The sequence below is a fragment of the Gammaproteobacteria bacterium genome (assembly GCA_029862005.1).
Classification (GTDB): Bacteria; Pseudomonadota; Gammaproteobacteria.
On the sequence record JAOTYD010000016.1, the window covers coordinates 1 to 57,671 of the forward strand.

Consider the following 57,671-nt stretch of genomic DNA (forward strand, 5'->3'; position numbering starts at 1 on the left):
CGATGCGCGTATTCTTGCCGATGTGTACCTCGCAATGACCGGTGGCCAAACCAGCCTCGGACTGGAAGCGGAGCAGGGCATCGATACGGATTCCGAGCAGATCGAAATAAATCGCATTGAATCCGGTCAGCCGCTACCAATATGGCAGGTTGACGAGGCAGCTCTGCGGGCCAATCGTGAATACATCGAATTTCTCGCCACCCAGCACGACGATCCCGCCTGGAAGTAACACCGCAACCGTTATCCCGATAAGTATCCAGTACTGCCCCACAGGATTTATTAACGATATCCTTAGCCACACACCCAGGGTATGAAGCCTTCTCGGGATAGACTTCAAATTGGAAAATCTAGCCTCGATATTTGGAGCTGCGTTGGAAACATGCCCGTAAAAGTGTAGCGAGGCAGGATGCCGTGGTCCGACACCTCGGGCTCCAAGCGATTCCATGGATGGACCAACCGGTGCTTTAGCCGGTTGGGAGCGTCTTTTACGGGCATGTTTCCAACGCAGCTTTGAACTTAGGAGGGTTTGAGGAGACGCGCCTGGTCGCGTTTCCAGTCTCGATCCTTGATGCTGGCGCGCTTGTCGTGCGCTTTCTTGCCTTTGGCGATGCCGATTTTCATCTTGGCTCGACCGCGACTCCAGTAGGCCGATAGAGCGACCAGGGTGTAGCCCTTACGCTCAACCATGCCGACCAGGCGATCAATTTCGTTGCGATGGGCGAGCAACTTGCGTGTGCGGGTGGGATTGGCAGTCACATGCGTGGAAGCACTGCTGAGCGGGCTGATATGGGCACCAATCAGCCAGAGTTCGCCGTTCTTAACCATCACGTAGGTTTCCCTGAGCTGCAGATTTCCCGCTCTCAGGCTTTTAACCTCCCAGCCTTCGAGAACCATACCAACCTCGATTTCATCTTCGATAAAATAGTCATGTCGCGCGATGCGGTTAAGCGCGATCGTATTGTCGGAAGACTTGTTTTTTTTCTTACCCATTCTCGGGATTCCCTGCTCGCTGCGACTGGCGGCCATATTCTCGGTTTAATTCAAATGCATGACAAGCCAATCGCCGCAATAGCGCCTTGAAAAGAGACGCATCTTCACTATACACTCTCGCTCTTGCAATGGTGACCTGCTTCGGTCCCTTCGCGACAATTATCTGTAAATCCCGCCAGGCCCGGAAGGGAGCAACGGTAGCAGGGACATTGGGTGCGGCGGTGTGCTGAATCAGGTCGCCTCCAGTTTTCTAATGAAAAGCCCGGCTTCCATAAAATCCGAATGAGTTACCAGGTTCTAGCGCGCAAATGGCGCCCGGCTAATTTCGAACAGATGGTCGGCCAGGAACACGTATTGCAGGCCCTGATTAATGCCCTCGATAGTAATCGGTTGCACCATGCTTATCTGTTTACAGGGACCCGTGGCGTAGGCAAGACGACAATTGCCCGAATCTTTGCGAAGTCGCTGAACTGCGAGCAGGGGATCAGTTCCCGGCCTTGCGGAACTTGTTCATCCTGCGTTGAAATAGATGAGGGTCGCAGCGTTGATTTGATCGAAATCGATGCAGCCTCGCGCACCGGCGTCGCCGATATGCGCGAACTGCTCGATAATGTGCAATATGCGCCAACGCGTGGGCGCTTCAAGATTTACCTGATCGATGAAGTCCATATGCTGTCCGGGCATAGTTTCAATGCTTTGCTCAAGACACTCGAAGAGCCGCCACCGCATATCAAATTTCTACTGGCGACCACCGATCCACAGAAAGTTCCGGTGACGGTGTTATCACGTTGCCTGCAATTCAATTTAAAGCGCATGTCGAGAGCGCAGATACTGGCGCAACTCCAGTTTCTGACCGAACAGGAAAACGTAGATGCGGATACCCTGGCGCTAACCCGACTCGCCGGCGCCGCCGACGGCAGTATGCGCGATGCCCTCAGTTTGCTCGACCAGGCAATTGGATATGGTGGCGGAGCAGTGCGACAGGAAGCCGTCGAGTCAATGCTGGGTTCAATCTCGCGTGATTACCTGGCGCGGCTTTTTAATGCCCTGTACGAGCAACAGGCTCCGGAGCTGTTAGCTGAAGCACGCGCGGTTATCGAGCTTAATCCTGACTATCAGCGGGTTTGTGCGGAAATGATTTCGCTGTTGCAGCAGGTTGCGCTATATCAGAACGACCCGAAGTTGACAGTCGAAGACGAGTTCGATGGTGAACTGTTGCAGAATTTAAGTGCGGGCTGGTCTCCCGAGGAAGTTCAACTCTATTACCAGATCTTGCTGCAGGGACGCCAGGATTTGTTGATCTGCCCCGACGAGGCCTCGGGTTTTGAAATGTTAATGTTGAGGTTACTTGCATTTGTACCTCAAACCCGAATGCAGGACGAGACCGGCGAAATAAAAAAAAAGCCTGAATCACCCCTAGCGACGACTACCCGGACTCACAAGCAGCCCTGTCCCAGGCCTGAACCTGAAGAAACCGATCCGGCAAGCCCGACGCTGCCTGCCGAGGCTCGCGATCAGAATCCGTCCAGTCAGGTAATCGAGACAGGCGATCATCAGCAACCGGATGCCATTGGCGACGACATGCTGGACTGGCCAGAACTTGCCTATGATTTGGGGCTGACAGGCCTCACCCAGGAAATTGTTGCCAACAGTGTGGTCGATTTGTACCGGGACGGCACATTAAAATTACGGCTGTTACCCGAAATCCACGAACTCGCGAATGAACTGAATACGACCGAAATTAGGCGGGCGCTCGAACAAAAACTTGGGGTATCATTGCAACTGGACCTGGTCGCAGCAGCTTCGGTGGGAGGACAAACCCCGCTGCAGGCGAAAATACAGCGCCAACAACAGGAGCGTCTTGTTGCAATCGATGCAATAAAGGATGAAAAGCTGGTTAAAAAGTTACAGCATGCGTTTGCCGCCGAGCTCGATGAAGCGAGCGTGGTCAAGATCGAAAACAACCACTAGGAAGGAGAAGATGTCATGAAAGGTGCGCTCGGAGATATGATGAAAAAAGCGCAGGAAATGCAGGAAAACCTGCAAAAGGCGCAGGCTGAGCTCGCGAATAAAGAAGTAACCGGGGAAGCAGGTGGTGGCATGGTTTCGGTTGTCATGCGCGGCACCCACGAAGTCAATCGTGTCGTCATCGACCCTGGCCTGGTTGATGAAGACGTAGAAATGCTCGAAGACCTGGTGGCAGCAGCGGTTAACGATGCCGTCCACAAAGTAGAGAAGTCGAACCAGGCCGCGATGCAGGAAATGACGGCGGGATTGAACCTGCCTCCGGGATTCAAGCTGCCGTTCTGATCTTATGTCATCCCCCAGTCTCGACGAATTGATTACTTCGCTGAAGTGCCTGCCGGGCGTTGGCCAGAAGTCTGCCCAGCGCATGGCCTTGCATCTTCTCGAACGCGAACAGGCGGGTGCAAAGCGTATTTCGACTGCGATTCTGAATGCGATTGATACGGTAAAACACTGTCAGCGATGTCGTAATTTTTCGGACGACGCGGTTTGTGAAATCTGCCGGGATGAAGGGCGCGACCAGGCCACACTGTGTGTGGTAGAGACACCCGCGGACGTGCTGGCTGTCGAATCGTCAGCAGCTTATCGAGGACGTTATTTCGTGTTGCTGGGTAGACTGTCGCCATTGGACGGATACGGACCGGGTCAGCTGGGGATCGACGAACTCGAACAGCAATTCGGCGATGGTGATATTCGGGAGGTAATCCTGGCGACGAGTGCTACTGTGGAAGGCGATATCACCGCGCAGTACATAGCAGATTGCGCGGCCAGGCACGGAATAAAGAGTAGTCGACTGGCACGGGGAATACCCCTGGGCGGTGAACTCGAGTTTGTCGATAGCGGTACATTGTCGAAAGCACTGTCTGGCCGGCAGGAAATAGATTAGCTTAACCAATACGGAGGCGTAATGTCCGAAACCATCTTCTCTAAAATTATCAGGCACGAGTTACCCGCTGACGTCGTCTACGAGGACAATGAAATTATCGCTTTCCGTGATATCAACCCCCAGGCACCGGTCCATGTCCTGGTTGTTCCCAAAGTTGAAATCGAAACGGTCAATGATATCAAGCCCGAACAGGCTGAACTGATCGGCAGACTCGTATTAACTGCGCAAAAGATCGCCGCTGACGAAGGTGTCGCGGAAGATGGATACCGGCTCGTGATTAACTGTAACCGCCACGGCTGCCAGGAAGTATTTCATCTGCACCTGCATTTGATAGGCGGCCGGCAGCTACGGGGTATTTCAGCGGGTTAACCGGCGCTGACCTGTTCCCGCATCTTCACGTAATGCAGGTAACGTGATTCGGCAATTTTTCCCTGTGCCAGGGCCTTGATGACGGCACAGTCGGGTTCATTAAGATGCAGGCAGTTGTGGAAGTGGCAATTTTCCGCGAATGCACTGATCTCCCTGAATCCATGCGCGAGCGGCCTGTCGTTATCGACGAAAGGATTGAAACCCCGGATTCCTGGCGTATCGATCAAATCTCCGCCGGCGGGTAAATGGTAGAGTCGGCTGGCGCGCGTGGTATGGCGTCCTTCCTCGTTGGCCTCTGAAATGCTGGCAATCTTGATATCTGTCCCCGGAAGCAGCCACTTGGTAAGCGATGACTTGCCCACACCGGACACCCCGCTTAACACGGACACCTGGTCGGTGAGTAGCGTGGTGAACTCATCCATTCCCTGGCCGGTCTTCACGCTCGTAGCTATCATTTTGTAACCCAGGGGAGTGTAGGTACTAGCGATTGCAAACGGGTCGCTCGTGTCGGTTAGCAAATCTATTTTATTCAGCAGAATGCAGGCTTCGATATGCTGCTGCTCTGCCGAAAGCAGGTACTGATCAAGTAAATATAGATTGGGTTCCGGTGTTACCGCGAGACAAACGAACAATTGGCTGATGTTGGCGGCGACTGCTCGAACCTGCCCGAAACCGTCGATGCGCTGTAGCAGGTTATCCCGAGCCAGGATGGCAAGCACCCGGTGTTCCTGGTTGGAGGTCGTTTCGATCGCCACCCGATCACCGCAAACGATATTGCCGAGATTTGACTTGATCTTGCAGTCGATGGTATTGCCGGATTCCAGTTCTACCAGGATTCGCCCTCCCTGGTGCGAAACAACAATGCCATGCTGGTGTTCGGCACTTTCCGAGACTTCTAACTGAGCTGCCTGGATCCGATTCTTCTGCTGCTCACTAAGTCTGCGTTTTGCCATGAAAGTCTTATCTCATCCTGGTGCGTGAGCGCTGTGCCGATCCTGTTTAATCTGCCGATCCTCCGGAGGCTATGGCTTCCAGGTGGTTAATACGAATTGTGGCCGGTGGATGGGAATCATAGAACATCGAATGAATTGGATCGGGCGTCAAGGTACTGGCATTATCCCGGTAAAGGTTTACCAATGCTGAAATCAGTGCCCTGTAGTCGCTGTTCAAATGGGCGAATTCATCCGCCTCGAATTCATGTTTGCGTGACAGAGCCGAGAACAGGGGGCTAACGAAATAGGTAAATACCGGCATAATCATCATGAACAGTATCAGCGCGGCATGGGTAGAGGCAGCTTCAACTCCAAGCGAACTATAAAACCAGTCGGAGCGCATCAGCCAGGCCAGCAGTGCGAAACCGACGAAAGAAATGGCACTCGACAGCAGCAGCGATTTTTTGATGTGATTGCGTTTGAAGTGCCCCAGTTCATGTGCCAGCACTGCCTCCACCTCGTCCTCGGATAGTGATTCGAGCAGGGTATCGTAGAAAACTATTCGTTTGTTCCTGCCGAAGCCGGTGAAGTAGGCATTGCCGTGTGACGAGCGGCGCGATCCGTCGACGACAAAAACGCCCTGGCTTTGAAATCCGCAGCGATTCAGTAATGCCTCGATACGGGCACGCATAGACGCATCTTCCAACTGGCTGAATTTATTGAAAATCGGTGCAATAAATGCCGGGTAGGCCCATATCATGGTTAAACTGAATACCATCCATAGAATCCAGGCATAAATCCACCAGCGCTCACCCGCCTGGTTCATTAGCCACAGGATTGCAGCCACCAGCGGTACCCCGATGATAATGGCCAGCAGAACAGTTTTCACCAGGTCCAGCAGCCAGGTCTTTAGCGTGGTCTGGTTAAATCCGAAACGTTCCTCGATAGTAAAGGTCTGGTACAGCGAGAACGGCAGGTTCAGGATTGCGGTGATCAAAGTCACCGAAAAGATAAACGCGATACCGGTTAGCAGCGCTGAATATCCAAAGCCGGACCACCACTGGTCAAGCAGATTTAATCCGCCACCAATGGTCCAGATGAGTAACCAGGTGGTCTCCCACGCGAGTATAATTCTACCCAGGCGTAACTTGGTGCAGCTGTAATTAGCTGCACGGTGGTGGTCGGTGAGAGCGATTCTGTCAACGAACGCGTCGGGCACCCTGGCAGCATGGGCCTGGATATGGTTGATCTGACGTTGACTCAGCCACAGGCGGACCACGACCGTCGCGGCAACAAAGCTCAGGAATATTGCGGTGAATACATGCATGTTTCAACTAGCAGCAAAAAAACTTGCTATAGTTTAACGCATATTAAAAATACGTGAAGCCTGGAGCATTTGATTTCGATGGATGAAAATAACCTGATCTGGATCGATCTTGAAATGACGGGTCTGGATACGCAGCATGACCAGATCATTGAAATAGCAACCGTAGTGACAGATTCGAATCTCGCCATCCTCGCACAGGGCCCCGTGATCGCCATTCATCAACCAGATGAAATTATGACTGCCATGGATGCCTGGAATACAAGCCATCATGGAGAATCCGGCCTGACCAGTCGGGTCAAGCAAAGCACCAGCAATACGCGAGACGCCGAGCAGGAAACCCTGGCATTTCTGCGTCAGTATGTTGTTCCGGGAAAATCACCCATGTGCGGCAACAGTATCTGCCAGGACCGGCGCTTCATGGCACGCCTCATGCCCGAGCTGGAAGGCTATTTCCACTATCGTAATCTGGATGTCAGTACGCTGAAGGAACTGGCGCGCCTGTGGAGACCCGATCTGGTTTCAGGATTTGTCAAAAGAGGTGCGCACCTCGCGCTGGATGATATTCTCGAATCGATCGATGAGCTTAAATACTACCGGGAGTGCCTGATTCAAGACTGAATCCCGGGGCCATATTAATTATCCCGGTAAGTTCATCCGGGCTGCGGGCCCAGGATTGCATACCTCGGTTCTCTCCCCATTGCTGAAAAACATCGCCCCGACAGGTGGCGAAATAAAGAAATCCACGGGCCATGTCATGGACGCCAAAATAATGGTTATAGGCTTAAAGATTCTGCGTTTCTGCCGATAAATAATCCTGACACAGAATATATCATTGACCAGGTTTTCTATGGATCTCGCCTCGCTTATTGGCATTATTTCCGGTATCGGACTGATTATCGCCGCGATCATACTTGGCGGGGATATGCATAACTTTTTCAATACCCCGGGACTGATGATTGTCATAGGCGGTACCATGGCTGCAACCCTGCTCACGTTTCAGTTCAGGGATGTGCTGACCGCGTTTAAAAGTGCCTATTTTGTGTTTTCCTCACCCAAGCAGGATTCGCAGGAGTTGATCAATACTATGATCAAGCTTGGCACCATCAGCAGACGCAAGGGCCTGCTGAGTCTCATGGATGTCAAGACCAAGACGCCATTTTTGAAGAGAGTCTGCACGCTGATCGCAGATGCCGCCGATGAAGAAACCCTGCGTTCGGCAATGCGTACCGAAATAGAATCCATGCAAATGCGACATTACATAGTGCAGGACGTGTTCCGGAAAATGGCCATGTATGCACCATCGTTTGGAATGCTGGGTACCCTGGTTGGCCTGATCCAGATGCTGTCGTTGCTGGCAAGCCCCGATAACCTCGGCCCTGCAATGGCCATCGCCTTGTTGACGACCTTTTATGGGATCCTGTTATCGACCGCTATATTCCTGCCCATCGCCGGCAAGTTACGTTCCAGGACGCTGATCGAGGTCATGAATTTCGAAATTATTTTTCAGGGTGCGGTCAGCATTCTGCAGGACAATAACCCGCTCTCGGTGTATGAAAAACTGTCGTCTTTCGTGCCGGCAAAAAAACGCAAACCGATGCAAAAACTAAGGCAGCGTAGTTGATGTCCGCACGATCCTTAAGCAATGTTTTCGAAGACGAGGAGGGCGGTAGTACCTGGATTGTCACCTTCGCCGATATGATGACCCTGATTCTCGTATTTTTCATCCTGTTATACACGCTCGCCGATTTCGAGGACGAGGCGTATAAAGAGCTGATTGAATCGGTGCAGGTTATTGATGGAGACGGTAATCAAATCAGTGTCATTGATTTTGCTACTCGCAAAGGCCGGAATCCACAGCCGCTGAAAGCGATTGAGGATATGCTGGGTTTGAATCCGAGCCAAGTCCCGGTGGAGAACCTGAAACCGGCACTGGTGGCCGAGATGGAAAGCATGATTGACAACACCGATCTCGCGGAAAGCGTTGAACTTACTTACAACGGTGATCAAATAATCCTGCAAATCGATGGACGATATCTGTTTGAATCGGGTCAGTCGGAGCTCAAGGACCGGGCCAGATTCATTTTTGCCAACCTCGCGCAAATGTTCAGGGACTACGCGGATTACAAGATAGCCATCAGGGGGCATACCGATGACCAGGGCATACAGACAGCCCGTTTTCCATCTAACTGGGAACTTTCGGCAGTGCGTGCGACCACGGTACTTCGATATTTTATTCAACGGGGAATCGACCCCAGACGCATGACCGCGACCGGGTACGCGGATTACTTACCACTGGTTGAAAACAATAGCTCTGAAAACAGGGCCAGGAACCGGAGAGTCGAGTTTGTTCTGGAAAAAGAAAAAGATATTTGATGTAGAGCTCGATTCGCGCCATAACGATAATCGAGCGGCCTATCGGATTGCGCCCGAGCGCTCCAGACCGGTGATCATTACGATTATGGGTAATGCCTTCCACGCGCTCAACATTAGCGGTACCGGTGTCGCGTTCAGGTCACATAATTTTCCGCTAGGAACGCGAACTGCTGCGACCATCCGACTGCCCAGCGAAGACCTCATATTTCCGGTTGTTTTAGAGGTAGTTGCCAAGCAGCGCGACCTTTGCCGATGCAGTTTTCGAGAAATTCACGAAGATGCTGAAAATCTACTACACTCCTATATACTTGGGTTACAAAAGCGAAAAATCAGGCAGAACAGTCGGCATTAAAGTCGCTGATCGGCGGTGGCGTAACTCGAAACTGAAAGTGGAAACTTTCAGGAATTTCAGCCGTTTAGTGAGACAATCTCTTGAATTGGATTGATTTTCGACTTGAATTCGGCGATGATACGCGGTTCGTTGGCGGTATAAAAACTACCAAAGCCAACCACCTGATTTTATTCGATTTTTTTGGGAAGCGGTCTTGATAAAACAGCGCACGTTGAAGAATGTTATCCGCGCCATGGGCGTTGGTCTGCATACAGGAAAGAAAGTTTACCTGACGTTACGTCCGGCACCGATCGATTCAGGTATCCGTTTTCGTCGAATTGACCTGGATACCCCGGTTGAGATCCTGGCTCGTCCGGAAAACGTAGGCGACACAAACCTTTCCACCACCCTGGTCGAGGATGATGTCCGTATTTCGACAGTGGAGCACCTGCTGTCCGCGATCGCGGGTCTCGGGATCGATAACGCGTTCATCGATCTCAGTGCGGAAGAAGTTCCGATCATGGATGGCAGTTCGGGGCCTTTCGTGTTCCTGATACAGTCGGCCGGTATTGTCGAGCAGAATCAGGCCAAGAAGTTTATCAAGATCAAGAAGTCGGTGCGGGTTGAAGAGGGTGACAAGTGGGTCGAGTTCAAACCTTTCAACGGTTTCAAAGTCAGTTTCGAAATCGATTTTGATCACCCACTGTTTACCAAGCAAAAACAAACCTGCCATATCAATTTTTCCACCACTTCTTTTGTCAAGGAAGTCAGCCGTGCCAGAACCTTCGGGTTTCAGAAGGACATAGAATACTTGCGTGCTAACAATCTTGCTTTGGGTGGAAGCCAGGATAACGCGATCGTGATGGATGACTACCGGGTCCTGAATGAAGATGGGTTGCGTTATGAGAACGAATTCGTCAAGCACAAGATTCTCGATTCGATCGGGGATCTCTACCTGCTCGGTCACAGTCTGATCGGTGCTTTCTCCGGTTACAAGTCGGGGCATGCATTGAATAATCGTTTGTTGCTGACCTTGCTTGAAGACCCGGATGCCTGGGAAGAGGTGACCTTCGAAGACGCCGCAACGGCGCCGATATCTTACGCCCAGCCAGTGGAAGCAACGGTCTAGGTGGAATTGTGAATATACTTTTCCTTTCATCGAGCAGGGGTCAAATTTGCGGCTTAAGCCTCAAAAAACCGCTGCATCTGTTGGCGATGATTGTAATGGTAAGTCTTGTTGTCGGCGGATCGGTGTACGTGGGTTATACGCTCAATCCAAGTCAGGACAACCTGGCCCTGATCGATGAATGGCAGGCGGATGTGCACCGTCAGCAGGTGCAGCTGAAACACATCCGTGAAGAAGCCGATGCTGATATCGATGCACTATCATCACGTATAGGTCTGCTGCAAGCGCATGTGATGCGCCTGGACGCCCTGGGACGCAAACTGGTACACATGGCCAGTATCGATAAAAGCGAGTTTGATTTTGAGAACACGCCGGCGCTGGGTGGTCCCGAAGTTGTGACCAATAAGGGACTGGAACCGGACGAGTTATCGCAGGCTATCGACAAGTTGAGCTTTGAACTTGAGAACCGGGAAAACCAGCTGGTCGTGCTCGAAAACCTGGTGCTGAATGAAAACCTGCAAAAGGAAGTTCAACCCAGCGGACGCCCCATCGTCAAGGGCTGGATTTCGTCCTACTACGGCATGCGCACGCATCCCCTCACGGGACGTCGTGAAATGCACAAGGGCATTGACTTTGCGGGTACACTTGGAGGGCCGGTTATCGCGGTCGCCAAGGGAGTGGTTACCTACGCCGGCAAGCGTTACGGCTATGGCAAGGTGATCGATATTGCCCACGGCAATGGTTATACCACGCGCTATGCGCACAATTCCCGCCTGCTGGTTTCGGTGGGTGATACCGTAGAAAAAGGTTTTCAGATAGCCGAGATTGGCTCTTCCGGCCGCTCTACCGGTCCACACGTGCATTTTGAGGTACTCAAGAACGGACGTGAGACCAACCCGGTACGATTCATTCGTGCTGCGAATTGATCGGGAGTGCCGTTTTTGCATCATCCCGCTTGAAACTTTTCAAGTAAACTCCACCTCTTAAAACAGTCCTGTTAATGCAGTTGTACGATGTTGTCTAAAATCTCAAGAACATTATTCGGCAGTCGTAACGACCGAATCATCAAGAAACTCAAGCAGCGCGTCACCCGGATAAATCAGTTCGAACCGGAAATGCAGGCTCTCGATGATAGTCAGCTGCAGCAAAAAACCGGGCAACTCAAACAGCGATTTGCGGACGGCGAAACCCTGGAACAGCTGCTCGACGAGGCATTTGCAGTCTGTCGCGAGGCGTCGGTGCGGGCCCTCGACATGCGGCATTACGACGTGCAGCTGATAGGCGGCATGATTCTGCACAATAACCAAATCACTGAAATGCGTACGGGTGAGGGTAAAACGCTGGTGGCAACCCTGCCTGCCTATCTAAATGCGCTCAGTGGTAAAGGTGTCCATATCGTTACCGTAAACGATTACCTGGCGGAGCGTGATGCCGAATGGATGGGAAAAATTTACAACTTTCTCGGTTTAAGCGTCGGCGTTGTCTTAAGCACCATGGATTATGCCGGCAAGCGCGAGGCCTACGCTGCCGACATTACCTACGGTACCAATAATCAGTTCGGATTCGATTACATGCATGACAATTTATGCTTTTCGCTGGAAGAGCGCGTGCAGCGAGAGTTGAATTACGCGATTGTCGACGAAGTCGATTCGATTCTGATCGATGAGGCCCGCACACCGCTGATCATATCCGGACAGGCCAGTGACAGCTCCGATCTGTATTCCCGAATCAACAAGGTAATTCCGCGCCTGACCCGGGTCGAGGAGGAGGACGGTCCCGGCGATTACAGCCTTGACGAAAAATCCAAGCAGGCATTTTTAACCGAGTCAGGTCATGATACGGCGGAGCAACTGATGATTGAGTCCGGTCTGCTCGGCGAGGGAGAAAGCCTCTATGATGCGGCAAATATCGCACTTGTCCATCATCTCAATGCCGGTCTTCGAGCACACGCCATATACTCCCGCGATGTTGACTATATCGTGCAAGACGGTGCGATCGTTATCGTCGATGAATTTACCGGGCGCACCATGCCGGGCAGGCGCTGGTCAGAGGGTCTGCACCAGGCGATTGAAGCCAAGGAAGGGGTCAGTATCCAGCATGAAAACCAGACGATTGCGTCGATTACCTTTCAAAATTACTTCAGGTTGTATAACAAGCTTGCCGGTATGACCGGTACTGCCGACACCGAGGCTTTCGAATTCCAGCAGATATATGGACTTGAAGTCGTCGTGGTCCCCACCAATCAGCCGATGATTCGTGAAGATTATGGTGATTTGATTTATCTGACGGTGCGCGAGAAATTTGAAGCGATTATCGAAGATATCCGCGACTGTGTCGGCCGCGGTCAACCGGTGCTGGTCGGTACCACCTCGGTCGAAACCTCTGAGTATCTTTCCGGGTTACTCGACAAGGTCAAAATTAAACACCAGATACTGAACGCCAAGCAGCATGAGCGCGAAGCGATGATTATCGCCGATGCGGGTATGCCCGGAAAAGTTACCATCGCCACCAACATGGCGGGGCGTGGAACCGATATTGTACTGGGGGGAAATCTCGAAGTTCAGTCGAAAGATCTCGCGCAAGACCAGCAGGACCAGCGCGATAAGCTGAACACCGAATGGCAACAGCTGCATGACCAGGTAATCGAAGCGGGCGGATTGCATATTATTGGTACCGAGCGGCACGAATCCCGACGTATCGATAATCAATTGCGTGGCCGGTCGGGACGCCAGGGCGATCCGGGTTCATCTCGATTTTACCTGTCGATGGAAGACAGCCTGATGCGCATATTTGCATCGGAAAAGGTAGCAGGCCTGATGCAAAGACTGGGCATGGAAGAGGGTGAAGCGATTGAGCATCCCTGGGTGAGCCGGGCGATTGAAAATGCACAGCGCAAGGTCGAGGCCCACAACTTTGATATTCGTAAACAGTTACTACAGTACGATGATGTTGCCAACGATCAGCGCAAGGTTATCTACCAGCAGCGCGATGACCTGTTGCATAGTGAAAGCATTACCGAGGCGATTGGCAATATGCGTAAGGATGTCCTGCAGGGCACATTTCTGGCGCATATACCGCCAAATAGTATTGATGAGCAGTGGGATATTTCGGGTCTGGAGCAGATTTTAGCGAATGAGTTCGGTGTTGAATTACCGATTCAGAGCTGGCTCGACAGTGAAGATCAAATTACCGATGATGACATCTACGAACGCATTCTCGAACAGTTTGAAAAATCTTACCAGGCCAAGGCTGATATGCTGGGCGAGGAATTACTGATCCGCCTCGAAAAAGAGATTACATTGATGATTCTCGATCGTCACTGGAAAGACCATCTGGCGGCAATGGATTACCTGCGCCAGGGCATCGGTTTACGTGGCTATGCGCAGAAAAACCCGGTCCAGGAGTACAAGCGTGAATCATTCGAAATGTTCACCAGCATGCTCGAAGGAATTAACTACGAGGTTATCCAGGCCCTGACCCGGGTGCAGATTCGAGGCGAGGAACAGGTTGCAGCCCTGGAGCAAAGCCATGAGCCCGATCAGGATATAAAAATGGAGCATGCCAGCGCACAGAATCCGCTAAATGTATCGCAACCCCAGGAAGAGCAACATCAACCCTACGTGCGCAAGGAGCGCAAGGTGGGTCGCAATGAACCCTGCTGGTGCGGCTCGGGTAAAAAGTTCAAACAGTGCCACGGTAAACTCTGAGATCAGCTGTCATGGCCGTTGGATTGAAAGCGCCGGGAAAGCTGTATCCAGTCAGGGGTATCCGTCTGAGCGCTGCTCACAGTGGTATCAAGCAAAACAGTGAACTCAAGGACCTCGTGCTGATTGAGACCGCGGCAGGTTCGAGCGTCGCTGCCGTGTTTACCCGTAATCGCTTTTGCGCTGCCCCGGTGACGGTCGCACGTCGGCACCTGGCGAAAATGCCTGCGCCTCGTTACCTGCTGATAAATTCCGGTAACGCGAATGCCGGCACCGGTGATCTCGGAATCGATGACGCTGTTGGTAGCTGCGCCGCTGTTGCCGATGTCGCCAATGTAAACTCCGACACCGTCCTGCCGTTTTCCACCGGCGTCATTGCGACTCCTTTACCAAGGCAGAAAATCGTTGATGCGGTTCCGTCTTTATATGCATCGCTTGCTCCCGATAACTGGTTGCCGGCGGCAGAAGGGATAATGACCACCGATACCTTGCCGAAAGCTTTCAGCACGCAACTGATGTTTGGCGAAAACACGGTTTCGATAACCGGGATATCGAAGGGCTCGGGCATGATCAAGCCGGATATGGCGACCATGCTGAGTTATGTTGCGACCGACGCCCTGATCGAAACAGGTGAATTGCAGAGCATCCTGCGGCGGGTCGTGGCGAGTTCATTCAACTCGATCACGGTCGATGGTGACACCTCGACCAACGATGCCTGCGTGCTGATTGCAACCGGTGCCAGCGGTCAACGAGTATCGATCGAAAACGACGATTTTGTCGCTGCCCTGACACAGTTGTTCGAGCAGCTTGCTCAGGCGATTATTCGCGATGCAGAAGGTGCTACCAAATTCGTTGAAATCGAAGTGCTGCAGGCACGGGACGGGGCTGATGCGCGGGAAGTCGCAGACTGTATTGCCCATTCACCGCTGGTCAAGACCGCACTGTTTGCATCGGATCCCAACTGGGGTCGAATCCTGGCCGCTATCGGTCGCGCCCGGGTTGATAATCTCGACATCGAGTCCGTGGATCTCTATCTTGGGGATACCTGCCTGTTGCGGCAAGGTCTGCCTGATCCCACATATACGGAAGCCAGCGGGCAGGCGGCGATGGATGGTGAGGAAATAAAGATAAGGGTCAATTTGAATCAGGGGGACGCGAGCGCAAGGATCTGGACCTCGGATTTGTCTTACGAATATGTCAGGATAAATGCCGAATACCGCAGCTGAAAACTTCGTCATCAATCCTGCCAGGATTAGCGGCGATTACATCCATGTTGTCGCGGCACTCATCTGGAAACAGCCGGATCGTGAACAGTTTCTGATCGCGCAACGCCAGAAGGGCAAGCACCTGGAGGACTACTGGGAGTTTCCGGGCGGCAAACTGGAATCGCATGAGTCGCCCTGGCAGGGCCTGCAACGCGAACTCGCCGAAGAAGTTAATATACAGATAATCAGGGCATTACCCTTCATGCAGGTTTATTATCGTTATCCCGATCGCAACATTTTGCTCGATACCTGGTCGGTCGAAGAATACCAGGGAGAGATAATATCCAGAGAACAACAGGCAATCAGTTGGGTCGATTTGATTCAGGTCGATAACTTTCGTTTTCCACCCGCCGATATTCCGATTCTCGAGGCTATAAAGAACAGCGGGATAGCTGGAACTTAACATCTTCCTTGACCTGGGTAGCCAATGTGTCCCCGGGAGTGACCTGCATAAACCTTACCGAGTATCGATGTTTACCGGCACTGATCTCCGGATATATCAGTTTACTGGTGTCAACGCCGATGCGAATCAATTGTGTTGATTGCTTTGTATCCAGCGACTGTTGGTAGAATCCCTTTTCGGCGACCACTGCTTTAGCCGAGGCACTGTCGCGAATGGTTGTCAAAATCAGATCGATAACCTGTTCCAGTCTGGCATAGGGTGCTATCCATTCATGCAGGTCCGAGAGTCGTTCCTCGTGGGTTTGATTGAGCCAGAATCGCAGTTGCGGCAGATCAAAGTCACAGGTGCCTCCCGGAATCGAGATACGCTGTTTTATACCAAGCAGAAAATCAACGCGTTTCAAATGCTCGCCCAGTTTCCCATCAAGCTTGTGCAATTGATCGAGAGAGTTCTTTTGTTTGCTTAGTATCAGATCCAGCTTTGAATGATCAATGCCCTGGTGTTTTGACAGCGCCTTGAGAGAACTGTGCTGTCGCTCGAGTTCTTTCATCAACTCCTGTTTCAAATCGCCGCGTTCCAGCAGCGCGGTAAGTTCGAGTACTGTCAGCAACGCGCTGTAGGCACTCCAGTCACCTTTTAATGTCTCGAAGTAATGAAAGCGTTTCATCAGGGTCTCGACACGCAGGCACATGCGGATGCGCTCGTTTAATGGCTGCTCGAAAATCTGGTATTTAGGCGACATCGCTCGTGGAGATCTGCAAAACAGTTAAAGTATAGCCGAAAACAGGTACCACATGTCGAGGGCCTGATGCTGGCCCAGTTCACCGGTCTGCAGATTGTTCCAGGTAGGCCTGGTGCAGGGATTCGACCTGAGAACGGAGGTCACTGTCATTGCTCCGGTTATCGATAACGTCGTGGGCCCGGGCCAGTCTCGCTGAGTTGCCAAGTTGCTGGGAAATCATCTTGCGGGCCAGATCCTCATCGATGTTGTCGCGTTTAACCAGGCGTTCGATTTGCACCTCGGGTGGGCAATCCACGACCAGGATGCGATCGACCAGTGATTGAAAGTTTGTTTCGAATAACAGCGGAATGACCACCAGCACGTAACTCGCTCGCGAGTGTTCGAGCACTGCCTCATGACTGCGTTGATAAATCAATGGATGCAGCATGGTTTCCAGCCATGATTTTTCATCCGCCGCAGTGAAAACAATCTTGCGTAACCTGGTCCGGTCGATTCGCTCATCGGCGTCCAGGATATCACTGCCAAAATGAGAACAAACCTGCTGGTAGGCAAGTTCGCCGGGCTCCAGCAGTTTTCGACTGATGACGTCGGTATCAATAACCGGTACCCCGAGTTCGGCAAACAGGTTACTGATCCTGGTCTTGCCTGAGGCGATACCACCGGTTAGTCCGACTGCAAACATGAGCCCCGTATCACTAGAGTTCAAACAGTGAGTTATAGAAAAGCATCAACTCGTCACCCCATAATAGCGTCAACCACCCGGCCGCGGCGAGGTAAGGACCAAACGGTATCTGGGTACTGCGCTCGGTTTTCTTTAATACGATCATGGTAATGCCGACCACGGCGCCTACCGCCGACGAAGTCAGGATGACGACGAAGAGCGGTTTCCATCCCAGCCAGGCACCCAGCATGGCGAGTAGTTTAAAATCTCCGTACCCCATGCCTTCCTTGCCAGTTACCAATTTGAACATCATAAACACAGACCACAAACTCAAATAACCGGCCATCACCCCGATCACGCTGGTTTCGAGACTGATAAAAACGTTGAATAGCGAAAGCAGAATACCCAACCACAGCAGGGGTAGCGTGATCGAGTCCGGCAGGAGTTTATGACCAATATCGATGCCGCTTGCCGCGATAAGGCACCAGGTCAGGAGGAGGGCTGCAAGGGCCTGCAGACTAACGCCGAAGTGCCAGCCGACAACCACCGATAACAGGCCAGTAAACAGTTCGACCAGCGGGTATTGCAGGGAGATCCCGGCCTTGCAGTCCGAGCATTTGCCACCGAGCACAAGGTAACTGATGATCGGGATGTTTTCCAGCGCGGTGATTTGATGTCCGCAGTTACTACAACGCGAACGAGGTGTACTCAGGTTGAATTTCTCGGGCTCGGCCGCATCGGGTTGTTCCAGGAACTCGAGACAGTCCTGGCGCCATTCGCGCTGCATCATGACCGGCAGGCGATAAATGACGACGTTCAGGAAACTACCGACAACGGCACCAAACACAAACAGTGTGCCGAGGTATAGAGCCTGCTGCTGTTCGAATAACGAAGTAAACGGATCGAGCAAGCAGCTTTCCTTAAACCACCGAACCCAGCTTGAAGATCGGCAGGTACATCGCGACGATTAATCCGCCGACGAGCACACCCAGCACCGCCATGATGATGGGTTCGAGCAGCGAGGTTAATGCGTCGACCGCGTTATCAACCTCGGTCTCGTAAAAGTCAGCAACTTTAGCCAGCATCGCATCGAGCGAACCCGCTTCTTCACCGATAGACACCATCTGGATCGCCATGTTTGGAAACAGCCCGGTATTGCGCATCGAGGTTTGCAATTGGGTGCCTTGTGAAACTTCGTCCTTAATCTTCAGGCTTGCATTGTGGTAGATGATATTACCGGTCGCGCCTGCTACTGAATCCATCGCTTCGACCAGCGGTACACCCGCTGCGGACATGGTTTCCAGCGTGCGCGAAAACCTGGCAATGGCAGACTTGGTGGTGATTTCTCCAATTACCGGGGCTTTTAACGCGAATCGATCGAAAGCTTCCTGCATTTTGGGGGAGGTCTTCTTGATCCTGAGCAACAGGTAAACACCACCGGCAATACTGCCCGCAATGACCCACCACCATTGCTGCATGAACTCGGATAAATTAATAACAAATTTAGTCAGCGCCGGTAAATCAGCGCCGAATGACTGGAACAGTTCCTCGAACTGAGGTACCACGAATACCAGCAGAATTACGGTTACGATAAAAGCTACTATCAGTACCGCTATTGGATAGAAAAGGGCCTTTTTGACCTTGGCCTTCAGCGCCTCGACTTTCTCCTTGTAGGTCGCCAGCTTGTCGAGCATGGTTTCCAGCGCACCCGATTGTTCACCGGCATTGACCAGGTTGATAAAGAGTGGATCGAAATACAGCGGATGCTTGGAAAGGGCTTCAGCCAAAGACACGCCGCCTTCCACTTCGGATTTGATGGCAAGGATCAGCTTCTGCATCGATTGCTTATCATTGCCCTGCCCAATAATTTCAAAAGATTGGACCAACGGCACGCCGGCCTGCATCATGGTTGCAATCTGGCGGGCAAAGATGGCGATATCGGCGGGCTCGGGCTTTGCGGCACCACCGAATAACGGCTTCGGCTTTTTCTTGACCTTGAGCGGGTTGATACCCTGTTTGCGCAGTTCATTTTTCGCGAGGGTATCGCTGAGCGCGAATATCTCGCCTTTTACCTTCGAGCCACCTCGATTGGTGCCCTCGTATGTAAATTCGACTTTTTCTGCTGTTGCTGCTTTCGCTGCCATTACTTAGTCCTTTGTTACCCGGTTTGCTTCTTCAAGGCTGATAAGGCCTTGTTTTACCTTTTTGAGGGCAGATCGACGCAGATCGTCGATGCCTTCTTTTCTCGCCTGATCGGCGAGGTCGATCGAGTTGGCGCCGCCCATGATCAGCCGCCCCATTTCCTCTGAAATTCCCATGACCTGGTAAATACCGACCCGGCCCTTGTAGCCACCCGTGCATTTATCGCAACCCACGGCCTTGTAGATTTTGAAATCTTCACCAAGGTCTTCCTTGGTAAAACCCTCTTTCACCAGGACCTCCTTGGGCAGATCATCCACGGTTTTACAATCGCCGCACAGGCGCCTGCCAAGACGCTGCGCGATGATCAGGCTGACCGAGGTCGCGATGTTAAAGGCGGGCACGCCCATGTTCATTAACCGGGTCAGCGTCTGTGGCGCATCGTTGGTATGTAACGTGGAGAGCACCAGGTGGCCGGTTTGCGCGGCCTTGATCGCGATACCGGCCGTCTCGAGGTCACGAATCTCGCCCACCATGATGACGTCGGGGTCCTGGCGCAGAAATGCTTTCAAGGCCTCGGCGAAAGTCAGTCCGACCTTGTCGTTCACATTGACCTGGTTGATGCCTTCGAGATTAATTTCCGCGGGATCCTCGGCGGTCGATATGTTGGTTTCTGGTTCGTTGAGGATATTGAGACCCGTATATAGCGAAACCGTTTTACCACTACCAGTTGGGCCGGTTACCAGGATCATGCCGTAGGGATTGGCCAGCGCATCCATGTAAAGCTTTTTTTGTTCGGGTTCGTATCCCAGCGCGTCGATTCCGAGCTGCGCGCTTGACGGATCAAGAATACGCAGTACCACTTTTTCCCCGAACAGTGTCGGACAGGTGTTAACACGAAAGTCGATGGCGCGCTTCTTCGACAGCTTGAGCTTGATACGACCGTCCTGTGGTACGCGTCGCTCGGAGATATCCATGCGTGACATGACTTTAACACGGGCGGTTAACTTGGCGGCGATGTTGATCGGTGGCGATGCGACTTCCGACAAAATGCCATCGATACGATAACGCACGCGGTAGCGTTTTTCGTAGGGTTCGAAGTGTATGTCCGAGGCGCCCTTGTTGATCGCATCGAGCAGAATCTTGTTGACGTATTTAACAACCGGCGCGTCTTCGGCGTCGACAGCACTGGCCGCCTGCTGTTCCTCTTCCTCAGCGCCGATATCGAGATCTGCAAGATCGTCGTCAAGCATATCCTCCATCCCGGTATCCATCGCACTGACTGCTTTTTCGATGAATTCGGCGAGCTGGTCTTCCTGAACCAGCACCGGTTCGGTGGAGAGTCCGGTTGCAAATTTGAATTCGTCGAGAGCCTGGGTATTGGTCGGGCTCGAAATTGCGATGAACAGGCGGTTGCCACGTTTGAATAACGGTACCGCGTTAAGCTTGCCGATCAGTTTTTCTTCGACCAGGTTGAATGCGCCCATCTCGGTATCCATGACGGATAAATCGAACACGGGCAGGCCGAATTCCTGCGATGAAATCATCGCTACAACGTTCGACGGCACAATATTCTTCTGCACCAGGTAGCTGCCGAGTTGAATACTTTCCTTATTCGCGTTTTCAACCGCCTCGATTGCAGCAGCTTCATCGAGGTGATTATCCATCACCAGCTTGCGCGCGATCCCGGTCAGATTCATGTTGGTTGCGGCCATAAGCGAAATTTTTCTATTGGCGGAGTTATTTCCTCGACGAGTAGCTAAAGTATAGCTGGTTTGTTGAGGAATCTAGGACGATTTTAGCTCGAATTGGCGGTATAACAACCCTATTTTCGAAATTGTAATAAATTCGAAGAATCAAGCGCTTATCAAAAACGCTTCAATTAGTTTATAAGCAATAGACCGGCCGTCAGACGAACTTTCAAAAGGACAAAAAAACGGGCCCGAAAGGCCCGCCTCGAGACTGCAATTGAGCGGTTATCAACTACCCGTACAGTCTATGGCACGACCCAGTTCGGCAGCAGCGTCGCCGATACAGCCGTTACCCGTAAGATTCCAGTTAATCGCAGCCGCATTAGAGGAATTGGGAGTCAGGGTAATTGCGATCGCGGTTGAAGTAGACTGTACTGCCGTGGTGGTCAGCGTAATAACCCCGCTAGCCACGGCCATAGCGTTGATATAGTTGATGTCACCCGCTACGGGCGCCGGCGGGATGCCGTTGGTGCCGGCGTTACAGGCGATAAAAGAGCCCGTCTCCTGTTGACAAATTACAATCGAGGAGCGATAGCTTGAGATTGCAGTCAGTGCGCCGGAAATCTTGGTGCGTTGGGTATAGTCGGTATATTGCGGGATTGCGACCGCGGCCAAAATGCCAATTATCGCGACCACGATCATTAATTCGATCAAGGTAAAGCCTGAATGACGTTGGTTCATATTCTTTACCCCACCTGTGTACATTGGGTTCGGCGTTCATCCACCGATCAATGTCCCGATTGTGTAAAACACGTGCACATCGTTGCGCATCTTATTAACAGTTAACACGTCGCTAGATCAGTCAATTTCGAGTTTGCGCGTGTTATTTTTTTGTAATGATTAGTTTATTCAGCGTAGCGAAAAACGGGCCTTTGCAGGCCCGTTTTCCGTATTGCTAAAGCAGGTCTAGCTTATGAACCTGTGCAGTTGAGGACGCGTCCAGCTTCTGCGCCAGCATCGCCTTCACAACCGTTACCGGTAAGGTTCCAGTTGATCGCAGCGGCATTACCGATATTAGGTGTCAAGGTAAGGCTAATTGCTGCACCAGCAGATTGTCTGGCTGAAGTTGTCAGTGCAATCACACCGTTAGTAACGTTTGCAGCGTCAACATAGTTAACCTGGCCAACAGCGGCGATAGCGGGAGGGATACCGGTGCCGACAGCGCCAGCATTACAACCAGTCAGCGTGCCGAGTTGCTGAAAGCACAGCGCGACAGTTGTCTTATAGGTTGAAACACCAGCCAGGCCACCAGAGAGCTTGGTGCGCTGGGTATAGTCAGCATACTGCGGGATCGCGATCGCGGCCAGGATGCCGATAATCGCGACAACGATCATAAGTTCGATCAATGTAAAACCAGATTGTTGCTTTTTCATTTGAGTTTCCTCTTGTCTAATAAACTTGGTATTCGATTCAGAAATCGACAAATGCCGTTTCATAGTGTTATCTAAGCAATCGTGATGCCAACTTTGCCGATAGAATTTAATCCTTTAAAAACAATGCGTTAGATAATTCGGCGTCAAGACTGGTGTCGATGACGTGGCAAAATCATGACAAAATTGTCAAGTTTTTACATTAATTGTCAGAAAACAACCGCTCGTCGGGTAAATTTAGCGTTCCTTCAGGTTTAACTTGTCGATACGGTAGCGCAGTTGGCGCAGCGTGAGACCCAGTGCACGCGCGGTTGCCGACTGGTTCCAGCGATTATCCTCGAGCGCATTGATAATGTGTTCTTTTTCCATGTTCTGCGTCATTTCACCCAGGCTTTGCTGTTTTTCATCATTGTCTGCAGTGATCTCGGGTAGCTGCAGGTCGGCGGTTTCGATCAGTTCGTTCTCGCACAATGCAAGCGCGCGTTCGAGGATATTTTCAAGCTCGCGCACGTTACCTGGAAACACGTAGTTACTCAACGCGGTCAACGCATCATCGCTGATCTTTACGTTGCTCGCATTTTCATAGTTGTGCTTTTCCACTAGGAAGTCGGCGAGTTGCGGAATATCCCCGGTGCGCTCGGACAGGGTCGGCACGATGATGCCAATAACGTTGATTCGATAGTAAAGATCCTGTCTGAATGAACCATCCGCTACCATGGCATCAAGATCTTTGTGCGAGGCGCTGATAATCCTGACGTCGATCGGTTCTTCCTGTTGCGCGCCGACGGCACGGATCGATTTTTCCTGGATCACGCGCAGCAGCTTGACCTGCATTGCGAGCGGCAAGTCCGCTATTTCATCGAGAAACAACGTGCCACCATCGGCCGCCTTGAACAATCCCTCGTTATCGCTGGTAGCACCGGTAAAACTTCCCTTGAGGTGGCCGAAGAGTTCGCTTTCCATCAGCTCAGACGGAATCGCCCCGCAGTTTACCGCGACGAAGGGTGCTTCGGCACGCGAGCCCTGCAGGTGTATCTGGCGCGCCACCAGCTCTTTACCGGTACCGGAATCACCGCAGATAAATACCGGTGCCTGGCTGCGGGCGAACTTGGCAATCGAGCGCTTGAGTTCGGTCATCGTGCTGGAGTCACCGATGATCTGATACCGGGTATCAGACGTGCTGCTGGAAAGCAGAGGTGAACTCGGCAGCGTCAGGGCCTTGTCGACCAGCTTGCGCAGCGTTTCCAGCGACACGGGTTTGGAGACAAAATCGAAAGCGCCGCATTTCATCGCCTTGATTGCGAGATCGATACTGCCGTGAGCGGTGATCACCGCGGTTGGCGTATTCGGGTAGTGCTGTTGAATGTGTTCGACCAGCGCGATACCATCACCATCGGGTAGTTTCATATCGGTTAGACAAAGATCGAAGGCCTCGTCATGCAGCATGCGCGTGGCATTACTGTAATCCTCGGCGCTACGTGTCTCGAGCCCCATGCGCAACAGGGTTATTTCGAGCAATTCACGAATGTCGGGTTCATCGTCGACGATGAGGACGCGTTGCTTGGTCATTATTCGGACTGCCGGTCTAGGTCGGTTGCGAGCGAGGTCATCTGCAAGATAAAGCTGGTGCCGTTGTGCTCATTGATCTTAGCTGAAATAAATGCATTGTTGAGCTCGCACAGTTGTCCGACGATGTAGAGACCGAGCCCCGACCCCTGGTGGCTCGTGGTATAAAACGGCTCGAAGATCTGGTCCAGGATATCGCTTTTCATTCCCGGTCCCTGGTCTGCAATTTCAATACATAAGGGATATGCCTCGGTTTCGAAGACCCGGATCGTAATCGGTTTGCCGTCGTCGCCATGCACGCAGGCATTGGTACAAAGGTTGGTCAGGATCTGGCTCAGGTGCCCGGAATCGAATTGCAGCACGGGATTTGCCGTTTCGATTTCGAGATTGAAGGTATCCGCGTCGGCCATGCCGGATTGGCAAAAGCGATCGATGAAGATCGGCAACCAGCTGTGCAGGTTGATATGTTCTTTCACCGAGGGGCTGCTGCGCGAAATTTTCAGGATGTCTTCAATAATATTGTTAATGCGCAACGTATGCTGGTTGATGATTTCGATCATGCGCTGGTCCGCGTCGACAAATTCATCGCTTTCATTGAGTAATTCAGCCGCGTAGGAGATTGCCCCGAGCGGGTTCCTGATTTCATGTGCGATGCTCGCGGTCAGGTGGCCGAGCGAAGCGAGTTTGGCCTGCTGCATGGTATCCCGAATCGACGATACATCGTTCAGGAATATCATCGTATTGGGTTGGCCTTCGCTCTCGAGTTGGCGAAAACTGACCTGGATATTGTCGATTCCGATTTCCGCAGCAGGGGAGGTCGATTTCTGGTCCGCTGTTCGACGCCAGTGCTCCAGTGCATCGAGCAGCGTGGGACAGTCTTTTTGCATCGTGATGGATCTCTTGTTGGCAATGTGCAACATGTCCAGTGCCGCCCGGTTGATGTGCCGAATCTGATCGTTACGGTTGAGCACGATTACACCGGCCTGCAGGTTTTCGATAATTTCCTGGTTCAACGCTGACAGTAACGCGACGTCACGTTCGCGTTGCTGAATCAATTGCTCACTGCTACGCACCCGTAAAATCAGGTTATGGGTAACGATTGCGGTTGCGATCAGGCTGGCGCCGAGAATGCCAACCTGGGTCGAAGTTCCGGTATAACCGGGTATATTAATGACCGAGTAAACGTGCTCGGTCAGCAGGCCAAGTGAAGCCAGCGATGCAAACAGAACGGCCATCGCCTGCTCGGTGAGTAAGCCGGTGACCGCGACCGAAATAATCAACAACATACCGAGACCACTGGAAATCCCTCCGCAAGCATGCATGAGCAGGATAATCAGCACCGTATCACTATAAATCTGCAACGATACCTGGCGCTTGAAGCCGCGTCGTTCGGTCCAGGCCGCAACGATCCACACCAGGGCCAGCACCAGGAAAGCGAAACTGGTCCACGAATAGAGTGTCAGGTTGACGATGTTGAGCAGGGGGGAAGGGCTGACGAAGCTCTGGCCGAAAAAAATAGCGGACAGTCCCAGCCGGTAGACATTCAGCAGGCGAACTGAAGTCCAGTTCGTCGAGCGTGTCTTGTAACCGCTATCCAGCGGATTATTGCTGGTCAAGGTCTGCATGTTCTTGACAGCAATAAGGTTTTTCCCTGACCAGCAGAATCGAGGACTCGGGCACGTGTACCCCGCAATACTTGCATTGACGTATGTTTTCCGGTTTCCCGGCTTCCAGTTGATCTGGCTCCGGCGGAGCGCTGAAAAGACGTTTCAGCAACCACAGTAAAATGGCAACAATGATTAACAGGATAACGAGGCGCATCAGGAACATAGAACCAGAAAAAGAGATGTTTTACTGCAGTAATGATAGCTAAGTCTATGATTAATGCGCTAAAAGAACAAACCGCGAACAATCTCCCGCCGGTCAGGCCTTCGGAGGCCGGAATTCGGGAGCCCCAAGGGGTTGATAAACCCGGTCGGTTCAGCCTTTTGGCCCGCCAATCGGCGATATTTGGTGATTGAAAAAAAAAGTTAACAGGTGACTTGCCGAACTGAAAAAACGCCCCTATACTTCCCGCCCTTTATTGTTAAAGGTCATCAGGGGAGCGCCCATAAATGGCAGTAGCAAGATCCAGAAAAGCAGCAGCACCCAAAAAAGCAGCAGCACCTAAAAAAGTGGTAAGACCCAAAAAAGCGGTTACACCTAAAAAAGTGACATTATCCAAAAACTACAAGCCGACTGCGAAAGAAAAATACATGTCTCCGAAGCAACTGGAGTACTTTCGCCAGAAATTGCTGGCCTGGCGTGCGGAGTTGCTGCAGGAGTCCGAGAACACGATTTCACATTTGAAGGAGGAAAACTGGCAGGAACCCGATATCAACGATCGGGCCTCGCTGGAAACCGATGCTGCCCTGGAACTTCGTACCCGCGATCGTTATCGGAAGCTGGTAAACAAGATAGACCTGGCGCTCTCGAGGGTTGCCGACGGCACCTATGGCTACTGTGATGATACCGGCGAAGAAATTGGTCTGTTCCGACTTGAAGCACGGCCCATAGCGACCTTAACGGTCGAGGCCCAGGAAAAACACGAGCGGCTCGAAAAGCAGCGGCGTGACGACTAGCCAGTCATCCGATCACCAGTATTAAAACAACGGCCTGTTACTCAGGCCGTTTTTGTTTCGTCGCTCTTGTGTGGTACGCGTGCTGTCGGCACCACTCTCGAAGCGCCTTCACAATGCTGGTGCTGATCGTCGAAGAAAATGTGCGGCGAAAAGGACTCCAGAATCTTATGCTTGGGTACGCCGCCGAGGAAAAAGGTTTCATCGATACGAACATTCCAGGTACGCAGGGTTCTTATCACCCTTTCATGGGCAGGACTGTTGCGTGCCGTGACCAGGGCGGTGCGAATCGGCGGGATCTTCTGGGTCGTACTATTGACCAGGTCGAACTGCAAAAACGACAGCGTCTTCAGCAACTTTGCGAACGGACCCTCTGGTAGCGGTTTTTCAGCATTTAACTTTTCATGCTCAATGAAAGCCTCGAGTCCCTGCTGCTGATAAATCATTTCAGATTCCTTGGAAAACAGAACGGCGTCTCCGTCGAAGGCAATCCTGATCTGCTCGAGCGGGTCGGTTTGATTGCGGCTCGGGCCGTCATAAATCAGTCCCGCAGCTACATTGGATTCGACTGCCGCCTGCACGTCTTCTTCGGTGGCTGACAGGAATAAATCGACCTCAAAGGCGTTGAGATACTTGGCCACGGGTTCCCCGCCAGTAAATGCGGCGCGGGTAATGTCGAGCCGGTAACTGTCGATCGAGTTGGAGATGCGTAAGCTGGTGTCGGCCGAGTTGCGCGAAATGATAACGACCTCGGTTCGCCGAACCCCGGCCTCGAGTTCATTGATACGCAGGATAGCTTCAATCAGCGCAAACCCGGTGCCCGGTTTCAAGATGTCGTTTTCATGCTCCAGCTGGTATCGGCAGTACGCCTCGAGACCTTCTTTCTCATATATTTCATTCTCTAGACTGAGGTCAAACAGGGCGCGCGATGATACGCCGATGACGAGGTAGTTAGTTAGATCGTAGGGCATCAGATTGACTTCAACAGGATCTTGGATCTCCGCTCCGGATTGTATCTGGCAAGCCTGGCCTCGGGTAACTTGAAATCCCCGGATTCGACAAAACCATGCTCGATAAACCAGTGCGACGTACGGGTGGTCAGCGTGTAGAGTTTCGATATTCCTGATTTCGAGGCACGGTCTTCGGCAATCTGCAGCAACTGGTTACCTAAGCCCGAACGCTGGTAGCTTTCATGAACTGCAAGACAGGCGATTTCAGCTATCCCCGCACTGCTGTCTGGTATACAGGCAATGCAGGCGATGATCATGCCGTCTTTTTCGATGACCTGGAAATGCGAGATTTCGAGTTCAATTTGTTCACGCGACCTGGCGACGAGCACACCACTGGATTCGTGCGGCTCGATCAGGCTCAGGATTCCGCCAACATCGTCAATACTCGCTGCCCTGCTACCTTCGTAGAACAAGTTGGTTACCATGATCCCGCAGCCATCGCGCGTGAATAATTCCAGCAACAGGCCGCCATCGACACCTGGATCGATCAGGTGTACCCGTTTAACCTGCGCCTGGATTGCGTGGATTGCCTGACGTAACAGGCTTCTCAATTCGTTCGGAGTCGCGGGGTCTTGCAGCATCGAATCGCATTCGCTGGTGGAAAGGGTGCTCGCCGGTGCTTCTCCGTCGGCAATATCCTGCTGAATATAAATAAGCTTGTCCGCTTTAAGTGCCCGCGCGACTTCGCCGGCAAGTTCCTCGGCGGGTAAATTAAAAACCTCGCCAGTGCGCGAGTAGCCAAGATTCGATAGCAGTACCACGTGATTGAGCGCGAGCAGTTCGTTAATTGCGTCGTGCTTGATATCGCGCACCTTGCCGGAGTGCTGCATATCAATCCCGTCGATCACCCCGAGCGGCATGCCGGTAACAAAATTGCCGCTAACCAGCGAAAGTTCCGAACCGGACATGGGGGTATTGGGCAGTCCCGTCGATAACTGGGCTTCGAATACAGTCCTGACTTCATTAATCGCCTGTATGACAAATGGCATCACAGCCGTGTCGGTAATTCTGATGTTGTGGTGGAAACCGGATTCAAGTTTGTTTTTGGCGAGGTGTGAATCGATGCTGCTACGGCTACCGAGAAGTATCACCAGCTTGATACCAAGATGATTCAGCAGGGCGATATCATGCACCAGGCCAATAAACCGGTCTGAATAAATGACTTCGTCCGAAACCATGATGACGAAGGTTTTTTTACGGTGCGCCTTGATGTAGGGCGCGGCACCACGAAACCACTGCACGTAGTCCTGCGTATTGCTCATTGCTGCTGATATCCGCTAAACTCGATCTGCACTATAGTACATTCACGGAAGCTAACAAAGACCGTAAAGGGATTTCCCGATCAACATCGAATCCAAACCAGTCAACACGCATCACCTTCAGCAACAGGAACTTGTTGCCTTTCTCTATAATCGTTTTCGCTTCGGTATTTTTATTACCCTTTTTGTTTCAGCGCTGGCATCGGCGCTGGCCTATATAGAACTCGAAATTCAGGGTCGAGAGCACTGGGTTATCGGCTGGTTCGTGCTGTTGTGCCTGGTAATGCTGGGCAGATGGTGGTTGCTGCAAAAATTTTTGAGCATGCGCAATAAGGCTTATTTCCCTTACCAGCAATGGCACGACTGGTTTTTGATCGGTGTCATCGCCGCGGGTTTGATGCTGGGTTGTGGCGCGGCCTTATTGATGCCCTACATTACGACCAACATACAGATAATACTGCACGCGATGTTGCTGACGATGTGTGCCGGGGCCATCGCCTATCTTTCAACCTCCTTGCGCGCATACATCGCTTACATGATTACAATCATGCTGCCGGTGACCATCTGGTTGTTCCTGCAAATGAATACTGGCAGCTTTGTCCTCAGTTCCCTGTACCTGTTTTTCATGATTGCAGGATTTGTGAGCGTCAAGCGGATGCATGAGTTGGTCAATGATGCGTTGTATTACCGTTATGACAATGAAACCCTGATCGAAGACTTACAGCGCCTGCTCGAGTCGGTTTCGAAAACAAATAAGGCACTGGAGAAAATATCGACCACTGACGAGCTCACGGGCGTGTCGAATTATCGTGCCTTTCGGGTTTACCTCGAAGACGTCTGGCGTCAATACCAGGGTACTAACATACAGGTTTCACTGATCAAACTTAGTATTGATCATTTTCACGAATTTAATGAACACTATGGCCAGGAAGCAGGGGATCAGTGCCTGCGCCGGGTTGCGGGAATGCTGGACAATCTGATTTTACAGCCGGATCAAATGATAGCGCGCCTGCACGGTGCGGAATTCGCGGTATTACTGCCCGGTATGAGTGGTGACAACGCTCGCCAGGTAGCGCTCGAGTTCATGCAAAACCTGGCGCAGCAAAAAATCGAGCATGTGAAGTCTGCGACGCAATCGTTTGTGACAATGAGCGTGGGGCTCGGCAGCCAGGCGGTGAGACCAGAATCTTCCGCGCGCGAATTACTGGTTAGATCTGATACCGCGCTCAAGCTGGCCAGTCAGCGTGGTCGCAACCGCCTCGAAGTTCTCGACGGCTAGAATCCGGGTTTGAGCAGGAATTCGAGCAGTGCTTTCTGGGCATGCAGACGATTTTCCGCTTCCTGCCAAATGACGGATTGCGGGCTGTCCAGAACCTCGGCAGTGACTTCCTCTCCCCGGTGGGCCGGCAGGCAATGCATAAAGAGTGCATCTCCATCAGCCTGTGCCATGACCGACCGATTAACCTGGTAGGCAGCGAAAGTCGCGGCGCGTTGCTGTTGTTCCTCCTCCTGGCCCATGCTGGCCCAGACATCGGTAACGACCAGGTCAGCATCCCTGGCAGCCGCTTCGGCAGAATCATGAAGCGTTACCGACGCACCGCCACTTTGCACCAGTTCATCGACCGGCTCGTGCCCCGGTGGGCAGGCAATCCTGAGCGAGAAACCGAATCTAAGCGCCGCGTTGATATAGGAATGGCACATATTATTACCGTCCCCGATCCAGGCAACGCTGGCCCCGGCAATATCGTCGCGCTGCTCGAACCAGGTTTGCATGTCGGCTAACAGCTGGCAAGGGTGTAACAAGTCGCTGAGACCGTTGATAACGGGTACACGCGAGTTTTGTGCCAGTTTTTCGATGCGATCATGGCCAAAGGTACGAATCAGAATACCGTCGACCATGCTCGATATGACGCGGGCACTGTCTTCGATCGGTTCTCCGCGACCCAGGTGGCTGTCTCGCGGTGACATGAAGATCGCGTGACCGCCAAGCTGGTACATGCCGGCCTCAAACGAGACCCGGGTGCGAGTCGAGGATTTTTCGAAAATCATCGCCAGCAGTTTTCCGTTCAGCGGTGTATGCCGGGTACCCTGCTTCAGTTTCTGCTTGACCTCGATCGCGTGTGCGATTAACGCCCGCAGTTCGTCGCCACTGAAATCCAGCAAGCTTAAAAAATGGCGCGTCGACATGCCTCTACTCCGTGAATTGGTTGATGCAGGTGATCAGCTTGTCCGCGATCTCGCCGGTTTGCATTTCGCTGAGGATTAACGGCGGTAGCAGGCGGATAGTCCGCTCGGCAGTTACATTAATCAGCAATCCCTGTTGTAACGCCTGTGCCACCAGGGCCTGGCAAGGAATTCTCATTTCGACTGCCATCAGTAATCCGAGGTGGCGCACTTCCTGCACCTGCCGGTTTTCGAAAAGACCTTGCTGCAGGGCATTGAACAGCTGCGCTCCGCGTTGTGCCGCGTTATCGGCAATCTTGTTTTCGAGCATGCTCGTCAGCACGGTATAGGCTGCGCGACTGGCCAGCGGATTGCCGCCAAAAGTGGACCCGTGGTTGCCGGGCTGGAATACTTCGGCTGCTTTTCCCCGCGCGATGCATGCTCCAACCGGGACGCCGTTACCGAGTGCCTTGGCGAGCGTCATGACATCGGGAAGCACGGGTTCGTGCTGGTGGGCAAACATCTTGCCGCTGCGCGCCATGCCGGTTTGTACTTCGTCCAGCATCAGCAACCAGTTGTTTTGATCGCATATTTTACGCAGTGCAACCAGGTAACCAGAGTCAGGAATCACGATGCCGGCTTCACCCTGTACCGGTTCAACCAGTATTGCGACCACCTTCCGATTATTTTCCGCGATAGCTTCAAGTGCGGCAATGTCGTTGTAGGGAGCGCGCACAAAACCGGAAACCAACGGCTCGAAGCCCGCCTGCACCTTGCGACTGCCGGTGGCGCTGAGCGTAGCCATGGTGCGACCATGAAAGGCATTCTGCATCACTACTATGTGTGGATCCTTGATGGTTTGTTGATGTCCATACAGGCGCGCTAGCTTGATCGCCGCCTCGTTGGCTTCGGCGCCGGAGTTGGCAAAGAAAACCCGGTCCATTTCTGTAGCAGCACACAGCAGGTCGGCAAGTCTGGATTGCCAGGTGATCGAGTAGAGGTTTGATGTGTGCAGCAGGGTTGCCGCCTGTTCCTGGATCGCTGCGGTCAGGGGCGGGTAGTTGTGGCCCAGGTTGGTGACAGAGATGCCGCAAAGCGCATCCAGGTACTGTTTACCATCAGAGTCCCAGAGGTAGCAGCCGTCGCCGTGGGTAAAATTGACGGGCAGGGACCGATAGGCATTGATCAAATGGTCTGGCATTTGCTGGCTGCGTGAAAAAAACGCTCAAACATACAGTGATTTTCATCGAATACAAGCCTTTGAAGTAAAAAAAAGCCCCATATTGACGGGGCTTCGGTTTATGCAGGAATGCCGGCGCTTAAAACAGCATGCCATGCCCCTGGGCAGTCATGGCGAATAGCATCGGAATCGATAACAGTGTATTGGTACGCGAGGCCATCAAAGCCACGGTTTTAGCCTTGGCGATAACATCGGCTTCGTGGGTCTGCCCGTCGAGGCCAAGAATCTTTTTCTGATTCGGCCAGATCAGCACCCAGACATTGAACAGCATAATCGTGCCTAGCCAGGCACCCATGCCAATAGTCTGAAATCCTTCCGCAAACGTGAAGGCGGCGACAACACCCGAGCCTTCGCCGCCATGCATGGCTTCGAGCGCCATCGCGCCCGTGAGCCAGGTCCCGATGGCAGCCCAGCGAAACCAGAGCAGTGCGCTTGGCGCGACATATTTATTGATTGCAGCAGGCCCCGGGCCTCCGCTGTCGGCCTCGGACAGCGCCTTGGCAACACCGGGTACCTGGATAAAGTTGAAGTAATACAGTAAGCCTATCCAGGTGATACCAACCAGGACGTGCATCCAGACCCAGAATTGCCAGGGATTCACGGTACCCGTTGTGCCCAGGATGAACATGAGCACGAATGCCAAAACAAAACCGGAGATAATCGTACCCGGTATCGATTTTAATGGATTCATTGATGACTCCCGATTATAAACGATTAGAATACGGGGCCCGGTAACGATGTTCTGACCTTGCCCGCCACACGCGGCGCAGTATAAGGACTTTCAGTATGGGGTGCAATGCATGGTTGGACGCAACCCTTGTCGGGAAATGGTATTTATTGTGAGGTTTTATGTGCGGTTTATTTGGTGCCCTGAGTTTCGACGGTAGCTCGATAAATCCCGACTATGCGAGCAGTATGTCGGCCAGGGTTGCGCAACGTGGTCCGGATGATAAAGGCGAATTTTTCGATGGCCCGGTCATGCTGGGACATCGTCGGTTGGCAATAATCGACTTGTCAGAGGCGGGACATCAACCGATGCTGGATGCCAGCAGGCGCTACGCGATCGTCTTCAATGGGACCATCTATAACTACCCGGAGTTACGCGAAGATCTCATTGCACGAGGTTACCGCTTTAATTCCCACAGCGATACCGAAGTTATTGTCAATGCTTACGCCTGCTGGGGTGACGCCTGTGTCGAGCGATTACATGGCATGTTTGCATTTGCGATCTGGGATTCGAGACGGCAGAACCTTTTCCTGGCGCGAGATCGCATGGGAATCAAGCCGCTTTATTACGCGCTTGCACCGCAGGGTTTCTATTTTGCTTCGAATCCGCAGGCCTTGCTTGCAACCGGTTTATTTTCGACCGGGATCGATCCGGTCGGGCTGCATCACCAACTGAGTTTGCATGCCGTGATACCCGCGCCGCGAACGCTGCTCAAATCGATCAGGAAATGTCGGCCCGCCTTCTCTATGAATGTAACAGCGGAAGGTAAGGTGACCGACGAGCGTTACTGGAACCTGCTGGCCAGGCGGCCCGCAAAGCCGATGTCAGACGAGGAATGGACGCAGGCAATCCACGATTCGTTAATGCAGGCGGTCAAGAAACGACTGACCATCGCCGACGTGCCGGTCGGCGTGCTGCTTTCCGGCGGCCTCGATTCCAGCCTGCTGGTGGCCCTGCTCGCCGAGGCCGGACAGCGGGACATCCGCACCTTCAGCATCGGTTTCGAAGACCAGCCCGAAGAAAGAGGCAACGAGTTTGAATTTTCCGATCCGGTTGCCGAGCGCTACGCCACCGATCATGAAAAATTCCTGATTCCCAATGCCGACGTGCTAACCCGTCTGCCGGAAGCGGTTAACGCGATGGCGGAGCCCATGTTTGGTCAGGATGCGGTCGCCTTTTATCTGCTTTCCGAACAGGTTTCAAAATCGGTAAAAGTAGTACAAAGCGGCCAGGGTGCGGACGAGGTCTTTGCCGGTTACTTCTGGTACGCGCAAATGTGGGCCGCCGAAGGAAACGCGCTGAATCGATTTTCTAACCATTACATTGATCGTGACCATGACGAGTTCTGCGATACGGTAGCAGCAGCTTACCGGGGCGAGGACCATACCGCTGCACTCATCGAAGAGTTTCTGAATACCGATCAGGCAGACAATTTTCTGGATGCCGTGTTGCGCTTTGACGTGACCACGCTGGTCGTCGACGATCCGGTCAAGCGGGTTGATAACATGACCATGGCCTGGGGGCTAGAGGCACGTGTTCCGTTTCTCGACCATCATCTTGTCGAACTGGCGGCGTCCTGTCCCCCCGAGCTTAAGCTGAAGCATGACGGCAAGGGGGTGCTCAAGGAAATCGCGCGCGGCCGGATTCCGGATGCCGTGATCGATCGGCCGAAGGGTTACTTTCCGATGCCGGCATTAAAATATGTCAGGGGTGACTTTTACCAGTTCATGGCGGACACGCTGAATAGCCAGCGCAGCCGGGAGCGGGGATTGTTTAACCGGGAATACATTGATCGATTGCTGGCAGAGCCCGAGCAGCATTTCACGCGTTTGAACGGCAGTAAACTCTGGCACAGTGCCTTGCTTGAGTATTGGCTACAGCAACATGTCGATTCCGTCTGAATAAAGGCGAAACCTGATTTCCCTGCTTGAAAAAAACGGTTATGATAATACTTTAGTAATTTACTTGGTTATTTTTGAGGTATTCAATGGACGTCCTGGAACGTATTAAGCAGCAAGTCGAAACCCACCCGGTCATCATCTACATGAAGGGTACCCCGCAGCTGCCCCAGTGTGGCTTTTCAAGCAGGACCGCCGAAGCGCTTAAGTCCCTCGAGATCGAGTTCGCCTATGTCAACGTGTTATCCGATCCGGAAATTTTCCAGAATCTGCCAAGGTTTGCTGACTGGCCGACCTTCCCTCAGGTTTATGTAGACGGGGAATTGATTGGAGGTTGTGATATTACGCTCGAGATGCACGAAACGGGTGAGTTAGAAAAACTGACCAGGGCAGCACTCGAAAATAAGGCAAGCTAACCAGCCAAGTTCACAATAAATCCACGCCGCAGAGGGACTTTCTCAGCTCGCACGGTTGATGGGTTGGCAGGCCTGGTGTGCCAGTTTGATGATTTCCGATACCGAGGGCGCGGAGTCTATTCCGTGGCCGTGCCACACACCAATCGAAATATCCAGCTGCTTCCCCTGGTCGGTGGCTTGCATCGTGTGTCGCTTGATGCTTCGAATCAGGCGATCAAACAGGTCTGGATTAAAGATTTCAGGATCCTGAAACTGCACCGAAACCGCGAAGGTATTAATATTGAATCGCGATACCATATCCATCGGTCGCAGCGACAGTTGGATCGAATTGGCGATCGTCTTCAAGGTTCCAAGGCGCAGCTCATTGTTGGGCGAACTGACCTCGATCAAACCCAGGCCAAGCCCGCCGCCACGCGTATTGCAATGCTCGATTAAGGATTCGATATGCAATTCGAGCTGTGCCCGATTCGGCAGGCTAGTCTCTGGATCCAGCAGGCTGTATTGCTTGACGCGCAGGAACTGGCTGCTGAGGTTGCGCATGCGCTCGCGCACCTCATTTTGCTGGTAGGCATTTCTGCCGGCACCAAAAACGCGGGCCGCGAGTTCGAACTGGTTTGCCGACTTGGATATAAAATCATCAACCCCGCGGTCAAAGGCAACCACGATGCTCGAAGCGGTATCTTCCGCGGTCAGCAATACGATGCCTGTATAGCGATCATTATTTTCGTCCCAGCGACGAACCAGGTCGGTCATCTCGAGACCGTTCATGCCTGGCATCCAGAAATCAGCCAGCACCACGTGGGCACGCCTCTGGTTCAGTAGATACAGTGCTTCGTCTGCAGACGAAGCGGTGCGTATGTCGGTGAATCCGGATTTGCCGAGACCGGATTTAACCACTTCGCGGCTAAACTGCAGGTCATCAACGACAATGATGGAGAGGTCTTCTTTGCGCAAGGCTTGAGACGGATGATTTTATTAAGCCGGAGTATAGAGTATATCTTTCACTAAGGCGGGACAAATGCCGCGTCATTGACAATCTTGCAGAATAACATCGCCGTCATTTCGGCATCGTAGACTGCAGAATGCGCTTCACTTGAATCCCACTCGCCCCCGGCTGAATTGACGGCTCGCGCCAGTACGGTCTGACCATAGGCCAGGCCCGCAAGGGTGACGGTATCAAAGGTACTGAAGGGATGGAAGGGATTGCGCTTAATGCCGGCTCGAGCGGCTGCGGCATTGATAAACTTGAGATCGAAATGTGCGTTGTGCCCTACCAGTATGGCTTTCTTGCAGCAGTGATGCTTGATCGCTTCGCGCACCGGTTTGAAAATCTTGGGTAGCGCCTGTTTCTCTTCTACCGCGAGACGAAACGGGTGGTCGACGTCGATACCGTTTACCTCCATCGACTTGGGATCAAGATTGGCTCCTTCGAAAGGGGTTACGTGACAGGAGACGGTTTCACTGCAATAGAGTCTTCCCTGTTTATCAATATCGATAAGGACTGCGGCAATCTGCAGTAAGGCATCGGTTAGCTCGTTAAAGCCCCCGGTTTCGACATCGACGACGACCGGAAGATAACCTCGAAAACGCTGCGATAAGCGCGTCGTTTCAGTCATTATCAGCAATTTTCCAGTGCAGCGTCTGTCCCGCCTTGAACGGTACCAGGCTTGAGTCAGGGTAGGGCAGAGAGTCCGGTATTTTCCACGCGCTGCGGTTGAGGGTGATCGATCCCTGGTTCAGTGGAAGTCCGTAAAAGCCAGCCCCGTTGCGGCTCATGAAAGCTTCGAAATGGGTAAAGTCGTCGACCTGATCAAAGGCCTCGGCGTAGAACTCAAGCGCGCTAAACGCAGAGTAAATACCGGCACAACCACAATCGGATTCTTTCGAACTTTTACTGTGCGGGGCACTGTCGGTACCGGCAAAAAATCGGCTTTCACCGCCTGACGCGACCTCGAGTAGTGATTGCCGATGCTGTTCGCGCTTGGCGACCGGCAGGCAATAATGATGCGGTCTGATACCGCCTGCAAAAATCGCGTTACGGTTTATCAGTAAATGATGCGGGGTTATCGTGGCTGCCAGGTTGGCATCGCAGGCGCGCACAAAATCGATCGCCTCGCGCGTAGTGATATGTTCAAACACGATTTTCAGTTCGGGAAAGTCTTTACGAATTTTTGCGAGACTCTCGTCGATGAATACTTTTTCGCGATCAAAGACATCGACCGTCGGTGCAGTAGCCTCTCCATGTACCTGCAGTACCAGGCCGTGCATTTGCATTGCCTCGAACACACGATCAAGTTTCGCCAGGTCGGTAACTCCGGCCTCCGAGTTGGTGGTCGCACCTGCCGGGTAAAGCTTGGCGCCATAGATATATTCCGATTGACTTGCCTCCCTGATATCTTCAACCAGCGTATTGTCAGTCAGGTACAGCGTCATCAATGGTGTAAAGCCGCTTTGTGCCGGTAGTGCCGCCAGAATCCGTTCGCGGTAAGCCATTGCCTCGGTACAAGTCCGCACCGGCGGGCTCAGGTTCGGCATGATGATTGCGCGTCCGAACTGTCGTGCCGTATCGTTGACAACGGCTTCCATGTATGGCGTGTCGCGCAGGTGCAGATGCCAGTCATCGGGAGCGATGATGGTGAGTTTATTCATCGATTTCTGAGCCTAGATTTAGAATACGAATGTTGGAATTAGATATGATAATAACATCTGGACGCGGAATAATATGCTGTATAATCCCGCCAGAATAAAACAAAGGCAATACACGTGGCAGACCAGACCGATATTGATCCTGAGGAGACCCAGGAATGGATAGAATCGCTTGACTCGGTGCTCGAGCGCGAGGGTCCGGAGCGGGCCCATTTTCTGCTCGAGCGACTCATCGATAAAACTCGGCGTTCGGGTGCCTATCTCCCTTTCTCCGCCAATACGGCATACGTCAACACGATTCCGGTTGCGCAGCAGCGCCCGATTCCCGGCGACCAGGCGATCGAGCACAGCATACGCTCGGTCATCCGCTGGAATGCCGCGGCGATGGTCGTGCATGCCAATCGCAAGTCCAGCGAACTGGGTGGACATATTGCCAGTTTTGCATCGGCTGCGACGCTTTACGACGTTGGATTCATGCACTTTTTTCGTGCGCCCAACGAAGAGCACAAGGGCGACCTGGTTTTTTTCCAGGGGCACTCGGCACCGGGCGTCTACGCGCGCGCATTCCTCGAAGGACGTATCAGCGAAGATCAACTGAAAGCATTTCGACAGGAAGCGCTGGATCAAAATGGTCTCTCGTCTTACCCGCACCCGTGGTTGATGCCGGATTTCTGGCAATTTCCGACCGTATCGATGGGGCTCGGCCCGATCATGGCGATCTACCAGGCACGCTTCATGAAATACCTTGAAAATCGCGATATTCAACCGCAACACGATCGCAAGGTCTGGGCCTTTATGGGTGACGGTGAAATGGACGAGCCGGAGTCTCTGGGTGCGATTTCGCTGGCCAGCCGCGAGAACCTGGACAACCTGATTTTCGTTATCAACTGTAACCTGCAGCGACTCGACGGACCGGTGCGTGGTAACGGGAAAATTATCCAGGAACTGGAAGCTGTTTTCCGCGGAGCAGGATGGAACGTCTTGAAAGTGGTCTGGGGATCTTACTGGGACCATTTGCTTGCCAAAGACAAGGATGGTGTATTGCAGCGACTCATGGAGGAAACTATCGATGGTGAGTATCAGGCTTGTAAGGCGAAAGGTGGTGCTTATACGCGTGAACATTTTTTCGGTAAATACCCCGAAACACGTGACATGGTCGCCGAAATGTCCGACGAAGATATCTGGCGCCTTAACCGCGGCGGTCACGATCCGCACAAGGTTTACGCAGCCTATGCCGAGGCGGTTGAATCTACCGGCAGGCCGACGGTAATTCTGGCCAAGACGGTTAAGGGTTACGGCATGGGAGAATCGGGCGAGGGGCAGAATATCACCCATTCACAAAAGAAAATGGGTGAGGAATCGCTCAAGGCTTTTCGTGATCGTTTCAATATTCCGATCAGCGATGAGGATATTGCGGAAACGCCGTTTTACAAGTTTCCCGAGGACAGCGTGGAAATGGAGTACATGCGCAATAGTCGCGAGAAACTCGGTGGATATATGCCGGTGCGCAGCGATACCGCAGATCCGCTGGTTATCCCCGGGCTGGAGATTTTCGATGCGTTGTTAAAAGACAGTGGGGAACGCGAGTTCTCAACCACGATGGCCTTCGTGCGCATATTGTCGACTTTGGCGCGCGACAAGAAAATCGGCAACAATATCGTTCCGATTGTTCCGGACGAGGCCCGGACCTTCGGTATGGAAGGCATGTTTCGTCAACTCGGAATCTACTCGTTTAAAGGTCAGCTGTACGAACCTATGGACTCGGACCAGGTGATGTACTACCGCGAGGATATCAAGGGACAGATTCTCGAGGAGGGCATCAACGAGGCGGGTGCGATGTCTTCCTGGATTGCCGCAGGCTCGGCCTACAGTGCACATGGTGTCAGCATGATTCCGTTCTATATCTACTACTCGATGTTTGGCTTCCAACGTATCGGTGACCTGGCATGGGCAGCCGGCGATATGCAGGTACGTGGGTTCCTGATGGGTGGAACAGCGGGTCGCACCACACTCGCTGGCGAGGGCCTACAGCACCAGGACGGTCATAGCCTGGTTGTCGCCGGGACGATTCCAAACTGCGTATCCTACGATCCGACTTTCGCCTACGAGCTTGCGGTCATAATCCACGACGGGATGAAACGCATGTATCAGCTGAAGGAAAATGTCTTCTATTACATTTCGGTCATGAACGAGAATTATCTGCATCCGGCGATGCCCAAGGATTCGGAAGAGGGCATTATCAAGGGTCTCTATTGCCTTGAAGAGGGTGAACAGCGAGGTCTCAAGGTGCAATTAATGGGATCAGGCACGATCTTGCGCGAAGTCATCGCTGCTGCTGAACTCCTGAAAAAAGATTTCAAGATTAATGCCGACGTCTGGAGTGTCACCAGCGTTAACGAACTCGCTCGCGAGGCCAAGAGCTGCGCGCGCTGGAACAAACTGCATCCAACCAAAAAGGCGCGTCAAAGTTATCTTGAAACCCAGATGCGGGGGCGCAAGGGGCCGGTTATCATCTCGACCGATTATATTCGTGCCTATGCCGAACAGATACGTGAATTTGTCTGGTCACGATTCGTCAGTCTCGGTACCGATGGCTTCGGTCGCAGTGATACCCGTGAGAACCTGCGCATCTTCTTTGAAGTTAATCGCTACTACATCGTGGTCGCTGCATTGAAGGCCTTGAGCGACGACGGCGACATTGAAAGCAAGGTCGTGCAGCAGGCGATCAAGAAGTACGGCATAGACCCTGAAAAACCTAATCCGGTGACGGTTTAGGCCGGCCAGCAGGAGCATTCAAGTGGCAGAGAATAAAACGATAACGCTTCCCGACGTCGGTGACTTTCAGGATATCGAGATTATAGAAATACTCGTTGCCGCTGGAGACGAAGTCGAAGCCGAACAGTCAATCATCGTACTGGAATCAGACAAGGCGACAATGGAGATACCGACTCCTTACGATGGCACCATCGAATCGATACTGGTTAGCGTCGGAGACCGACTTAACGAGGGCGATAAAATTGCAACACTGAGCGCGAGTGATGGTGCCACAGAAGCGCAAGCAGCTGAGAGTGCACCAGCGTCGGTCAAGGATTCAGCACCGGCTACAGCAGCTGTGCCGGATTCCGCGCCCGTGCCGGAGGTTCGTGACGCCGCGCCGTCGACGCCCGACCCCAGTTTCGCAAAAGCCGAAGCCAGCCCCGGAAAAACGATGCGACCACACCCGGGAACGGGAGTCGACCAGGCAGATAGCTCGCGCAACACGATGATACATGCCAGTCCGTCAATTCGCAGGTACGCGCGTGAACTGGGAGTTAACCTGGAACAGGTCATTGCCAGCGGTGCCAAGGGCCGTATCGTCAAGGCCGACGTCAAGGCTTTCGTTAAATCAGCCATGACCGGTAGTGCTGCTCCGGGCGCAACCGGCATCAGTGTCGGCAGCATCCCCGAAGTCGATCATTCCAAGTTTGGTGAAATCGAGACGGTTGCGCTGAGCCGGATCCAGAAGATCTCGGGCGCACATCTGCATCGCAGCTGGGTTAACGTCCCCCACGTTACCCAGTTCGATGACGCTGATATCACCGAGCTCGAAGCCTTCCGCAAGTCACTCGCGAAAGAGGCGGAAAAGAAATCCGTGCGCCTGACGCCACTGGTCTTTTTAATGAAAGCAGTGGTCAGCGCACTACAGGAGTTTCCGACCTTTAATGCGTCGCTCGATGCACGTGGTGAAAACCTGATACTGAAAAAATATTTTCATATCGGTATTGCTGTAGATACACCCAGTGGCCTCGTGGTTCCGGTGGTCCGCGATGTCGACCAGAAAGGCCTGTTTGAACTGGCCGCTGAGCTCGGAGAAGTGTCGCTACGCGCGCGCGACGGTAAATTGTCGCCGACGGATATGCAGGGGGGCTGTTTCACGATCTCGAGCCTGGGCGGAATCGGTGGAACTTATTTTACGCCCATCGTCAATGCGCCCGAAGTCGCCATACTCGGCGTTTCGCGATCAAAAATGCAACCGGTTTACCTTGACGGCGAGTTTGAGCCGCGTCTAATCTTGCCGCTTGGCCTGTCTTATGATCATCGGGTTATCGATGGCGCCCAGGCAGCGCGTTTTACCACTTTCCTGAGCCAGGTGATCTCGGACATCAGAAGGATACTTTTATAATCATGAGCGAAAAAGAGCTATTACTGCCGGATATCGGTGATTTTGAAAACGTCGAAGTTATCGAGATGCACGTTGCGGTGGGGGACACGGTCAAGATTGAAGATCCCCTGCTAACCCTCGAATCGGACAAGGCGACGATGGATATCCCGTCTCCTTTTGCCGGGACCATAAAACAGTTGAACGTCGCGGTCGGGGATAAAATTTCCGAGGGCGGTAAACTCGGCCTGATTGAAACCTCTGCCGCGGCTTCCGGGTCGAAGCTTGATGCAAAGTCGGCGAAATCAGAAGCGGCCAAGCAACCGCCCGCGAAGGCCGAAAAGGCGGCACCTGCCGCGCCAGGTAATGCCGATATCGATGCGGAATTGGTTGTTCTGGGCGCCGGCCCGGGCGGCTATACCGCGGCTTTTCGCGCTGCCGACCTGGGCAAAAAAGTCGTTTTAATCGAGCGTTACGAATCGCTCGGTGGCGTGTGTTTGAATGTTGGCTGTATTCCGTCGAAGGCACTCTTACATACGGCACAAATCATTAACGAAGCCGACCACATGAAGGCTAACGGGGTCACTTTCGGTAAGCCCAAGATCGATCTGCCCGGAATTAACCAATTTAAAAGCAAGGTAGTCGGGAAGCTCACGGGTGGCCTGTCGGGTCTTGCCAGGCAACGCAAGGTAACGGTAGTGCATGGCGTCGCGGAATTTATTGACAAGAACAATATTCAGGTTGATAAAAATGGCGCAGTAACCCGTATCAAATTCGAACACTGCATTATTGCTGCGGGATCGCAGCCGACCGAGATACCGCCGTTCCCAAATGACGATCCGCGCCTGATGGATTCTACCGACGCCCTTGAATTAAACGATGTTCCAAAAAAACTGTTGATTGTCGGTGGTGGCATAATCGGACTGGAAATGGCGACTGTCTACCATGCCTTGGGTTCAGAAATTACGGTCGTAGAATTCATGGATACTCTGATTCCTGGATGTGACAAGGACCTGCTGCGAGGTTTAACCAAGATTATATCGAAACGTTACAAGGCAATTCTTCTCAACACCAAGGTTTCCGCGATCAAGGCGCAGAAGAACGGCCTCAAAGTAAGTTTCGAAGGTGACAAGGCGCCTGCACCGGCTCTATTCAACAAGGTGCTGGTAGCGGTAGGTCGTCGTCCCAACGGCAATAAAATCGGGGCCGACAAGGCGGGTGTTAATGTCGACGAAGCGGGTTTTATTGCAGTGGACAAGCAGATGCGAACCAACGTCCCCAATATATTTGCGATTGGCGATATCGTCGGCAATCCCATGTTGGCGCACAAGGCGACGCATGAAGGCAAGGTTGCAGCGGAAGTAATCGCCGGTATGAAGTCCTATTTCGAGCCGTTGACGATTCCTTCCGTGGCCTACACCGATCCCGAGGTTGCCTGGATGGGATTGAGTGAAGCTGACGCCAAGGCGCAGGGTATCGAGTATGAAAAAGGGGCTTTTCCGTGGGCCGCAAGCGGTCGTTCGCTGGGTATCGACCGGGACGAAGGCATGACAAAAGTAATATTTGACAAGGAAAGTAAACGCATTCTCGGGGCTGGTATCGTGGGTCCAAACGCGGGTGAGTTGATTGCCGAGACTGTGCTGGCCCTGGAGATGGGTGCCGATGCCGAGGATATCGGCCTGACGATCCATCCGCACCCGACGCTATCTGAAACTTTCAATTTTGCGGCAGAAATGGCCGAAGGCACCATTACCGACCTCTATATACCGCGCAAGAAATAGTCCCGATTCACTGACCGTAATTCTTCACGGAGCGGCAGCAAAATGGCGGAACTTCACTTCACCTCGAACGGCAGCGGTCAACCATTAGTTGTTCTGCATGGCTTGTTTGGCTCTGGCAAGAACTGGCAAACGCACGCGCGCCAGTTCGCCAGTCGCTACCGGGTTGTAACCATTGATCTGCGCAACCATGGCGACTCCTTCCATGCCGATGAAATGAACTACCCGGTGATGGCCAACGATGTTGAGGCGTTGTTGCGTCAGCTAGATATCGACAAATGTTACATTCTGGGCCATAGCATGGGCGGTAAGGTTGCGATGGCCCTGGCCTTGCAGAACACGGATCTTTTTGCGGCCATGATTGTCGCCGACATAGCCCCGGTCGCTTATTTCCACCACTACGACGACCTGATTGATCCGATTCTGGCACTGCGTCTGGATCGACTGGAATCGCGCGCCGAGGCCGATCAGTTGCTTCGTCAAAATATTCCCGAAGACCAGCTGCGTGCATTTTTATTGCAGAATTTGATCCGTGAATCCAGTGGTTGGCGCTGGCGAGTCAACTGGCAGGTTATCCAGCGAGACATTGAATGGCTGACCGGGTTCATCGATTTACCGGCAGATGAAGTCATCGAGGTACCGACCTTATTTCTGCGTGGCGAAAAGTCGGACTATATTGGTGACGCCGAAATCGAGGTCATCAATCGGATATTCAGCAAGCCGTCGATTACTACCATCGAGGATGCGGGTCACTGGCTGCACGCCGAAAATCCGGATGCTTTTAGCAGTGCGGTGCTCGATTTTCTGCAACTCAACTAGTATTCAAGAATAAGCGCGCCGCGCCGATACATCGACTAGTTTCGAAACTGACTGGTTGCCGATGGCCCTTAGATTAATTGCGCTTTTCATTCTCCTGCCGGGCCTTTGTGCACCGGCACAGGCGCTCGAGCGTCGCTACCAGGCCTCGATGGATGTTTCCCAATGGACCCTGAGTCAGAATAGCGCGATCGGTTGCCGGATTGAGCACCAGATTCCGCGTTTTGGACGTGCTGTTTTTACCCAGGAAGCGGGTCGAGGATTGAAACTCGAGCTCGATACCTCGCATCGGTTCGCGAAAGGCATTAATGTCGAGCTGCGTTCGGAGGCTAACGCCTGGAATGCCAGTGGTACCCGTGCTGTTCTGGCTCGCTTCGAGACCAGTGGTCGAAAAGGGCTGTTCAAAATTCCCTCTACCATCGCCGAGCAAGCCTACTTCGAATTGCGCAAAGGGTACCAGCCCGGATTTCTTTTCTACGATGACCAGCCGATGATTGCGTCGCTGTCGAGCGTCAGATTCGGTGAAGTCGAGACCGAGTTTAACCAGTGTGTCGCGCGGCTATACCGGCATAACTTCAACGACGTGCGCGTCAGCAGCATTCATTTCGAGCCCGATAACGAGTTTGCCAGTATCCGCGAAGAAGAATCCGCTTTTGTCAATATGCTGGACTACCTGAAGGTTGATAGCGCGATTTCTGAAATCGTCGTGACCGGTCATACCGACAATACGGGGTTGGCCTGTTATAACGATGGGCTGTCCGAACGTCGCGCCTGGTATGTGTACGATTTACTGATTGCTCGCGGTATAGATTCGAAGCTTCTGCGTGTGGACTACGTCGGTGAACAAAACCCTGCGCGTAATGGCAGTAACAAGAAATCGCTGGCTGCAAACCGGCGTGTTACTGTCGAGCTGCGTCGCTAGCAGACTCCGCTACTCGGTTTTTTCTCCACGATTCAAGCGCGAGTATTTCGAGTTCCAGTAGACTTCGCCGCTACCATCGCTATGCGCCTGAGCCCTGCTGATAATAAAAAGCAGGTCCGATAAACGATTGATATAGCGACAGGTGATCGGGTTAATTTCTTTCTGGTCATTTAAACCCACCAGCGCCCGTTCGACGCGTCGGCACACGGTTCTCGCTAGATGCAGGCAGGCGATCGCCTGTGAACCACCCGGTAAAATAAACTCTTTTAGCTCGCTCAGCTCGGCATTGAATTCATCGGCACTGGTTTCGAGACCCGCGACATAGTCATCTGTTATTAGCTGTTTGCCGGGCTGGCACAGTTCGGCCCCGATATCGAACAGGTCATGCTGCACGGCGAACAGCACCTGCTGTGCTGGCCCATCATCGAGCAGGCTCAGTGCAAGACCAATACAGGCATTGAGTTCATCGACCTCGCCCATGCAATGCACGCGGGGATCGTTTTTCGCGAGCCTACTGCCATCCGCCAGCCCGGTCGTCCCCTGATCCCCGGTGCGGGTATATACTTTTGTCAGTCTATTACCCATTATTCAAAGCGATAGCCTGCGGTTAACGTGAAATTACGCTCTGGACTGGGCTGATAAACAGGCCCAAGACCGTTGTTGGTAACAAAGTCTGCATACTCCTCATCCGCCAGGTTGTTGATCCTGAAGTTTACATCCCATGCCTTGTATTGGTAAGCAATACCCGCATTGTATACTGTGTTCGAACCGATTTTGCCAAACTCGTTGGCATTATCGCCCTGTGCGTACCTCGGGGAGCTGTATTGGTATTCAAGGTAAGTCGTGAAGTAATCGTTTATACGATAATCACCGCGTAGTTTGGCAATCGCATCCGAAACACCCGAGATGTCCTTGCCGTCAAAAGTGCCGGAACCGAATTCGGCATCTACTATCCCGATCTCTGTCCTGAGATCTAACGATGCGCTGAGCTGACTGAATAACGACAGGGTCAGGCCATTACGCCGGGTGTCTTCGAGATTGACGTTTTCTCCAAACATACCTGCATTAGGATCAAATTCGATTTCGTCTTCCAGGTCGAGCCGATAAATCGAAGCGATCAACTGGTGAACGCCACGGGTAATTTCTACGCCGATTTCGTAGGATTCGCCGGTCTGGGTGTCGAGGATTTCATCAGGTGTTGCCAGGGCTAGCTCGTTAACCTTGGCAAAGCGAAAATTTTGATCCAGGCGAGCCGTAATCCGGGTTCGCGGGTCGACGAATAAGGCGAGCCCCAGTTCGGCTACGGTGATGTCGTCATCATACTCACCTCCATCTGGAAAAGCGGTACCATCGATAAAGTCGTTTTCTACATCGGTGTGTCGCATTCCAAAAGTCAGCTGTGTCATTTCGGTAAGCTGGGGATTGATCTGAAAATACAGACTCTTGCTTTCCTGTTCATTACTGGAGGCTGTTTCTCCCGGGAAGCCAAAAAATACAAAAGGTATTTCAAGCTCATAATCTACCTCTTCAAGGTCGATGCCGATCACGTAGGGAATTTCGATTCCGTTGAAAAAAATGCCGGAAAGCTTTGGATTGATACTGTTGTTTTCCCGGTCATCGAAGCCAGCCATCTGGCTCGGATTGTCACGGAAACTCTGAAAAATATCGGCATCGGTGTTGCGCTGCGTTGCATCGATGCTAAAGCGATGTGCACCCAGGTCGCGTGCGTATCCGAGTCTGAAAACACTGATGTCTTCGTTGCGAAAATCGTTGCTAAATGCAGAATTTATCTGCGTCGGATCGTCTTCAAACTCGTCTTCAAATAATGCCCCGGGTAACTCCAGATCATTGTCGATTTGCTGTAACTCGATAAAAAAACTGTTCTCTTCCTTGCCGTATTCCAAAACGCCGCTGAAACTGGTGTTATCTTCCTTGTTGTGGTCGCGGTAATTATCGGCTTCGAAGGTGCCGGCGGACAGGCGATAACCCAGCGTAGGCGAGAGGCGTCGTGAAGAGCTGAAATCGATGCCACGGTAGTCGAAGCTACCAACGCGAGTACTGACCTGGTGAAAATTGTCATCCGGCTTTTTGGTAATGATGTTGATGACTCCGCCGACTGCCTGATCGCCATACAGGCTACCGGCACTGCCGACCATCACTTCAATACGTTCGATATCCCTTGGAAGAATATGGTGCAAATCTGGTGAAGCAGTATCGCTATAATTGAGACGACGCCCGTTTACGAGAATCAGGGTATTTGCATTCGCGGTTGACGAAAATCCGCGCACGCTGACGTTAATCTGGCTGCCACTACCGAACAGATCGTCTACCTGTACTCCCGGAATACCGCGTAATACCTCGCTGGTAGTCGACACCCCACTAGACTTGATCTGTTCGGAGGTAAGCACGTAAACCGTGGCGCTGGAATTGTTTTGTACCTGCTCGGTTCGGGTTGGAGTGATGACGATGGGCCCGAGATCGGCGGGACTGCCGAGCGGCAGTGCAAGCAGGCAAGCACCGGCTATAATAATACGATTGGATTTCATGTGGTTCTCGCTGAAATAGGGAGACACACACAGTTGGCGAGAAGTTGGTCCAACGCGACAGGCTGTGAGAATTACCACCCGTAATTCTGGTCTTGTTTATTTCACTTTCAGGCCGGTCTCCGGACTTGGAAGCGGAAAAACTTCCTTTACCGTTGCGGGGGCAGTACTCGATTTTCGCGAGTTTCCCGATTCTCGTGTTTCCACGCACCTGAAAACGTGGCGCAATGATTATGAAAGTAACCAGGTTTGTCCAGTCGGTTTTGATAATTTGTCGCAACCAGGCAAGGTTTGCGTCGGTTCCGGTTCTATCGCATGATCTAATTTCTACATCACAATCGTTGGTAAGTCGGTACAGAAAGTGAATTCTCAATTCCCGCCAATCGGTAATTACCGCCTGCTGAAGAAAATCGCCACGGGTTCGACTGCGTTAGTGTACGAAGCTATCGATCTTAGCAGTCAAAATCGTGTTGCCCTGAAGGTCATGCGAATTCGCAAGGACGAGAAAATTGAGCGGGATCGCATCGATCACTGGCTGCACGAGGCAGTTATCGTATCGCAACTCGATCACGAGAATATCGTCAAGATCTACGATGCCGAAAAAATGGGCGATGGTGCCTTTATCGCGATGGATTACATTTCGGGTTACTCGATGTCCCTGCGCTTGCGCAAACGTGAATACCTGACGGTAGGGGAGTGCATTCGCATCTCGAAGGCGATGTTGAGGGCGTTATCGGTGGCACATGAGCATGGGGTGATACATGGCGACATCAAGCCGGCCAATATCATGTATGACACCGAGCATGATACCTATATCCTGACGGATTTTGGCGCCGCATATAGCGAGCATCGGGCGCACCTGACCGGAAATTTGATAATCGGAACCCCGGCCTATATGTCACCCGAGCAGCTGAAGGGTAAGAAACTGGACGGGCGCTCGGATCTTTATTCGTTGGCGGTGACGCTTTATCATTTGCTCACGGGTTACCAGCCATTTTCCGGTAGCTCGTTACCCGAACTAAAGCGCGACATCCTTGCGGGAGAACCCGATCTCAATCACTTGACCCTGCCGGTCGGGATCATCGAGGTCCTGATCAAGGCCTTGCAGAAAAAGCCGTATATGCGTTTCGCCGATGCCCAGCAAATGCTAGTCTCGGTCGAATTCTGTGAACAGCAGTTGCTTGAACGAATGCAGCAGCACGGTTGAAGGCCGCTACTCGGTAATGACCGGTGTCGCATCGACGCGTTTCTTACGTTCGCGCCAGGCGATCAGCAAGCCTCCTGCGACAATCAGGAATACGCCGGGAATGAGCTTTTCGAAGGGCGCCTCGTCGAAGAATATCCATCCCAGCACAAACGCGAACGGGATGCCGAAGTACTCGTAGGGCGACAGGTTAGCAGGCCGGGTGAGGCGGTAGGCATTGATTAAAGACAATACCGCAAATCCGCCCACGAATCCCATTGTCAGCAGCAATAACCAGTCCTCGGTGGTCTCTACACCGAGATAACCGGTGGTTGCGAACAGGATTGCCAGTGCCCCGAGCAGTGCACCCGCGGACGCGTACATGTTGATCAATGCGGTCGGGACATGGTCATCAAAAAGCTTAACGCAGACGGTGGACAACGAGTATCCCAGCGAAGCGACTATTGGTAACAGGCTGTACGGGGTAAATACCTCGGTGCCCGGCGCCATGATCATCAACACACCGACAAAGCCGACAGCAACTGCCATCCAGCGCCACAAGCCCACGTCGTGCCTCAGAATCGGGATCGATAACATGGTTATCAGAACCGGGCTGATGTAGGTCAGGGTCGTAGCCGTGGCCAGCTCCATCTTGGTGATCGACAGGTAAAAACAGAATTGAGCAACTGCAATGCAGAGCCCACGGACCAGGCCAAGCCGCCACTGACGGATTTTCAACAGCCTGCCCCTGGAGTGCCACTCGCGCGACAGGAACAGGACCAGCATGCTCGGGATCAGTCCGAAAATGTTGCGAAAGGTTGCCAGCTGCTGCACCGGGTAGCGTTCCCCCAAAAACTTGATAATGACGCCCTGCAGGTCGAATAACAGGATTGCGAGCAGGATGTAAGCGACAGCTCGCGCAAAGTGATTTGAGCTCGGGAGCATCAGCAGTTCTCAATTTACCGCAAAGGAAGGTTTTGAAGTGCCGTAATTTAACAAAATTTAATCCAGCCGTAGACTCATATCTGCATTAAGCATACAATTTGCGTTCAAGAAGATGCTGCACCCGCGGTATTAATGCATGGTGAATTCTTAGATGGGACGAACCTCTGGTTCATCCCATTTTTGCGCGCGCGCATTTTTTTGAGACTGGAGATTTTGTGCACAAACCCGCAATACTAGCCTTAGAGGATGGAACCATCTTTAAGGGCAGGTCGATCGGCGCTGATGGAACATCAGCCGGTGAAGTGGTATTCAACACCGCGATGACTGGATATCAGGAAATTTTGACCGATCCCTCCTATTGCCAGCAACTCATAACCCTGACTTATCCCCATATCGGTAATACCGGTGTCAATGACGAAGATGAAGAAGCGTCCCGGATTCATGCGAGCGGCCTGATCATTCGCGACCTGCCGTTGCTGGCAAGTAACTGGCGCAGCCAGCACAGCCTGCAGGATTACCTCGAATCCCGCGAAGTCATCGCTATATCCGATATTGATACCCGCAAATTGACGCGACTGCTGCGCGACAAGGGTGCCCAGTCGGGTGCGATTATGGCCGGCGACCGGGTAACCGAGGCCGCGGCGGTCGAAGCGGCCCGGGCCTTCGGCGGTCTCGCGGGTTGTGATCTGGCCAAGGTGGTCACGACTGCGGAAACTTACACCTGGACCCAATCGACCTGGTCCATCGGTGCCGGGTATGGCGAGAATCCCGATACGCCTTACCACGTGGTTGCCTACGATTACGGGATCAAGAAAAATATCCTGTGCATGCTCGCGAGTCGGGGTGCACGCGTTACCGTCGTCGCGGCCAAAACCCCGGCCGACGAGGTACTGGCAATGCAGCCTGACGGGGTATTCCTGTCGAACGGGCCGGGAGATCCGGAACCCTGTGACTATGCCATCGAGGCCATCGACCGGATTTTACAGGCCGACCTGCCGGTGTTTGGTATCTGCCTGGGTCATCAATTGCTCGCGCTGGCGAGCGGTGCCAGAACAGTCAAGATGAAGTTCGGGCATCACGGGGCGAACCACCCGGTGCAGGACCTGGCGACCGGCGTGGTGATGATCACCAGTCAAAACCATGGTTTCGCGGTTGATGAAACCAGTCTGCCTAAGTGCCTAAAGGCGACGCATCGATCCCTGTTTGATGGCAGCCTGCAGGCGGTAGAGCGAACCGACAAACCGGCATTCAGCTTCCAGGGGCATCCCGAGGCAAGTCCCGGGCCGCACGATGTAGCACCGATGTTCGATCGCTTCTTAGATTTGATTGTCGCGCATAAAACCGGCGCAGGGGTGAGCTGATGCCACGGCGTCAAGACATCGAGTCGGTCATGATCATCGGCGCCGGACCGATCGTCATCGGCCAGGCCTGCGAGTTTGACTACTCGGGGGCGCAGGCCTGCAAGGCGCTCAAGGAAGAGGGTTTTCGCGTCATCCTGATCAATTCGAATCCTGCGACGATCATGACCGATCCGAACTCTGCCGACGCTGTCTATATCGAGCCGATTAACTGGCATGCGGTTGAGAAAATTATTGCCAGGGAGCGTCCCGATGCCCTGTTGCCGACCATGGGTGGTCAGACCGCGCTCAATTGCGCACTCGACCTGGTGCGCGAGGGGGTATTGCAAAAGTACGGTGTGCAAATGATTGGCGCCACGCGCGAAGCGATCGATATGGCAGAAGACCGCGAGCAGTTTCGCAAGGCCATGACCGAAATCGGGCTCAAGACCCCCAAGGCGTTTATTGCACACAGCCTCGAAGAGGCCTGGCAGGGTCAGTCCCAGATCGGGTTCCCGGTCATTATCAGACCGTCTTTCACGATGGGCGGCAGCGGTGGCGGAATCGCGTATAACCGCGAGGAATTTGAAGACATAATACGGCGCGGACTGGATCTTTCACCGACCAGCGAGGTGTTGATAGAGGCATCGGTGCTTGGCTGGAAGGAATTCGAGATGGAGGTAGTGCGCGATAAAAATGACAATTGCATCATTATCTGCTCGATCGAGAATCTCGACCCGATGGGCGTGCACACCGGTGATTCGATAACCGTGGCACCGGCGCAAACCCTGACCGACAAGGAATACCAGATCATGCGCAACGCGTCACTCGCGGTATTGCGCAAGATCGGGGTTGAAACCGGCGGCTCCAACGTGCAGTTCGCGATCAATCCCGAAAACGGCGAAATGATTATCATCGAGATGAATCCCCGGGTGTCGCGTTCGTCGGCTCTGGCTTCCAAGGCCACTGGGTTCCCGATTGCCAAGATTGCGGCCAAGCTCGCGGTTGGCTATACGCTGGACGAGCTTCAGAATGATATAACCGGCGGTGCAACCCCGGCCTCGTTTGAGCCCAGTATCGACTACGTGGTCACCAAGATTCCGCGGTTTACCTTTGAAAAATTCCCGCAGGCCGATAACCGGCTGTCGACCCAGATGAAATCGGTTGGCGAGGTCATGGCGATTGGTCGTAATTTCCAGGAGTCCTTTCAGAAAGCGTTGCGGGGACTGGAAACGGGCGTGCATGGTCTCGACGAGATCGTCGATCAGCAACAGGACCCGGATGAACTCGAGGATTTGTATCGCACCGAACTGCGCCTGCCGGGCGCGCGTCGAATCTGGTATGTCGCGGATGCTTTTCGTTCCGGATACAGTCTCGAGCAGGTATTCGAGCATACCGCGATTGATCCCTGGTTCCTGGTGCAAATTGAAGAACTGGTGCAAATCGAAAAAGATCTCGACGGACGTAGCACGGAAGATTTGAGTGCTTACGAAATCCGCAGGCTTAAACGCAAGGGTTTCTCGGACCGGCGCCTGGCGACTTTATTGAAGACCGATGAGACGAGTTTTGCAGCGCAGCGCAGGGCACTGGATATCAGGCCAGTTTACAAGCGAGTCGACACCTGTGCCGCCGAGTTTGCATCAAGCACGGCCTACCTCTATTCGAGTTACGATGAAGAGTGCGAGGCAGAACCGAGCGATCGTGAAAAGATCGTCGTGCTTGGGGGCGGGCCGAATCGAATCGGGCAGGGCATCGAGTTCGATTACTGTTGCGTGCACGCGGCGCTGGCAATGCGCGAGGATGGCTACGAAACCATCATGATCAACTGTAATCCGGAAACCGTATCAACCGACTACGACACCTCGGATCGGCTTTACTTTGAGCCCTTGACCTACGAGGATGTGCTCGAAATTATTGATCTGGAAAAACCGACGGGCGTTATCGTCCAGTTCGGTGGGCAGACGCCGCTGAACCTGGCGCGCTCGCTGGAGGCGGCCGGGGTGCCGATTATCGGTACCACCCCCGATTCAATTGACCTTGCCGAGGATCGTGAGCGTTTCCAGAAAATGATCCAGGACCTCGGGTTGTTGCAGCCTCCTAACCGCATCGCTTTCGATGTCGAGTCGGCCGCACAGCTGGCTGATAAGGTCGGCTTTCCGCTGGTGGTACGTCCTTCCTACGTTCTCGGTGGCAGGGCGATGGAGATTGTCTACGACCAGGACGATCTGGCGCGATACATGCAGGAGGCTGTTAAAGTCAACCGCGATTCACCGGTGCTGCTGGATCGCTTTCTCGATGAGGCGGTTGAAGTCGATGTCGATGCGATTTGCGATGGTGAAAACATACTGATCGGCGGACTGATGGAGCACATCGAACAGGCCGGCGTGCACTCGGGTGATTCAGCCTGCTCGCTGCCACCCTATACGCTTTCCGATGAAATCCAGCAGCGTCTGTGCGAACAGGTCGGCGCCATGGCGCGAGCACTCAACGTGGTCGGACTGATGAATACGCAGTTTGCGATCAAGGATGACGAGGTTTATATCCTCGAGGTTAATCCCCGTGCTTCGCGCACGGTGCCGTTCGTATCGAAAGCGACCGGCATCCCGCTTGCCAAGGTAGCGGCGCGTTGCATGGTCGGACAGAGCCTGGAGCAACAGGGTAAAACCGTGCAGGTGGTACCGGATTTTGTATCGGTCAAGGAGTCGGTATTTCCGTTCACCAAGTTTCAGGGGGTTGATCCCATCCTCGGCCCGGAAATGAAATCAACGGGTGAGGTCATGGGTATCGGGCGCAGTTTCGCCGAAGCCTTTGCCAAGGCAATGATCGCATCGGGCGGCAAAGTACCTAGCCCGGGTACCGCGTTCCTGAGCGTGCGCGAAACCGATAAGAAAGCGATCGTGGAACTAGCGCAAGAGCTGCATAACCAGGGATTTAACCTGGTTGCAACCGGTGGCACCGCGAAGGTTATTCGCGCGGGTGGGATCGCGTGTCAACACGTCAACAAGGTCAAGGAAGGACGTCCGCATATCGTCGACATGATCAAGAATGACGAAATCGTGTTGATCGTCAACACCACCGAGGGTCGCGCGGCGATTGCGGATTCCTATACGATTCGTCGGGAAGCACTCATGCATTCGGTGTGTTATACGACTACCATGGCAGGGGGCAGGGCTACTAGCATTGCGATGTCGCATCGAGAAATACAAGAAGTATACTGCTTACAATCTTTACACCAGGTGTAAATTAATGAATCAAATTCCGCTAACCGCTGCCGGTGCAGAGAGGCTTAAACTGGAGCTCAGGGAACTGAAGTCCGTCAAGCGACCGGCCGTGATCGAGGCGATTGCGACCGCCAGGGAGCATGGTGACCTCAAGGAAAATGCCGAGTATCACGCCGCGCGTGAGGAGCAGAGTTTTACCGAGGGGCGTATCGCCGAGCTGGAAGCAGCACTGTCAAACGCGCAGATCATCGATATCACAACACTGAAACAGACGGGTCGCGTGGTGTTCGGATGTAGCGTAACCCTGGTCGATGCGGAAACAGAGTCCGAAGTTGCTTACCAGATCGTGGGTGATATCGAGGCCGATATAAATGAAAACCGAATCGCCATCAGCTCGCCGATAGCGCGCGCATTGATTGGCAAGGAAGAGGGCGATGACGTGGTTGTCGAGGCGCCTGCCGGCACCCGGGAATATGTCATTACCGGTGTGGAGTACAAGTAGTATCAGCTGCCAAGCAGTGGAGCAAAGCGATCGGTTTCTTTATTGCGTCGATAAATGACGATGACATTGCCGATGTGTTCAACCAGCTGTGCCTGGTGTCGTTCGCAAAGCGACTGGCTGAGTCCACGTTTCCCCGCCTTGTCGAACGCCGGGATGCGCAATTTTATCAGTTCGTGGTGAGTCAGGGCGACTTCCAGTTCCTGGTGCAGATTCTCGCTCAGGCCTTTTTGCCCAATGATTACGACCGGTTTTAACTTTAGCCGATGGCCCTCCGTGCGCAGGCGCTTGATTTGTCCCCTGGTTAATTCCATGATGCCACTGACTCCGAGCCCGAAGGCGCGCATGGTATCACAGCAACAGGCAGGTTATGTCCCGATCGAAATCGAGTAAACGCTGGTTACAGGAACATCATCGCGATGCCTACGTGCTGAAAGCACGCGAGCAGGGATATCGTTCGCGTGCAGTATTCAAGCTTGAACAGATTCAGCAAAAAGATCATGTCCTGAAACGCGGGCAGTTTGTGCTCGATCTTGGTGCGGCGCCGGGTGGCTGGAGTGAGTACGCGAGCCGTATCGTAAGTGACGAGGGCAGGATCATAGCGCTCGATTTATTGCCGATAGAGCCCATTGCCGGGGTTGAAGTAATACAGGGAGATTTCACATTACAGGAGACGCTGGATCGATTGCTGGCGTTAACTGGTGGGCGTCAATTTGATCTTGTATTATCGGATATGGCCCCCAACTTAAGCGGTATGGAGTCTGTAGACCAGCCGAAATCGATCCACCTGGCTGAACTGGCATTTGACCTGGCACGTGAATGGTTAAGCCCTGACGGTATTTTCGTCAGTAAACTGTTCCAGGGCGCTGGATTTGATGATCTAGTAGCGCGGTTACGCGCGACGTTTGAATCAGTCAAGCTGCGTAAGCCCGATTCGTCGCGGTCGCGATCGAATGAAATTTATGCCGTTTGTCATGGTCTTAGGTAGGTCGGCGCAGGGAAAATGCGCTAGAATCTGTTAGTAATAGCAGTAATAATGAACCGGATAAGGCATTAGTAAGAAGCCAATACAGGTGTAATAGTGAATGATGTAGTTAAGAATTTGGTATTGTGGGTTGTCATCGCGGTCGTGTTGCTGTCGGTATTCCACAGTTTCGGCGAGCGTACCAGTAGCTCGCAGACGTTGATCTACTCGGATTTTCTGACCCAGGTCAAGCAGGGCCAGGTACGCGAAGTTACCATCGAAGGGCAGAATATTACCGGCAAAATGAATTCCGGTACCCCGTTCACGACTTACAGCCCGGAAACCAACAACAGTGCCCTGATTGGTGATCTCGAGCGTGCCAATGTCTCCATCCTCGGTAAACCGCCGGAGCCACCCTCGCTACTGGGACACATGTTCATCAGCTGGTTTCCGTTTATCGTCCTGATCGGGCTGTGGATATTTTTCATGCGCCAGATGCAGGGCGGTGGCAGTGGCCGCGGTGCGATGTCCTTTGGCAAGAGCAAGGCACGCCTGCTGGGTGAAGACCAGATCAATATCAGCTTTAATGACGTGGCCGGCGTCGACGAGGCCAAGGAAGAGGTTGCGGAACTGGTCGAATTTCTGCGCGATCCTTCCAAGTTCCAGAAACTGGGCGGCAAAATACCGCGCGGCGTCCTGATGGTTGGTTCTCCCGGCACGGGTAAAACCTTACTGGCCAAGGCGATCGCGGGCGAAGCCAAGGTACCCTTTTTCACGATTTCAGGTTCCGACTTTGTTGAAATGTTTGTCGGTGTCGGTGCGTCGCGGGTACGCGATATGTTCGACCAGGCCAAGAAGCATGCGCCCTGTATCATTTTTATCGATGAGATCGATGCGGTTGGACGACATAGAGGCGCCGGTCTGGGTGGTGGGCACGACGAACGCGAGCAGACATTGAACCAGTTGCTGGTCGAAATGGACGGATTCGAAGGTAACGAGGGCGTCATCGTTATCGCGGCGACCAATCGTCCCGACGTGCTTGATCCCGCCCTGTTGCGACCCGGACGCTTCGATCGCCAGGTGGTAGTGCCCCTGCCCGACGTGCGTGGCCGCTCGCTGATCCTCAAGGTACACATGCGCAAGGTGCCGGCGGCCGAGAACGTCGACCCGATGGTAATCGCGCGCGGAACACCGGGTTTCTCCGGTGCCGATCTGGCCAACCTGGTCAACGAAGCCGCACTGTTTGCCGCACGTGCCAATAAAAAGATGGTGACGATGGCGGAATTCGAACGCGCCAAGGACAAGATCATGATGGGTGCGGAACGTAAGTCGATGATCATGAAGGACGAGGAAAAGAAGTTAACGGCCTATCACGAAGCCGGTCACGC

General features: G+C 52.9%; 51 protein-coding genes, 1 other RNA gene, 2 pseudogenes and 1 riboswitch (1 of these 55 running past the window's edge). Of the genes and pseudogenes, 29 read left to right on the plus strand and 25 right to left on the minus strand.

Annotated features, from left to right (window positions below):
* Positions 1-229 (plus strand): DNA polymerase III subunit epsilon (locus tag OES20_11265; protein MDH3635276.1); only part of this gene is annotated, 229 nt, incomplete at its 5' end.
* Positions 230-516: 287 nt separating this feature from the next.
* Here the strand turns inward: OES20_11265 and smpB are convergent.
* Entirely contained in the window at positions 517-990 is a 474-nt protein-coding gene (gene smpB / locus OES20_11270; GenBank protein MDH3635277.1) for an SsrA-binding protein SmpB, read from the minus strand.
* Positions 991-1,129: 139 nt separating this feature from the next.
* Here smpB and ffs point away from each other — a divergent pair.
* The 5 genes from ffs to OES20_11295 all read left to right on the plus strand — a co-directional run bounded on the left by ffs (position 1,130) and on the right by OES20_11295 (position 4,270).
* Positions 1,130-1,225, plus strand: an RNA gene (gene ffs / locus OES20_11275) — signal recognition particle sRNA small type.
* Positions 1,226-1,272: 47 nt separating this feature from the next.
* Positions 1,273-2,961 (plus strand): DNA polymerase III subunit gamma/tau, encoded by a 1,689-nt coding sequence (gene dnaX, locus OES20_11280; GenBank protein MDH3635278.1) that lies wholly within the window; start codon positions 1,273-1,275, stop codon positions 2,959-2,961.
* Positions 2,962-2,976: 15 nt separating this feature from the next.
* Entirely contained in the window at positions 2,977-3,300 is a 324-nt protein-coding gene (locus OES20_11285) for a YbaB/EbfC family nucleoid-associated protein (GenBank protein MDH3635279.1), read from the plus strand.
* A 4-nt stretch (positions 3,301-3,304) separates the two neighbouring features.
* Positions 3,305-3,901, plus strand: coding sequence for a recombination mediator RecR (recR, locus tag OES20_11290; GenBank protein MDH3635280.1), 597 nt, complete (start codon positions 3,305-3,307; stop codon positions 3,899-3,901).
* 21 nt (positions 3,902-3,922) lie between these two features.
* The gene (locus tag OES20_11295) at positions 3,923-4,270 is read left to right on the plus strand and encodes a histidine triad nucleotide-binding protein (protein ID MDH3635281.1); all 348 of its coding nucleotides are present in this window, start codon (positions 3,923-3,925) and stop codon (positions 4,268-4,270) included.
* Here OES20_11295 and rsgA read toward each other — a convergent pair.
* Together rsgA and OES20_11305 are read right to left on the minus strand one after the other, a co-directional pair.
* Positions 4,267-5,223, minus strand: coding sequence for a ribosome small subunit-dependent GTPase A (gene rsgA, locus OES20_11300; protein MDH3635282.1), 957 nt, complete (start codon positions 5,221-5,223; stop codon positions 4,267-4,269). The two genes, OES20_11295 and rsgA, sit on opposite strands and share 4 nt — an antisense overlap.
* Before the next feature lie 46 nt (positions 5,224-5,269).
* Entirely contained in the window at positions 5,270-6,529 is a 1,260-nt protein-coding gene (locus OES20_11305) for a M48 family metallopeptidase (protein MDH3635283.1), read from the minus strand.
* A 78-nt stretch (positions 6,530-6,607) separates the two neighbouring features.
* On the opposite strand from OES20_11305, the gene orn reads away from it, so the two are divergent.
* The 8 genes from orn (at position 6,608) to OES20_11345 (ending at position 15,731) form a co-directional block, all read left to right on the plus strand.
* The gene (orn, locus tag OES20_11310; GenBank protein ID MDH3635284.1) at positions 6,608-7,147 is read left to right on the plus strand and encodes an oligoribonuclease; all 540 of its coding nucleotides are present in this window, start codon (positions 6,608-6,610) and stop codon (positions 7,145-7,147) included.
* 229 nt (positions 7,148-7,376) lie between these two features.
* Positions 7,377-8,150, plus strand: a complete 774-nt coding sequence (locus OES20_11315) for a MotA/TolQ/ExbB proton channel family protein (GenBank protein ID MDH3635285.1) — start codon at positions 7,377-7,379, stop codon at positions 8,148-8,150.
* A complete protein-coding gene (locus tag OES20_11320; GenBank protein MDH3635286.1) occupies positions 8,150-8,902 on the plus strand; it encodes an OmpA family protein in 753 nt (250 codons plus the stop codon). Before OES20_11315 ends, OES20_11320 begins: the two co-directional genes overlap by 1 nt.
* Positions 8,903-9,447: 545 nt before the next feature.
* The gene (gene lpxC, locus OES20_11325) at positions 9,448-10,362 is read left to right on the plus strand and encodes a UDP-3-O-acyl-N-acetylglucosamine deacetylase (GenBank protein MDH3635287.1); all 915 of its coding nucleotides are present in this window, start codon (positions 9,448-9,450) and stop codon (positions 10,360-10,362) included.
* A gap of 611 nt (positions 10,363-10,973) precedes the next feature.
* A complete protein-coding gene (locus OES20_11330) occupies positions 10,974-11,285 on the plus strand; it encodes a M23 family metallopeptidase (GenBank protein MDH3635288.1) in 312 nt (103 codons plus the stop codon).
* Between the two features lie 87 nt (positions 11,286-11,372).
* Positions 11,373-14,066 carry a preprotein translocase subunit SecA gene (secA, locus tag OES20_11335; GenBank protein MDH3635289.1) on the plus strand — a complete coding sequence of 898 codons (2,694 nt, stop codon included), beginning with the start codon at positions 11,373-11,375 and terminating at the stop codon, positions 14,064-14,066.
* An 11-nt stretch (positions 14,067-14,077) separates the two neighbouring features.
* The gene (gene argJ / locus OES20_11340) at positions 14,078-15,289 is read left to right on the plus strand and encodes a bifunctional glutamate N-acetyltransferase/amino-acid acetyltransferase ArgJ (GenBank protein ID MDH3635290.1); all 1,212 of its coding nucleotides are present in this window, start codon (positions 14,078-14,080) and stop codon (positions 15,287-15,289) included.
* The gene (locus OES20_11345) at positions 15,270-15,731 is read left to right on the plus strand and encodes a (deoxy)nucleoside triphosphate pyrophosphohydrolase (protein ID MDH3635291.1); all 462 of its coding nucleotides are present in this window, start codon (positions 15,270-15,272) and stop codon (positions 15,729-15,731) included. Before argJ ends, OES20_11345 begins: the two co-directional genes overlap by 20 nt.
* Here the strand turns inward: OES20_11345 and zapD are convergent.
* The 10 genes and pseudogenes from zapD to OES20_11395 all read right to left on the minus strand — a co-directional run bounded on the left by zapD (position 15,700) and on the right by OES20_11395 (position 25,781).
* A complete protein-coding gene (gene zapD, locus OES20_11350; protein ID MDH3635292.1) occupies positions 15,700-16,473 on the minus strand; it encodes a cell division protein ZapD in 774 nt (257 codons plus the stop codon). The genes OES20_11345 and zapD overlap by 32 nt on opposite strands.
* 79 nt (positions 16,474-16,552) lie before the next feature.
* The gene (coaE, locus tag OES20_11355; protein MDH3635293.1) at positions 16,553-17,155 is read right to left on the minus strand and encodes a dephospho-CoA kinase; all 603 of its coding nucleotides are present in this window, start codon (positions 17,153-17,155) and stop codon (positions 16,553-16,555) included.
* 13 nt (positions 17,156-17,168) lie between these two features.
* Positions 17,169-17,987 (minus strand): A24 family peptidase, encoded by an 819-nt coding sequence (locus OES20_11360; protein MDH3635294.1) that lies wholly within the window; start codon positions 17,985-17,987, stop codon positions 17,169-17,171.
* A 67-nt stretch (positions 17,988-18,054) separates the two neighbouring features.
* Positions 18,055-19,278: a type II secretion system F family protein gene (locus tag OES20_11365; GenBank protein ID MDH3635295.1), complete on the minus strand. Its 1,224-nt coding sequence runs from the start codon at positions 19,276-19,278 to the stop codon at positions 18,055-18,057.
* Positions 19,279-19,281: 3 nt separating this feature from the next.
* Positions 19,282-20,988, minus strand: coding sequence for a type IV-A pilus assembly ATPase PilB (gene pilB / locus OES20_11370; GenBank protein ID MDH3635296.1), 1,707 nt, complete (start codon positions 20,986-20,988; stop codon positions 19,282-19,284).
* 579 nt (positions 20,989-21,567) lie between these two features.
* Positions 21,568-21,705 (minus strand): annotated as a pseudogene (locus OES20_11375) (prepilin-type N-terminal cleavage/methylation domain-containing protein).
* Between the two features lie 557 nt (positions 21,706-22,262).
* Positions 22,263-22,397: pseudogene (locus OES20_11380) on the minus strand (prepilin-type N-terminal cleavage/methylation domain-containing protein).
* A gap of 234 nt (positions 22,398-22,631) precedes the next feature.
* The gene (locus OES20_11385) at positions 22,632-23,963 is read right to left on the minus strand and encodes a sigma-54 dependent transcriptional regulator (protein ID MDH3635297.1); all 1,332 of its coding nucleotides are present in this window, start codon (positions 23,961-23,963) and stop codon (positions 22,632-22,634) included.
* Positions 23,963-25,576: an ATP-binding protein gene (locus OES20_11390; GenBank protein ID MDH3635298.1), complete on the minus strand. Its 1,614-nt coding sequence runs from the start codon at positions 25,574-25,576 to the stop codon at positions 23,963-23,965. The genes OES20_11385 and OES20_11390 overlap by 1 nt, the downstream gene beginning before the upstream one ends.
* Positions 25,563-25,781 (minus strand): PP0621 family protein, encoded by a 219-nt coding sequence (locus OES20_11395; GenBank protein MDH3635299.1) that lies wholly within the window; start codon positions 25,779-25,781, stop codon positions 25,563-25,565. Before OES20_11395 ends, OES20_11390 begins: the two co-directional genes overlap by 14 nt.
* Before the next feature lie 434 nt (positions 25,782-26,215).
* Between OES20_11395 and dksA the strand changes: the two genes are divergently transcribed.
* Positions 26,216-26,581, plus strand: coding sequence for an RNA polymerase-binding protein DksA (gene dksA, locus OES20_11400; protein MDH3635300.1), 366 nt, complete (start codon positions 26,216-26,218; stop codon positions 26,579-26,581).
* A gap of 41 nt (positions 26,582-26,622) precedes the next feature.
* Here the strand turns inward: dksA and OES20_11405 are convergent, their stop codons facing one another.
* Entirely contained in the window at positions 26,623-27,549 is a 927-nt protein-coding gene (locus tag OES20_11405) for a 5'-nucleotidase (protein ID MDH3635301.1), read from the minus strand.
* Positions 27,549-28,850: an amino-acid N-acetyltransferase gene (gene argA / locus OES20_11410; protein MDH3635302.1), complete on the minus strand. Its 1,302-nt coding sequence runs from the start codon at positions 28,848-28,850 to the stop codon at positions 27,549-27,551. The genes OES20_11405 and argA overlap by 1 nt, the downstream gene beginning before the upstream one ends.
* Positions 28,851-29,169: 319 nt before the next feature.
* Between argA and OES20_11415 the strand changes: the two genes are divergently transcribed.
* On the plus strand, positions 29,170-30,126 hold the full coding sequence (locus OES20_11415; GenBank protein ID MDH3635303.1) for a GGDEF domain-containing protein: 957 nt from the start codon (positions 29,170-29,172) through the stop codon (positions 30,124-30,126).
* Here OES20_11415 and argF read toward each other — a convergent pair.
* From argF to OES20_11430, 3 genes are all read right to left on the minus strand, one after another.
* Complete coding sequence (gene argF / locus OES20_11420) at positions 30,123-31,034, minus strand: ornithine carbamoyltransferase (GenBank protein ID MDH3635304.1); 912 nt, start codon at positions 31,032-31,034, stop codon at positions 30,123-30,125. The two genes, OES20_11415 and argF, sit on opposite strands and share 4 nt — an antisense overlap.
* A 4-nt stretch (positions 31,035-31,038) precedes the next feature.
* The gene (locus OES20_11425) at positions 31,039-32,211 is read right to left on the minus strand and encodes an aspartate aminotransferase family protein (GenBank protein ID MDH3635305.1); all 1,173 of its coding nucleotides are present in this window, start codon (positions 32,209-32,211) and stop codon (positions 31,039-31,041) included.
* A gap of 118 nt (positions 32,212-32,329) precedes the next feature.
* Entirely contained in the window at positions 32,330-32,941 is a 612-nt protein-coding gene (locus tag OES20_11430) for a urate hydroxylase PuuD (GenBank protein MDH3635306.1), read from the minus strand.
* 158 nt (positions 32,942-33,099) lie between these two features.
* On the opposite strand from OES20_11430, the gene OES20_11435 reads away from it, so the two are divergent.
* Positions 33,100-34,878: an N-acetylglutaminylglutamine amidotransferase gene (locus tag OES20_11435; GenBank protein MDH3635307.1), complete on the plus strand. Its 1,779-nt coding sequence runs from the start codon at positions 33,100-33,102 to the stop codon at positions 34,876-34,878.
* Positions 34,879-34,964: 86 nt separating this feature from the next.
* Positions 34,965-35,291 carry a Grx4 family monothiol glutaredoxin gene (gene grxD, locus OES20_11440; GenBank protein ID MDH3635308.1) on the plus strand — a complete coding sequence of 109 codons (327 nt, stop codon included), beginning with the start codon at positions 34,965-34,967 and terminating at the stop codon, positions 35,289-35,291.
* Positions 35,292-35,333: 42 nt separating this feature from the next.
* Here the strand turns inward: grxD and OES20_11445 are convergent, their stop codons facing one another.
* The 3 genes from OES20_11445 to pyrC are packed head-to-tail and all read right to left on the minus strand — an operon-like array spanning position 35,334 to position 37,940.
* On the minus strand, positions 35,334-36,245 hold the full coding sequence (locus tag OES20_11445; protein MDH3635309.1) for a response regulator: 912 nt from the start codon (positions 36,243-36,245) through the stop codon (positions 35,334-35,336).
* A 50-nt stretch (positions 36,246-36,295) separates the two neighbouring features.
* Positions 36,296-36,907: a ribonuclease T gene (rnt, locus tag OES20_11450; protein MDH3635310.1), complete on the minus strand. Its 612-nt coding sequence runs from the start codon at positions 36,905-36,907 to the stop codon at positions 36,296-36,298.
* Complete coding sequence (pyrC, locus tag OES20_11455) at positions 36,900-37,940, minus strand: dihydroorotase (protein ID MDH3635311.1); 1,041 nt, start codon at positions 37,938-37,940, stop codon at positions 36,900-36,902. Before pyrC ends, rnt begins: the two co-directional genes overlap by 8 nt.
* 114 nt (positions 37,941-38,054) lie before the next feature.
* On the opposite strand from pyrC, the gene aceE reads away from it, so the two are divergent.
* The 5 genes from aceE to OES20_11480 all read left to right on the plus strand — a co-directional run bounded on the left by aceE (position 38,055) and on the right by OES20_11480 (position 45,591).
* Positions 38,055-40,712, plus strand: coding sequence for a pyruvate dehydrogenase (acetyl-transferring), homodimeric type (gene aceE / locus OES20_11460; GenBank protein ID MDH3635312.1), 2,658 nt, complete (start codon positions 38,055-38,057; stop codon positions 40,710-40,712).
* 22 nt (positions 40,713-40,734) lie between these two features.
* The gene (locus OES20_11465; protein MDH3635313.1) at positions 40,735-42,099 is read left to right on the plus strand and encodes a dihydrolipoyllysine-residue acetyltransferase; all 1,365 of its coding nucleotides are present in this window, start codon (positions 40,735-40,737) and stop codon (positions 42,097-42,099) included.
* Positions 42,100-42,101: 2 nt separating this feature from the next.
* Positions 42,102-43,856 carry a dihydrolipoyl dehydrogenase gene (gene lpdA / locus OES20_11470; GenBank protein MDH3635314.1) on the plus strand — a complete coding sequence of 585 codons (1,755 nt, stop codon included), beginning with the start codon at positions 42,102-42,104 and terminating at the stop codon, positions 43,854-43,856.
* Between the two features lie 42 nt (positions 43,857-43,898).
* Positions 43,899-44,672: an alpha/beta fold hydrolase gene (locus OES20_11475; protein ID MDH3635315.1), complete on the plus strand. Its 774-nt coding sequence runs from the start codon at positions 43,899-43,901 to the stop codon at positions 44,670-44,672.
* Positions 44,673-44,733: 61 nt separating this feature from the next.
* Positions 44,734-45,591 carry an OmpA family protein gene (locus tag OES20_11480; protein MDH3635316.1) on the plus strand — a complete coding sequence of 286 codons (858 nt, stop codon included), beginning with the start codon at positions 44,734-44,736 and terminating at the stop codon, positions 45,589-45,591.
* Between the two features lie 9 nt (positions 45,592-45,600).
* Here the strand turns inward: OES20_11480 and OES20_11485 are convergent, their stop codons facing one another.
* The gene (locus tag OES20_11485; GenBank protein MDH3635317.1) at positions 45,601-46,176 is read right to left on the minus strand and encodes a cob(I)yrinic acid a,c-diamide adenosyltransferase; all 576 of its coding nucleotides are present in this window, start codon (positions 46,174-46,176) and stop codon (positions 45,601-45,603) included.
* On the minus strand, positions 46,176-48,137 hold the full coding sequence (locus tag OES20_11490) for a TonB-dependent receptor (protein ID MDH3635318.1): 1,962 nt from the start codon (positions 48,135-48,137) through the stop codon (positions 46,176-46,178). Before OES20_11490 ends, OES20_11485 begins: the two co-directional genes overlap by 1 nt.
* Before the next feature lie 92 nt (positions 48,138-48,229).
* A riboswitch (cobalamin riboswitch) is annotated at positions 48,230-48,364 on the minus strand.
* 131 nt (positions 48,365-48,495) lie between these two features.
* Here OES20_11490 and OES20_11495 point away from each other — a divergent pair.
* Positions 48,496-49,341, plus strand: a complete 846-nt coding sequence (locus OES20_11495) for a serine/threonine protein kinase (GenBank protein MDH3635319.1) — start codon at positions 48,496-48,498, stop codon at positions 49,339-49,341.
* Between the two features lie 6 nt (positions 49,342-49,347).
* Here OES20_11495 and OES20_11500 read toward each other — a convergent pair whose 3' ends face one another.
* Complete coding sequence (locus OES20_11500) at positions 49,348-50,262, minus strand: DMT family transporter (protein MDH3635320.1); 915 nt, start codon at positions 50,260-50,262, stop codon at positions 49,348-49,350.
* A 215-nt stretch (positions 50,263-50,477) separates the two neighbouring features.
* Here OES20_11500 and carA point away from each other — a divergent pair, with 215 nt between their 5' ends.
* From carA to greA, 3 genes are read left to right on the plus strand one after another with little or no spacing between them, the layout of a single operon-like run.
* Entirely contained in the window at positions 50,478-51,623 is a 1,146-nt protein-coding gene (gene carA, locus OES20_11505; protein ID MDH3635321.1) for a glutamine-hydrolyzing carbamoyl-phosphate synthase small subunit, read from the plus strand.
* Entirely contained in the window at positions 51,623-54,841 is a 3,219-nt protein-coding gene (gene carB / locus OES20_11510) for a carbamoyl-phosphate synthase large subunit (GenBank protein ID MDH3635322.1), read from the plus strand. The genes carA and carB overlap by 1 nt, the downstream gene beginning before the upstream one ends.
* A 4-nt stretch (positions 54,842-54,845) precedes the next feature.
* Entirely contained in the window at positions 54,846-55,322 is a 477-nt protein-coding gene (gene greA, locus OES20_11515) for a transcription elongation factor GreA (GenBank protein MDH3635323.1), read from the plus strand.
* 2 nt (positions 55,323-55,324) lie between these two features.
* On the opposite strand, the gene OES20_11520 is transcribed toward greA, so the two are convergent.
* The gene (locus tag OES20_11520) at positions 55,325-55,633 is read right to left on the minus strand and encodes a YhbY family RNA-binding protein (protein MDH3635324.1); all 309 of its coding nucleotides are present in this window, start codon (positions 55,631-55,633) and stop codon (positions 55,325-55,327) included.
* 56 nt (positions 55,634-55,689) lie between these two features.
* Here OES20_11520 and rlmE point away from each other — a divergent pair, with 56 nt between their 5' ends.
* Positions 55,690-56,307 carry a 23S rRNA (uridine(2552)-2'-O)-methyltransferase RlmE gene (gene rlmE / locus OES20_11525; GenBank protein MDH3635325.1) on the plus strand — a complete coding sequence of 206 codons (618 nt, stop codon included), beginning with the start codon at positions 55,690-55,692 and terminating at the stop codon, positions 56,305-56,307.
* A gap of 93 nt (positions 56,308-56,400) precedes the next feature.
* Positions 56,401-57,671, plus strand: partial view of an ATP-dependent zinc metalloprotease FtsH gene (ftsH, locus tag OES20_11530; protein MDH3635326.1) — the 5' portion only. 649 nt of this gene lie beyond the right edge of the window; 1,271 of the gene's 1,920 nt are visible here — the first part of the coding sequence; it begins with the start codon at positions 56,401-56,403; its stop codon lies off the right edge, out of view.

What these genes read in the sequence shown, in the direction of transcription:
- coaE (MDH3635293.1), bottom strand. Translation starts at nt 17,155, where the DNA reads ATGTTTGCAGTCGGACTAACCGGTGGTATCGCCTCAGGCAAGACCAGG.
- OES20_11305 (MDH3635283.1), bottom strand. Translation starts at nt 6,529, where the DNA reads ATGCATGTATTCACCGCAATATTCCTGAGCTTTGTTGCCGCGACGGTC.
- carB (MDH3635322.1), top strand. Translation starts at nt 51,623, where the DNA reads ATGCCACGGCGTCAAGACATCGAGTCGGTCATGATCATCGGCGCCGGA.
- orn (MDH3635284.1), top strand. Translation starts at nt 6,608, where the DNA reads ATGGATGAAAATAACCTGATCTGGATCGATCTTGAAATGACGGGTCTG.
- OES20_11345 (MDH3635291.1), top strand. Translation starts at nt 15,270, where the DNA reads ATGCCGAATACCGCAGCTGAAAACTTCGTCATCAATCCTGCCAGGATT.
- grxD (MDH3635308.1), top strand. Translation starts at nt 34,965, where the DNA reads ATGGACGTCCTGGAACGTATTAAGCAGCAAGTCGAAACCCACCCGGTC.
- OES20_11320 (MDH3635286.1), top strand. Translation starts at nt 8,150, where the DNA reads ATGTCCGCACGATCCTTAAGCAATGTTTTCGAAGACGAGGAGGGCGGT.
- recR (MDH3635280.1), top strand. Translation starts at nt 3,305, where the DNA reads ATGTCATCCCCCAGTCTCGACGAATTGATTACTTCGCTGAAGTGCCTG.
- OES20_11415 (MDH3635303.1), top strand. Translation starts at nt 29,170, where the DNA reads ATGCGCAATAAGGCTTATTTCCCTTACCAGCAATGGCACGACTGGTTT.
- OES20_11490 (MDH3635318.1), bottom strand. Translation starts at nt 48,137, where the DNA reads ATGAAATCCAATCGTATTATTATAGCCGGTGCTTGCCTGCTTGCACTG.
- OES20_11430 (MDH3635306.1), bottom strand. Translation starts at nt 32,941, where the DNA reads ATGAATCCATTAAAATCGATACCGGGTACGATTATCTCCGGTTTTGTT.
- pilB (MDH3635296.1), bottom strand. Translation starts at nt 20,988, where the DNA reads ATGGCCGCAACCAACATGAATCTGACCGGGATCGCGCGCAAGCTGGTG.
- argJ (MDH3635290.1), top strand. Translation starts at nt 14,078, where the DNA reads ATGGCCGTTGGATTGAAAGCGCCGGGAAAGCTGTATCCAGTCAGGGGT.
- smpB (MDH3635277.1), bottom strand. Translation starts at nt 990, where the DNA reads ATGGGTAAGAAAAAAAACAAGTCTTCCGACAATACGATCGCGCTTAAC.
- OES20_11500 (MDH3635320.1), bottom strand. Translation starts at nt 50,262, where the DNA reads ATGCTCCCGAGCTCAAATCACTTTGCGCGAGCTGTCGCTTACATCCTG.
- argA (MDH3635302.1), bottom strand. Translation starts at nt 28,850, where the DNA reads ATGAGCAATACGCAGGACTACGTGCAGTGGTTTCGTGGTGCCGCGCCC.
- OES20_11480 (MDH3635316.1), top strand. Translation starts at nt 44,734, where the DNA reads ATGGCCCTTAGATTAATTGCGCTTTTCATTCTCCTGCCGGGCCTTTGT.
- lpdA (MDH3635314.1), top strand. Translation starts at nt 42,102, where the DNA reads ATGAGCGAAAAAGAGCTATTACTGCCGGATATCGGTGATTTTGAAAAC.
- OES20_11385 (MDH3635297.1), bottom strand. Translation starts at nt 23,963, where the DNA reads ATGACCAAGCAACGCGTCCTCATCGTCGACGATGAACCCGACATTCGT.
- pyrC (MDH3635311.1), bottom strand. Translation starts at nt 37,940, where the DNA reads ATGAATAAACTCACCATCATCGCTCCCGATGACTGGCATCTGCACCTG.
- secA (MDH3635289.1), top strand. Translation starts at nt 11,373, where the DNA reads ATGTTGTCTAAAATCTCAAGAACATTATTCGGCAGTCGTAACGACCGA.
- OES20_11405 (MDH3635301.1), bottom strand. Translation starts at nt 27,549, where the DNA reads ATGCCCTACGATCTAACTAACTACCTCGTCATCGGCGTATCATCGCGC.
- OES20_11520 (MDH3635324.1), bottom strand. Translation starts at nt 55,633, where the DNA reads ATGGAATTAACCAGGGGACAAATCAAGCGCCTGCGCACGGAGGGCCAT.
- OES20_11395 (MDH3635299.1), bottom strand. Translation starts at nt 25,781, where the DNA reads ATGCGCCTCGTTATCCTGTTAATCATTGTTGCCATTTTACTGTGGTTG.
- OES20_11425 (MDH3635305.1), bottom strand. Translation starts at nt 32,211, where the DNA reads ATGCCAGACCATTTGATCAATGCCTATCGGTCCCTGCCCGTCAATTTT.
- rnt (MDH3635310.1), bottom strand. Translation starts at nt 36,907, where the DNA reads ATGACTGAAACGACGCGCTTATCGCAGCGTTTTCGAGGTTATCTTCCG.
- OES20_11295 (MDH3635281.1), top strand. Translation starts at nt 3,923, where the DNA reads ATGTCCGAAACCATCTTCTCTAAAATTATCAGGCACGAGTTACCCGCT.
- rlmE (MDH3635325.1), top strand. Translation starts at nt 55,690, where the DNA reads ATGTCCCGATCGAAATCGAGTAAACGCTGGTTACAGGAACATCATCGC.
- dnaX (MDH3635278.1), top strand. Translation starts at nt 1,273, where the DNA reads ATGAGTTACCAGGTTCTAGCGCGCAAATGGCGCCCGGCTAATTTCGAA.
- zapD (MDH3635292.1), bottom strand. Translation starts at nt 16,473, where the DNA reads ATGTCGCCTAAATACCAGATTTTCGAGCAGCCATTAAACGAGCGCATC.
- OES20_11485 (MDH3635317.1), bottom strand. Translation starts at nt 46,176, where the DNA reads ATGGGTAATAGACTGACAAAAGTATATACCCGCACCGGGGATCAGGGG.
- rsgA (MDH3635282.1), bottom strand. Translation starts at nt 5,223, where the DNA reads ATGGCAAAACGCAGACTTAGTGAGCAGCAGAAGAATCGGATCCAGGCA.
- greA (MDH3635323.1), top strand. Translation starts at nt 54,846, where the DNA reads ATGAATCAAATTCCGCTAACCGCTGCCGGTGCAGAGAGGCTTAAACTG.
- dksA (MDH3635300.1), top strand. Translation starts at nt 26,216, where the DNA reads ATGTCTCCGAAGCAACTGGAGTACTTTCGCCAGAAATTGCTGGCCTGG.
- OES20_11365 (MDH3635295.1), bottom strand. Translation starts at nt 19,278, where the DNA reads ATGGCAGCGAAAGCAGCAACAGCAGAAAAAGTCGAATTTACATACGAG.
- OES20_11475 (MDH3635315.1), top strand. Translation starts at nt 43,899, where the DNA reads ATGGCGGAACTTCACTTCACCTCGAACGGCAGCGGTCAACCATTAGTT.
- OES20_11315 (MDH3635285.1), top strand. Translation starts at nt 7,377, where the DNA reads ATGGATCTCGCCTCGCTTATTGGCATTATTTCCGGTATCGGACTGATT.
- OES20_11330 (MDH3635288.1), top strand. Translation starts at nt 10,974, where the DNA reads ATGCACAAGGGCATTGACTTTGCGGGTACACTTGGAGGGCCGGTTATC.
- argF (MDH3635304.1), bottom strand. Translation starts at nt 31,034, where the DNA reads ATGTCGACGCGCCATTTTTTAAGCTTGCTGGATTTCAGTGGCGACGAA.
- OES20_11435 (MDH3635307.1), top strand. Translation starts at nt 33,100, where the DNA reads ATGTGCGGTTTATTTGGTGCCCTGAGTTTCGACGGTAGCTCGATAAAT.
- OES20_11285 (MDH3635279.1), top strand. Translation starts at nt 2,977, where the DNA reads ATGAAAGGTGCGCTCGGAGATATGATGAAAAAAGCGCAGGAAATGCAG.